The sequence below is a fragment of the Ruegeria sp. SAZD013 genome (genome assembly GCF_059612525.1).
The window spans coordinates 230,685-287,852 of record NZ_JBXWQT010000038.1; the positions used below are offsets into that span (position 1 = coordinate 230,685).

Annotated in this window: 51 protein-coding genes and 1 riboswitch (1 of these 52 cut by a window edge); of the genes, 30 read left to right on the forward strand and 21 right to left on the reverse strand. The window is 59.7% G+C overall.

The annotated features are described in order from the left end of the window. From AC2FLU_RS19585 to AC2FLU_RS19650, 14 genes are all read left to right on the forward strand, one after another. Positions 1 to 726 carry the 3' portion of an FAD:protein FMN transferase gene (locus AC2FLU_RS19585; RefSeq protein ID WP_496715861.1) on the forward strand. Its footprint begins 168 nt before the window's first position, so only the last 726 of its 894 coding nucleotides appear in the window; the start codon falls outside the window, past its left edge; it ends in the stop codon at positions 724 to 726. A 148-nt stretch (positions 727 to 874) separates the two neighbouring features. Then, positions 875 to 1,390 carry a ferredoxin-type protein NapF gene (napF, locus tag AC2FLU_RS19590; RefSeq protein ID WP_480520467.1) on the forward strand — a complete coding sequence of 172 codons (516 nt, stop codon included), beginning with the start codon at positions 875 to 877 and terminating at the stop codon, positions 1,388 to 1,390. Beyond that, on the forward strand, positions 1,387 to 1,680 hold the full coding sequence (locus AC2FLU_RS19595; protein ID WP_480520465.1) for a chaperone NapD: 294 nt from the start codon (positions 1,387 to 1,389) through the stop codon (positions 1,678 to 1,680). The genes napF and AC2FLU_RS19595 overlap by 4 nt, the downstream gene beginning before the upstream one ends. Then, entirely contained in the window at positions 1,677 to 4,169 is a 2,493-nt protein-coding gene (gene napA / locus AC2FLU_RS19600; protein ID WP_480520463.1) for a nitrate reductase catalytic subunit NapA, read from the forward strand. The genes AC2FLU_RS19595 and napA overlap by 4 nt, the downstream gene beginning before the upstream one ends. 28 nt (positions 4,170 to 4,197) lie before the next feature. Further along, on the forward strand, positions 4,198 to 5,016 hold the full coding sequence (gene napG, locus AC2FLU_RS19605; protein WP_480520461.1) for a ferredoxin-type protein NapG: 819 nt from the start codon (positions 4,198 to 4,200) through the stop codon (positions 5,014 to 5,016). Beyond that, positions 5,013 to 5,930, forward strand: a complete 918-nt coding sequence (gene napH / locus AC2FLU_RS19610) for a quinol dehydrogenase ferredoxin subunit NapH (protein ID WP_480477411.1) — start codon at positions 5,013 to 5,015, stop codon at positions 5,928 to 5,930. Before napG ends, napH begins: the two co-directional genes overlap by 4 nt. Positions 5,931 to 5,942: 12 nt before the next feature. Beyond that, positions 5,943 to 6,380: a nitrate reductase cytochrome c-type subunit gene (locus tag AC2FLU_RS19615; RefSeq protein ID WP_480477413.1), complete on the forward strand. Its 438-nt coding sequence runs from the start codon at positions 5,943 to 5,945 to the stop codon at positions 6,378 to 6,380. 29 nt (positions 6,381 to 6,409) lie between these two features. Next, positions 6,410 to 7,102, forward strand: a complete 693-nt coding sequence (locus tag AC2FLU_RS19620) for a NapC/NirT family cytochrome c (protein ID WP_480477415.1) — start codon at positions 6,410 to 6,412, stop codon at positions 7,100 to 7,102. 13 nt (positions 7,103 to 7,115) lie between these two features. Beyond that, positions 7,116 to 7,373: a hypothetical protein gene (locus tag AC2FLU_RS19625; RefSeq protein ID WP_480477417.1), complete on the forward strand. Its 258-nt coding sequence runs from the start codon at positions 7,116 to 7,118 to the stop codon at positions 7,371 to 7,373. Positions 7,374 to 7,858: 485 nt separating this feature from the next. Then, on the forward strand, positions 7,859 to 11,059 hold the full coding sequence (locus AC2FLU_RS19630; RefSeq protein WP_496809441.1) for an adenylate/guanylate cyclase domain-containing protein: 3,201 nt from the start codon (positions 7,859 to 7,861) through the stop codon (positions 11,057 to 11,059). A gap of 52 nt (positions 11,060 to 11,111) precedes the next feature. Beyond that, positions 11,112 to 11,996: an encapsulin gene (locus AC2FLU_RS19635; protein ID WP_480555386.1), complete on the forward strand. Its 885-nt coding sequence runs from the start codon at positions 11,112 to 11,114 to the stop codon at positions 11,994 to 11,996. 14 nt (positions 11,997 to 12,010) lie between these two features. Continuing rightward, positions 12,011 to 12,835, forward strand: a complete 825-nt coding sequence (locus AC2FLU_RS19640; RefSeq protein ID WP_496809442.1) for a DUF3237 domain-containing protein — start codon at positions 12,011 to 12,013, stop codon at positions 12,833 to 12,835. After that, positions 12,828 to 14,951: a hydroxysqualene dehydroxylase gene (locus tag AC2FLU_RS19645; protein ID WP_496809443.1), complete on the forward strand. Its 2,124-nt coding sequence runs from the start codon at positions 12,828 to 12,830 to the stop codon at positions 14,949 to 14,951. Before AC2FLU_RS19640 ends, AC2FLU_RS19645 begins: the two co-directional genes overlap by 8 nt. A gap of 4 nt (positions 14,952 to 14,955) precedes the next feature. Beyond that, positions 14,956 to 16,026 carry a polyprenyl synthetase family protein gene (locus AC2FLU_RS19650; RefSeq protein WP_480494057.1) on the forward strand — a complete coding sequence of 357 codons (1,071 nt, stop codon included), beginning with the start codon at positions 14,956 to 14,958 and terminating at the stop codon, positions 16,024 to 16,026. Here the strand turns inward: AC2FLU_RS19650 and AC2FLU_RS19655 are convergent. From AC2FLU_RS19655 to AC2FLU_RS19670, 4 genes are all read right to left on the reverse strand, one after another. After that, positions 16,017 to 16,487 (reverse strand): hypothetical protein, encoded by a 471-nt coding sequence (locus AC2FLU_RS19655; RefSeq protein WP_480494056.1) that lies wholly within the window; start codon positions 16,485 to 16,487, stop codon positions 16,017 to 16,019. The two genes, AC2FLU_RS19650 and AC2FLU_RS19655, sit on opposite strands and share 10 nt — an antisense overlap. Before the next feature lie 75 nt (positions 16,488 to 16,562). Beyond that, positions 16,563 to 17,342, reverse strand: coding sequence for a carnitinyl-CoA dehydratase (locus AC2FLU_RS19660; RefSeq protein WP_496809444.1), 780 nt, complete (start codon positions 17,340 to 17,342; stop codon positions 16,563 to 16,565). 3 nt (positions 17,343 to 17,345) lie between these two features. Continuing rightward, positions 17,346 to 19,361, reverse strand: a complete 2,016-nt coding sequence (locus tag AC2FLU_RS19665) for an acetate--CoA ligase family protein (RefSeq protein ID WP_496809445.1) — start codon at positions 19,359 to 19,361, stop codon at positions 17,346 to 17,348. Positions 19,362 to 19,363: 2 nt separating this feature from the next. Then, complete coding sequence (locus AC2FLU_RS19670; RefSeq protein ID WP_480520441.1) at positions 19,364 to 20,524, reverse strand: acyl-CoA dehydrogenase family protein; 1,161 nt, start codon at positions 20,522 to 20,524, stop codon at positions 19,364 to 19,366. Between the two features lie 80 nt (positions 20,525 to 20,604). Between AC2FLU_RS19670 and AC2FLU_RS19675 the strand changes: the two genes are divergently transcribed. Further along, positions 20,605 to 21,552 (forward strand): GlxA family transcriptional regulator, encoded by a 948-nt coding sequence (locus AC2FLU_RS19675; RefSeq protein ID WP_496809446.1) that lies wholly within the window; start codon positions 20,605 to 20,607, stop codon positions 21,550 to 21,552. A gap of 235 nt (positions 21,553 to 21,787) precedes the next feature. Here AC2FLU_RS19675 and AC2FLU_RS19680 read toward each other — a convergent pair whose 3' ends face one another. The 7 genes from AC2FLU_RS19680 to AC2FLU_RS19710 are packed head-to-tail and all read right to left on the reverse strand — an operon-like array spanning position 21,788 to position 31,042. Then, positions 21,788 to 22,765: an HpcH/HpaI aldolase/citrate lyase family protein gene (locus tag AC2FLU_RS19680; RefSeq protein ID WP_496716277.1), complete on the reverse strand. Its 978-nt coding sequence runs from the start codon at positions 22,763 to 22,765 to the stop codon at positions 21,788 to 21,790. 17 nt (positions 22,766 to 22,782) lie between these two features. Beyond that, positions 22,783 to 24,078 carry a serine hydroxymethyltransferase gene (gene glyA, locus AC2FLU_RS19685; RefSeq protein WP_496809447.1) on the reverse strand — a complete coding sequence of 432 codons (1,296 nt, stop codon included), beginning with the start codon at positions 24,076 to 24,078 and terminating at the stop codon, positions 22,783 to 22,785. Between the two features lie 22 nt (positions 24,079 to 24,100). Continuing rightward, entirely contained in the window at positions 24,101 to 26,731 is a 2,631-nt protein-coding gene (locus tag AC2FLU_RS19690) for a phosphoenolpyruvate carboxylase (protein WP_496809448.1), read from the reverse strand. Continuing rightward, a complete protein-coding gene (locus AC2FLU_RS19695; protein ID WP_496716197.1) occupies positions 26,731 to 27,702 on the reverse strand; it encodes a 2-hydroxyacid dehydrogenase in 972 nt (323 codons plus the stop codon). The genes AC2FLU_RS19690 and AC2FLU_RS19695 overlap by 1 nt, the downstream gene beginning before the upstream one ends. Beyond that, on the reverse strand, positions 27,702 to 28,589 hold the full coding sequence (gene sucD, locus AC2FLU_RS19700; protein WP_496809449.1) for a succinate--CoA ligase subunit alpha: 888 nt from the start codon (positions 28,587 to 28,589) through the stop codon (positions 27,702 to 27,704). The genes AC2FLU_RS19695 and sucD overlap by 1 nt, the downstream gene beginning before the upstream one ends. Continuing rightward, positions 28,586 to 29,785 (reverse strand): malate--CoA ligase subunit beta, encoded by a 1,200-nt coding sequence (locus tag AC2FLU_RS19705; RefSeq protein ID WP_496809450.1) that lies wholly within the window; start codon positions 29,783 to 29,785, stop codon positions 28,586 to 28,588. The genes sucD and AC2FLU_RS19705 overlap by 4 nt, the downstream gene beginning before the upstream one ends. A gap of 15 nt (positions 29,786 to 29,800) precedes the next feature. Beyond that, complete coding sequence (locus AC2FLU_RS19710) at positions 29,801 to 31,042, reverse strand: pyridoxal-phosphate-dependent aminotransferase family protein (protein ID WP_480521296.1); 1,242 nt, start codon at positions 31,040 to 31,042, stop codon at positions 29,801 to 29,803. Positions 31,043 to 31,262: 220 nt separating this feature from the next. Here AC2FLU_RS19710 and AC2FLU_RS19715 point away from each other — a divergent pair, with 220 nt between their 5' ends. The 4 genes from AC2FLU_RS19715 to AC2FLU_RS19730 all read left to right on the forward strand — a co-directional run bounded on the left by AC2FLU_RS19715 (position 31,263) and on the right by AC2FLU_RS19730 (position 37,134). Next, entirely contained in the window at positions 31,263 to 31,892 is a 630-nt protein-coding gene (locus AC2FLU_RS19715; RefSeq protein WP_480496195.1) for a response regulator transcription factor, read from the forward strand. 245 nt (positions 31,893 to 32,137) lie between these two features. Further along, the gene (locus AC2FLU_RS19720; protein ID WP_496809451.1) at positions 32,138 to 35,851 is read left to right on the forward strand and encodes a hypothetical protein; all 3,714 of its coding nucleotides are present in this window, start codon (positions 32,138 to 32,140) and stop codon (positions 35,849 to 35,851) included. After that, on the forward strand, positions 35,844 to 36,842 hold the full coding sequence (locus AC2FLU_RS19725) for a hypothetical protein (protein WP_480607512.1): 999 nt from the start codon (positions 35,844 to 35,846) through the stop codon (positions 36,840 to 36,842). The genes AC2FLU_RS19720 and AC2FLU_RS19725 overlap by 8 nt, the downstream gene beginning before the upstream one ends. Positions 36,843 to 36,918: 76 nt before the next feature. Further along, complete coding sequence (locus AC2FLU_RS19730) at positions 36,919 to 37,134, forward strand: hypothetical protein (RefSeq protein ID WP_496809452.1); 216 nt, start codon at positions 36,919 to 36,921, stop codon at positions 37,132 to 37,134. 16 nt (positions 37,135 to 37,150) lie between these two features. Here the strand turns inward: AC2FLU_RS19730 and AC2FLU_RS19735 are convergent, their stop codons facing one another. The 6 genes from AC2FLU_RS19735 to AC2FLU_RS19760 all read right to left on the reverse strand — a co-directional run bounded on the left by AC2FLU_RS19735 (position 37,151) and on the right by AC2FLU_RS19760 (position 42,183). After that, the gene (locus AC2FLU_RS19735) at positions 37,151 to 37,801 is read right to left on the reverse strand and encodes an energy-coupling factor ABC transporter ATP-binding protein (protein WP_480623837.1); all 651 of its coding nucleotides are present in this window, start codon (positions 37,799 to 37,801) and stop codon (positions 37,151 to 37,153) included. Beyond that, complete coding sequence (gene cbiQ, locus AC2FLU_RS19740) at positions 37,798 to 38,577, reverse strand: cobalt ECF transporter T component CbiQ (protein WP_496809453.1); 780 nt, start codon at positions 38,575 to 38,577, stop codon at positions 37,798 to 37,800. Before cbiQ ends, AC2FLU_RS19735 begins: the two co-directional genes overlap by 4 nt. Next, the gene (locus tag AC2FLU_RS19745) at positions 38,577 to 39,140 is read right to left on the reverse strand and encodes a NikL family nickel/cobalt ECF transporter subunit (RefSeq protein WP_496809454.1); all 564 of its coding nucleotides are present in this window, start codon (positions 39,138 to 39,140) and stop codon (positions 38,577 to 38,579) included. Before AC2FLU_RS19745 ends, cbiQ begins: the two co-directional genes overlap by 1 nt. Then, positions 39,137 to 39,748 carry a cobalt transporter CbiM gene (gene cbiM / locus AC2FLU_RS19750; RefSeq protein ID WP_480484878.1) on the reverse strand — a complete coding sequence of 204 codons (612 nt, stop codon included), beginning with the start codon at positions 39,746 to 39,748 and terminating at the stop codon, positions 39,137 to 39,139. Before cbiM ends, AC2FLU_RS19745 begins: the two co-directional genes overlap by 4 nt. Positions 39,749 to 39,754: 6 nt before the next feature. Beyond that, positions 39,755 to 40,540, reverse strand: a complete 786-nt coding sequence (locus AC2FLU_RS19755) for a DUF4198 domain-containing protein (protein ID WP_496809455.1) — start codon at positions 40,538 to 40,540, stop codon at positions 39,755 to 39,757. A 132-nt stretch (positions 40,541 to 40,672) separates the two neighbouring features. Beyond that, a riboswitch (cobalamin riboswitch) is annotated at positions 40,673 to 40,871 on the reverse strand. A 121-nt stretch (positions 40,872 to 40,992) separates the two neighbouring features. Continuing rightward, positions 40,993 to 42,183 carry an ROK family transcriptional regulator gene (locus AC2FLU_RS19760; RefSeq protein WP_496812092.1) on the reverse strand — a complete coding sequence of 397 codons (1,191 nt, stop codon included), beginning with the start codon at positions 42,181 to 42,183 and terminating at the stop codon, positions 40,993 to 40,995. Between the two features lie 189 nt (positions 42,184 to 42,372). Between AC2FLU_RS19760 and AC2FLU_RS19765 the strand changes: the two genes are divergently transcribed. The 4 genes from AC2FLU_RS19765 to AC2FLU_RS19780 all read left to right on the forward strand — a co-directional run bounded on the left by AC2FLU_RS19765 (position 42,373) and on the right by AC2FLU_RS19780 (position 45,981). Continuing rightward, positions 42,373 to 43,392, forward strand: a complete 1,020-nt coding sequence (locus AC2FLU_RS19765) for a sugar ABC transporter substrate-binding protein (RefSeq protein ID WP_480555957.1) — start codon at positions 42,373 to 42,375, stop codon at positions 43,390 to 43,392. 107 nt (positions 43,393 to 43,499) lie between these two features. Next, positions 43,500 to 44,573: an ABC transporter permease gene (locus AC2FLU_RS19770; protein ID WP_480521278.1), complete on the forward strand. Its 1,074-nt coding sequence runs from the start codon at positions 43,500 to 43,502 to the stop codon at positions 44,571 to 44,573. After that, positions 44,573 to 45,349 carry an ATP-binding cassette domain-containing protein gene (locus tag AC2FLU_RS19775; RefSeq protein WP_480477471.1) on the forward strand — a complete coding sequence of 259 codons (777 nt, stop codon included), beginning with the start codon at positions 44,573 to 44,575 and terminating at the stop codon, positions 45,347 to 45,349. Before AC2FLU_RS19770 ends, AC2FLU_RS19775 begins: the two co-directional genes overlap by 1 nt. Continuing rightward, positions 45,346 to 45,981, forward strand: coding sequence for a nucleoside/nucleotide kinase family protein (locus tag AC2FLU_RS19780; RefSeq protein WP_496812089.1), 636 nt, complete (start codon positions 45,346 to 45,348; stop codon positions 45,979 to 45,981). The genes AC2FLU_RS19775 and AC2FLU_RS19780 overlap by 4 nt, the downstream gene beginning before the upstream one ends. A 40-nt stretch (positions 45,982 to 46,021) precedes the next feature. Here AC2FLU_RS19780 and AC2FLU_RS19785 read toward each other — a convergent pair whose 3' ends face one another. Together AC2FLU_RS19785 and AC2FLU_RS19790 are read right to left on the reverse strand one after the other, a co-directional pair. Next, positions 46,022 to 46,732: an aspartate/glutamate racemase family protein gene (locus AC2FLU_RS19785; RefSeq protein ID WP_496716045.1), complete on the reverse strand. Its 711-nt coding sequence runs from the start codon at positions 46,730 to 46,732 to the stop codon at positions 46,022 to 46,024. Then, entirely contained in the window at positions 46,729 to 47,433 is a 705-nt protein-coding gene (locus tag AC2FLU_RS19790) for a GntR family transcriptional regulator (RefSeq protein WP_480521270.1), read from the reverse strand. The genes AC2FLU_RS19785 and AC2FLU_RS19790 overlap by 4 nt, the downstream gene beginning before the upstream one ends. Before the next feature lie 111 nt (positions 47,434 to 47,544). Between AC2FLU_RS19790 and AC2FLU_RS19795 the strand changes: the two genes are divergently transcribed. Continuing rightward, positions 47,545 to 49,239, forward strand: a complete 1,695-nt coding sequence (locus AC2FLU_RS19795) for a thiamine pyrophosphate-binding protein (protein ID WP_496809457.1) — start codon at positions 47,545 to 47,547, stop codon at positions 49,237 to 49,239. On the opposite strand, the gene AC2FLU_RS19800 is transcribed toward AC2FLU_RS19795, so the two are convergent. Further along, positions 49,200 to 50,120, reverse strand: a complete 921-nt coding sequence (locus tag AC2FLU_RS19800) for a LysR family transcriptional regulator (protein ID WP_496812090.1) — start codon at positions 50,118 to 50,120, stop codon at positions 49,200 to 49,202. The genes AC2FLU_RS19795 and AC2FLU_RS19800 overlap by 40 nt on opposite strands. Before the next feature lie 97 nt (positions 50,121 to 50,217). Here AC2FLU_RS19800 and AC2FLU_RS19805 point away from each other — a divergent pair, with 97 nt between their 5' ends. From AC2FLU_RS19805 to AC2FLU_RS19830, 6 genes are all read left to right on the forward strand, one after another. Beyond that, positions 50,218 to 51,351, forward strand: coding sequence for an enolase C-terminal domain-like protein (locus tag AC2FLU_RS19805; protein ID WP_496812091.1), 1,134 nt, complete (start codon positions 50,218 to 50,220; stop codon positions 51,349 to 51,351). Next, entirely contained in the window at positions 51,348 to 52,598 is a 1,251-nt protein-coding gene (locus tag AC2FLU_RS19810; protein WP_496809460.1) for an NAD(P)/FAD-dependent oxidoreductase, read from the forward strand. Before AC2FLU_RS19805 ends, AC2FLU_RS19810 begins: the two co-directional genes overlap by 4 nt. 54 nt (positions 52,599 to 52,652) lie before the next feature. Continuing rightward, complete coding sequence (locus AC2FLU_RS19815; protein ID WP_480496171.1) at positions 52,653 to 53,630, forward strand: TRAP transporter substrate-binding protein; 978 nt, start codon at positions 52,653 to 52,655, stop codon at positions 53,628 to 53,630. A gap of 70 nt (positions 53,631 to 53,700) precedes the next feature. Beyond that, positions 53,701 to 54,234 carry a TRAP transporter small permease gene (locus tag AC2FLU_RS19820; protein WP_480625592.1) on the forward strand — a complete coding sequence of 178 codons (534 nt, stop codon included), beginning with the start codon at positions 53,701 to 53,703 and terminating at the stop codon, positions 54,232 to 54,234. A 4-nt stretch (positions 54,235 to 54,238) separates the two neighbouring features. Continuing rightward, entirely contained in the window at positions 54,239 to 55,552 is a 1,314-nt protein-coding gene (locus AC2FLU_RS19825; RefSeq protein ID WP_480477491.1) for a TRAP transporter large permease, read from the forward strand. 7 nt (positions 55,553 to 55,559) lie between these two features. Beyond that, a complete protein-coding gene (locus AC2FLU_RS19830; RefSeq protein WP_496809461.1) occupies positions 55,560 to 56,492 on the forward strand; it encodes a hypothetical protein in 933 nt (310 codons plus the stop codon). 32 nt (positions 56,493 to 56,524) lie between these two features. Here AC2FLU_RS19830 and AC2FLU_RS19835 read toward each other — a convergent pair whose 3' ends face one another. After that, positions 56,525 to 56,887 carry a cupin domain-containing protein gene (locus AC2FLU_RS19835; protein ID WP_480968046.1) on the reverse strand — a complete coding sequence of 121 codons (363 nt, stop codon included), beginning with the start codon at positions 56,885 to 56,887 and terminating at the stop codon, positions 56,525 to 56,527. Positions 56,888 to 57,168: the final 281 nt, after the last annotated feature.

Here is a 57,168-nt window from a genome sequence, read left to right on the forward strand (position 1 = left end):
GAGGGTGAGGTGACCCGGCTGGAGGATATCTTCAGCCTGTACCGTCCGCAGTCACAGCTGAGCCGCCTGAACCGCGACGGTGTTTTGACCGAACCCGCGCCTGAGCTGTTGAATGTGCTGAGCCTGAGCAGTGCGCTGCATCAGGCATCCGGCGGCGCATTCGACCCCAGCATTCAGCCCCTGTGGTATGCCTTGGCAACAGGCGCTGGCCCCGAAGATCTGGCTGCCGCCCGCGCTGCTGTGGGCTGGGAACGGGTGTCTTTCGATGCCGCGTCGGTGCGACTGCCGGTGCCGGGTCAGTCGGCCCTGACGCTGAACGGTATCGCCCAGGGAGCGATCACGGATCGGATCGCTGCGCTGCTGCGTGGCTTTGGCCTGCGTGATGTTCTGGTCGACATGGGAGAGGTTGCCGCCTTGGGTGTGCGTGGCGACGGCACGCCCTGGAAAGCCGGGTTGGCCGCGCCGGACCAGCGGGTTTTGAAACGGGTCGCGCTGCGTGACCGCGCGGTCGCGACATCATCGTCGCTGGGGACGCAGCTGGGACAGGGTTTGGGCCACATCATCACCCCGGACGGGCCTGCAAACCGGGACAGAACGGTTTCGGTTTCTGCCCCTGACGCGGTGATCGCAGATGGGCTGTCTACTGCGATATGCGCGGCGCCCGAAAGCCAAGTAGCTGAAATCTTGAGATATTTTATCGGAGCCCGTGTCGAGCTGAATGTATGACGCATGGTCGCAAATCTCAGGTGGGTCAGGAAAATTCACCAAGAACATGATATTCGCGAAAAACATGATATAGGTCAATTCGTGCGCTGCTTCGCGCAGTTAGGAAGTAAGGACGCGAACCAATCTATCCACACTCGAGTCGCCAGCCATGAGCCAGTTGACCAGCAGACGCGCTTTTCTGAGCGCACGTATCCTACGGGAGGATCCTGATGCGATTCGACCGCCGGGCGCGGGCGTGACAGGCTTTGCCGATCTGTGCACAGGCTGTGAAGACTGCGCCGGGGCCTGCCCGGAAGACATCATCACATTCGACGACAGCGGCTTTCCGGTTCTGGATCTTTCCGCAGGCGGCTGCACCTTATGCGGTGCATGTGCCGAAATCTGCCCGACCCCGGCGCTGTTGCCCGAGCGTGTGGCCGAGTGGCCGTGGCGCGCACGGATCGAGGCCGCAAGCTGCCTGTCGATGAACGGGGTGAGCTGCCGCCTGTGCCAGGACACTTGCGAACAGGAAGCCATCCGCTTTCGCCTGCAACTGGGCGGGCGGGCTGAACCGGCGCTTGAAACCGAAACCTGTATCGGATGCGGCATATGTTCTGCCGCCTGCCCTGCCGGGGCCATCACGATGCACCGCCCCGCCCCTTTGCACCCGGAGGTGACCCAATGAATATCTGTGGCTGTCTTGTCCACATCGCCCCCGATCACACCGACGCCGCGCGCGCGGCGATAACCGGCACCGATGGCGTCGAGCTTCATGCGGAGGCCGAGGATGGCCGGTTCGTCGTGGTTGTCGAGGATACAGCCGACCGGCTGGCCTCGGAAACCATCATGGATCTGCACCAGATCCCCGGCGTGATCTCATTGTCGCTGACCTATCACCATTTCGAAGATCCCGCGGAGGTTGCTCCGCGTCCTGATGCTCCAAGCCAACCGTCCAGCAGGAGGCCCATGCAATGACCATCTCTGAATCCCGTCGTACATTCCTGAAAGCGTCCGCAGCGGCTGCCACGGCCTCGGCTGCCGGCATCCCACTGGCCGCTGGTTCGGCCAGCGCTCAGGCCGCCGCGCCTGATATCCGCTGGGACAAGGCCGCCTGCCGGTTCTGCGGTACGGGCTGTTCGGTTCTGGTGGGCACCAAGGATGGTCGCGTAGTCGCCACGCAGGGCGACCCGGATGCGCCGGTCAACCGGGGTCTGAACTGTATCAAGGGCTATTTCCTGTCCAAGATTATGTATGGCAAGGACCGCCTGACCACGCCGCTTTTGCGCAAAACCAACGGCGAATATGACAAGAATGGCGAGTTTGAGCCGGTCAGCTGGGACGAAGCCTTTGACGTCATGGCTGCCAAGTGGAAAGAGGCGCTGGCCAAGAAAGGCCCGACCAGCGTGGGCATGTTCGGTTCTGGTCAGTGGACCGTCTGGGAAGGTTATGCGGCGGCCAAGATGATGAAGGCCGGGTTCCGGTCGAACAACATCGACCCCAACGCGCGTCACTGCATGGCTTCTGCCGTGGTCGGCTTTATCCGCACCTTCGGCATCGACGAGCCTATGGGCTGCTATGACGACCTTGAGCACGCGGATACGTTTGTTCTGTGGGGGTCGAACATGGCCGAGATGCACCCGATCCTGTGGTCGCGTCTGACCGATACGCGCCTGACCAAGCCGGGATGCGAAGTGCATGTTCTTTCGACCTTCGAGCACCGCTCGTTCGAGCTGGCCGACAATGGCATGGTGTTCAACCCGCAGACCGATCTGGCGATCCTGAACTATATCGCCAATTACATCATCCAGAATGGCGCGGTGAACGAAGAGTTCGTCAAGAACCACGTCAATATCACCAAAACAGCCACCGATATCGGTTATGGCCTGCGCGACAATCATCCGCTGCAACAAGAGGCCGCGAACCCCAATGTCGGCAAGATGGAACCGATCAGCTTTGAGGAATATGCCGAGGCGGTGTCGGAATACACGCTGGAATACACTTCGGAACTGTCCGGTGTTCCGGCGGACAAGCTGGAGCGTCTGGCCCAGCAATATGCCGACCCGAACCGCAAGGTCATGAGCCTGTGGACCATGGGGTTCAACCAGCATACCCGCGGGTCGTGGGTGAACTCGTTGATGTACAACGTGCACCTGCTGGTGGGCAAGATTTCCGAGCCCGGAAACTCGCCCTTCTCGCTGACCGGTCAGCCGTCGGCCTGCGGGACCGCGCGTGAGGTTGGCACCTTTGCCCACCGTCTGCCTGCCGACATGGTTGTCATGAATGACGAGCACCGCAAGATTTGTGAAACCGCCTGGAACGTGCCTGCGGGTACCATTCCGGCCAAGCCCGGCTTTCACGCCGTGCAGCAGCACCGCAAGCTGAAGGATGGCGATCTGAACGCCTATTGGGTGCAGTGCAACAACAACATGCAGGCCGCACCGAACATCAACGAAGAAGGCTATCCCGGGTATCGCAACCCCGAAAACTTCATCACTGTATCAGACCCCTACCCGACCGTCACGGCCGTGTCCGCCGACCTGATCCTGCCTACCGCCATGTGGGTCGAGAAGGAAGGTGCCTATGGCAACGCGGAACGCCGTACCCAGTTCTGGCGGCAGCAGGTCAAGGCACCCGGCGAGGCCAAGTCGGACATGTGGCAGGTGATGGAATTCTCGAAACGCTTTACAGTCGAAGAGGTTTGGGGCGAAGAGTTGCTGGCCACCATGCCAGAGCATCGCGGCAAGACCATGTACGAGGTTCTGTTCGCCAATGGCAGCGTCGACAAGTTCCCGCTGTCGGAAACGGCCGAGGGCTTTGACAACGACGAATCCGAGCATTTCGGGTTCTACGTTCAGAAGGGTCTGTTCGAGGAATATGCCAACTTCGGGCGCGGCCACGCGCACGATCTGGCTCCGTTTGAAACCTATCACCAAGCCCGTGGCCTGCGCTGGCCGGTCGTGGATGGCAAGGAAACGCTGTATCGTTTCCGCGAAGGCTATGACCCTTATGTGCCCGAAGGTGCGGGCGTGAAGTTCTATGGCAAGAAGGATGGCAAGGCGAGCATCATCTTTGCGCCTTACGAACCTGCGGCCGAGGAACCGGATGCCGAATATGATCTGTGGCTGTGCACCGGTCGCGTGCTGGAACACTGGCATTCGGGGTCGATGACACGCCGTGTGCCAGAACTGCACCGCGCCTATCCCGCTGCTGTGGTTTACATGCATCCGCAGGACGCCAAGGATCGGGATCTGCGCCGGGGTCAGGAGATTGTTCTGTCCACCCGTCGGGGCGAGGTCACCAGCCGGGTCGAAACCCGTGGGCGCAACAAGGTGCCGCGCGGTCTGGTGTTCATGCCGTGGTTTGATGAAGGCCAGCTGACCAACAAGCTGACGCTGGACGCGACCTGCCCGCTGTCGAAAGAGACCGACTTCAAGAAATGCGCCTGCAAGGTCGAGCGCGCATAGGCAACAAGGATCGTACGGGTAAATCCTCATGTCTTTTGCCGACAAACCCCTTTCGCCGCAGCGGCGCCGGTTCCTGCAGGATTCGGCGCGGGCGGCGGGCGGCTGCGTGGTCGCCGGGACGGTGCTGGCCTATCTGGCCCGCGACGCCCGCGCCCTGCCAGCCGAGGCTTTGCGCCCGCCCGGCGCGCTGCCGGAAAAGGAGTTTCTGTCGGCCTGCATCCGCTGCGGATTATGCGTGCGGGATTGCCCATACGATACCCTGAAACTGGCCGAGTTGGGCTCGGACGCGGTGGCGACGGGAACACCCTTTTTCACCGCTCGGGATATTCCCTGCGAGATGTGCGACGACATCCCATGTGTCGCCGCATGTCCGACCGGGGCACTGGATCCCGCGTTGGACAATATCGACGATGCGAAGATGGGGGTCGCGGTTCTGGTCGATCAGGAGAACTGCCTGAACTTCCTCGGGTTGCGCTGCGATGTCTGTTACCGCGTCTGCCCCGTCATCGACGAGGCGATCACGCTGGACACCACGCACAACACGCGGTCGGGCCATCACGCGATGTTCATCCCGACCGTCCACGCCGACCGCTGCACCGGTTGCGGCATGTGCGAGAAAAGCTGTGTTCTGCCCGAGGCCGCCATCAAGGTGCTGCCTGCCCGGCTGGCGCGGGGCAGTTCGGCAGAGCACTACCGCAAGGGCTGGGAAGAAAAGGCCGCGAAAGGCGCGCCGGTGGTCGAGGGGATCATCGATCTGCCGGACCGTTTGCCCGGACCGGGCACGGACAATCTGGTCACGCCCGGCGGCTTTGCGCCGGGATATGATCTGCCGGGGGTGGGACAATGAGCGCCCGCACAGATATGCCCACAGGTCACGAGGCCATCGCCAGCAAGGGCTGGATCGGCGCGCATCGCTATCTGCTGCTGCGCCGTGCAAGCCAGCTGTTCTTTCTGGTTCTGTTTCTGCTGGGCCCATGGTTCGGCATCTGGATCGTTCAGGGCACGCTGGCCGGGTCGCTGACGCTGGACGTGCTGCCTTTGACCGATCCGTTCATCCTGTTGCAGAGCATGGTTGCAGGCCACTGGCCCGAGGTGACGGCACTGATCGGCGGGGCGATCGTTCTGGTGATCTACGCGCTGATCGGCGGGCGGGTCTATTGTTCCTGGGTCTGCCCGATCAATCCGGTGACGGATGCGGCCAACTGGCTGCATCGCAAGCTGGACCTGCCGAAGGGCTGGCAACCAAAGCGCGGCACGCGCCTGTGGATTCTGGCAACCGTCCTGCTTGTTTCGGGTCTGAGCGGCATGATCGCGTGGGAACTGATCAACCCGATCACCATGCTGCATCGCGGGCTGGTCTTTGGAATGGGCTTTGTCTGGGCCCTGATCGCCGCCATCTTTGTCTTTGACGTCTTCGTCTCGCGCCACGGATGGTGCGGGCACCTGTGCCCGGTGGGCGCGTTCTATGGCCTGATCGGAGCAAAAAGCCTGCTGCGGATCAGCGCCACAAACCGCGCCGCCTGCGATGACTGCATGGATTGTTACGCGATCTGCCCTGAAAATCAGGTGATCTCGCCCGCGCTGAAGGGCAAACCGGGAAGTACCCCGCTGATCCTGTCACCCGACTGCACGAATTGTGGCCGCTGCATCGATGTCTGCGCGGTCGACGTCTTTACCTTTACTCACCGGTTCGACGACCACGTCGTCCAACCTTTCGATCCAGTTGCCGCGCCCGAGCCGCGCGCCGCCAGACCTATCTAGGGGAGTGCCAAGATGAAAAAATCGATCGTTACAGGCGGAATTGCCCTTCTACCCGTATTATTGCTGAGCGGTTGGGCCGTCGCGCAATCTGCTCAGGTTGAATCCCTGCGCGGTGCGGACGTGGATGAGCCGGTGCCGCTGGACCAGATCCACCGCAATGTCGAAGGGCGGCAGCAGCGCAATTACCGGCAGCAACCGCCATTGATCCCGCATTCGGTTGAACAGTACCAGATCGACATCCGTACCAACCAGTGCCTGTCCTGCCATGACTGGACCAAAGCCGGTGACCGCAACGCACCGACGCTGTCGATGACCCATTATCTGGACCGCGAAGGCCGCGAACTGGATCGGATCGCCGGAACCCGGTATTTCTGCAACCAGTGCCACGTACCGCAGGCCGACGCCCCGCCGCTGGTCGACAACGTGTTCCAGCCCTCCGCCGGCAATTGATCCAACGCAAGACTGAAAGGAGCACCGACATGGCCGACTCCCCTGAAAACCGCGGCTTGCTTGGTCGCCTCTGGAACGCGATCTGGACGCCGACGGTGCTGTTCAGTTCAGGCTTTCTTGTCCTGGCCGGATTTCTGGCCGGTATCCTGTTCTGGGGTGGATTTCACTGGACCCTTGAGCTGACGAATACCGAAGAATTCTGTACTTCGTGCCACACGATGGAAACGAACTTGGGCGAATATCGCGAAACGGTCCATTACAACAACCATTCCGGCGTTCGTGCGATCTGTTCCGACTGCCACGTGCCGGATGAATGGAGCCACAAGATCAAAGCCAAGATCATGGCCGTCAAAGACGTCTATCATGAGCTGGCCGGAACCATCAGCACACCCGAGCAATACGAGGCGCATCGCCTGAGCATGGCTTCGGCCGTGTGGAAGAAGATGAAGGAATCGGACAGCCGTGAATGCCGCAACTGTCATAACTTCGACTACATGGACTTTACCATTCAGGAAACACGGGCCGCGTCGGAACACCAGCGCGCCATTGACACCGGCATGACATGTATCGACTGCCATCAGGGCATCGCGCATAATCTGCCCGCAAACTATCTGGAACAGTACCAGAAAATAAGCGAGGCCGTGGAGGGCGAGGTTCTGCAGGAACATGCATCCGCCTCTGGCGACGACATTCGCGCGTTTCTGAACAACAGCTCGAATTGATGTGGGGACGGACATGCTAGACTTACTTGGAACAATCGGCGCCAATGTCCTGGGCCTGCCCGGCATACTAGGGCTGGCGCTTGGAATGATGACCCGCAAGCTGTGGTTGGGCGCGGCACTGGGGGCCGTTGTCGGCATGCTGGAAACGCTGGTTTTTGCGGGCTTTCAGTTTGCTCATGTGGAAGCGGTGGAACTGGGCATCTCGATTCTGGTCGGGCTTTGCGCGGGCAGCCTTGGCACTGCCATCCGCCTGAAAGGCGCAACCGTCTGAAGAAGACACCGGTTCTGCCCATTTGGTGGAACCGGTATCCTGCCGGGTCACGTTTCCAGCGCCAAAGCGGGTGCTTGTGTCGCACGCGACGCGACTATTGACGTAGGGGAAGCGGTTAAGGCGCGCGGCAGTGTCGAAAATCGGCAGGGTCTGATTTTCGCATTTCCACAACTTCGATAAAAGCGCACGAGGCCCTAGCGCCTATGGGAAAACACCCTTCCCCATTACGCGCGGCAAGGCAGCATGCCGGGCCCAGTTTTGCGCGTGAAAAATCAATATGAAACTGAAAGCCAATGATTTGACACGAAAAACTCAAAGTGGAGTGGAATTTCAACCCTACATCTGTCACAGCAGATAACAAGTTAACAATGGTGTCCCTGCGTCATGTGGATTGAACGTAAATTCCTCTCTATTTTTGCTTATACAAATACAATATGTTTTGAGGGGAGTAAGGGGAGAAGGAAAATGGGCGGGGGCGCAGAACGATGACGGGGGTCCTTGAGGCATCGCCGCGTATCTCAAAAGTTCTTCGACTGGCTGATCTGGAAAACCATGCCACCCTGTTTCGGCAGGAAGGCGTGGATGATGATATTCTGGACGAGTTGACAGATCCCGAACTGCGCGATCTGGGGCTAACGGTTGGCGAAAGAAAGCGGTTTCGCAAGGCGCAGGCCCGTCTGAAATCTGAGGAGGCATCGACCCGGCAGGAGCTTAGGTCCGAAGCCGAGCGGCGACAGCTTACGCTGGTTTTCTGCGATCTAGTGGGGTCCACGCAGCTGGCCCAGCGGTATGACCCGGAAGACCTGATGCAGATCATGAACCTGTATCTGGATACGGCGATCGGCACCCTGAAACAGCATGGCTGTCACCTGGCCTACAGGCAGGGTGACGGGATCATGGTCTATTTCGGATATCCCAAAGCCATGGAGGACGATGCCGAACGCGCCGTTCGCGCCGTGCTGGAGACCATTGAAGCCGTACAAAACCTTGAAAACAGGTTTGGCGAAAAACTGGATCTGCGGGCGGGAATTGCCACCGGTATGGTCGTTGTGGGGGTGGTCTCGTCAACAAGTCTTGGGTCGCAGGACTTTCTGGTCGGTGAAACCGCGAACCTCGCATCCCGCCTGCAAGGTCTGGCCGAGCCGGGCGAGGTGGTCGTTTCCGCAGAGACGTGGCGGTTGACACAAGGCGCATTCGAATTCGAGCCCCGTGGCAGCCATAACCTGAAAGGATTTGACAATCAGCGCACTGTCTATCGCGCCATTTCCGAAAGCGTCGCGACCAGCCGGTTCGATGCGCGTGTCGGACAGTCAGCTGTTGATCTTGTCGCCCGGGGCGACGATCTTTCAGTCCTAACGCAGCTTTGGAAAGATGCACAGGCGGGGTCCGGCAGGTTCGCGTTTGTCGGCGGCGCCGCAGGCATTGGCAAGTCGCGGCTGATCAAGTCCCTGTCTGAAACAATTGGCGTCAAACCCTTTACGTTGCAGTGTATTCCGCATCTGGCCAGCCTTCCGCTTCATCCGATCGTGGGAGAGTTGAGGCGGGTTTCAGGCGACAAGTCCGATGATAGCATCAGGGCCGCGATTTCCGACTTTGTTCAGGCCGCCTCTCGTCTGAGCGACACGGATTTGCCTGTTCTTCTGGATATGGCCGGGGTCGAAACGGGCGCAGCGCCGGATCCCGACCCCCTGAAGAAGGCCCGCAAGTCGCTGGACGTGTTGTTGCGTAGCATTGGCAGCCTGTGCGACAGGCGCGGCACCTTGCTGCTGGTGGTGGAGGACGTGCACTGGGCTGACGCAACCACGCTGGACGTGCTGGAGGCGCTGGCATCAGGACTGGACGGGTTCCCGATACTGGTGGTCCTGTCGCATCGCCCTGAATATGAGCCGCCAGAGCATTACGAAGGCCGCGCGGCCCGCATCGATCTGACGCCTCTGGCCAGCAGTGAAGCCTCGGAACTGGTCCGGCGCGTGGCCGAGCCATACAGTTTACCGGTCATCCTGATCAGGCAGATTGTCGAGAAAGCCGATGGCGTGCCGCTTTACATCGAAGAGATGACCAAGGCGGTTCTGGACCAGCTGCCGCAAGATGCGCCGATCAACGCCGAGGTTCTGGATGCCCTGAGTATCCCCGCAACCCTTCAGGATTCGTTGATGTCGCGTCTTGACCGGATGGAAAACGCCAAGCCCATTGCGCAGCTTGGGTCTGTTATCGGGCGCAGTTTCACCTCGGCGATGATCCAGGCGGTGGCGCAGGAAGACATGGATGTGGAAAGCGCGCTGATGCAGCTGATGGCGGCTGGCGTTGTGCTGATCACGGGCGAAGCCGGAACGGCCACCTATACGTTCAACCACGCGCTGGTTCAGGATACGGCCTATAACTCGCTGCTGCGCGAAGACCGGCAGAAGGTTCACCTGAAAATCGCACGGGCCTTGCTGGCCGGACATAACGCATTCGGAAGCCCCGCCCCCGATACCGTGGCGCATCACTGCGACCATGGCGGGCTGAAGGATGAGGCGGTGTCCAACTGGTTTACGGCAGGCGAACAAGCCCTGTCGCGGTTGGCGAACCTGCCTGCGATCTCGGCCTTTCGCGCGGCCCTGCGCAATATCGGAACGATGCCCGCCAATGCCGAGCGTGACGGGTTCGAGCTTCGGGTGCAGATGAATATCCTGCCGGCTTACATGGCGATTTATGGATGGTCCTCCGATCAGGTCGGAGAGACAGCCGCCCGCGCGATGGAGCTTGCCCATGCTTTGGGCGATGGCGAAACCCTTTTTGCGGCCACCTTCTGCCGCTGGACCAATTTCTTTGTCGCGGGCCAGATGAACCGCGCAATGGAGATGGGACAAGCCCTGGACGCGATGGCCGGTATGAGCGGCGACACTGTTCCCAACGTGCTGGCAGCCCGCGCGCTGAGCTTTACGCATTACTTCCGTGGGGAATTTGCGGATTGCGAGCAGCAGCTTGACCGTGCCTTTGCCCTGATCACGCCCGAGCTGGACATGGCAATGATGCCAATGACCCAGTCCTCGACCACGGCGTCATTGCTGGCCATTCAGGGGTGCCTGCTGTGGCAGCAGGGCAAGTTCGATGAGGCGGAGGCCGCGCGCTTGAAAGCCATCGACGTCAGCCGGGCACTGAACCACGCGCCCAACCTTGTCTACATCATGGGCGCGTGCAGCATGTTCCTGCCCTACGCAGGCGAATGGGACCGGCTGGACGTCACTATGAAGGAAGCCCGCAAGATCGCCGACGAGGAAGGGTTCCTGTATCTTCACGCCATGCAGGATATCTACATGGGTCTTGCGCAGGCGGGAAAAGGCGACATCGAGGGCGTTCCAGCTCATATCGAAGCGTGCATGAACCTGATCTCAAAGTCTGGTGGAAACTTTACTTTTCCACAGAATCAGATTGTTCTGTCTGAGTTGATGATCGATCACGGAGATATTGATCAGGCCCTGGACCGGCTTGAAACCGTGTGTACCCCCGGTTGGGAACGAGGAGAAACGCTGAACAAACCGGAATATCACCGCGTGCGGGCCAAGGCCTTTGCTGCCAAGGGTGATCGGGACAGCGCGATTGCCGAGGTTGAACTGGCATTGGCGCTTGCCCGCGAATGTGGTGCCGTTGTTCAGGAACAACGCGCCGGGGCACTACTGGACAGTTTGACGAAAGCCGAATGAACGAGACGGACTGCCCGGCCAAACAGGGCAGCATCACCAAGAGGGATTTACAATGACCGATGCATTGGATTGGAACACCGAACAGTGGAATGCCGTTAACAAGGCCGTCCATGATGAGGCGCTGCGCGCGCGGGTGGCTGCGAGTATTCTGCCGCTTTATGGGCCGCTGCCAGCGGACACGCAATCTGTTCCCCTGAACAAGCTGGGTCTGATTGACAACGCGTCAGGCGCGGCCAAACGTCTGGAAGTAAATGATTATGACACCCTGCGGCTGACGACGGTTTCCGTCAACGTCTACCTGAAAGGCGCGCAGGTGGCTGATCCGGAACTGGCCGCGGCCATGATCATGTTCCGCCGGGCCGCCGCCGTCGTGGCCAAGGTTGAGGATGACATCATTTTCAACGGCCAGCCGGGCACCGGCGAAGCGCCCAGACATGCCGGTGGCGCACCTGCCGATCTGCCGCCGATCTACACCGTCAGCGGGGGCGGTAAATATCCGGGGCTGTTGGAGGCTGGCGAAGGTCAGTCCATATCGATCAACGGGAAGAAAAAGCCCTGTTCCGGCCCCGAGGTTTTCGAGGCCGTGGTCGCGGGCATCAATAAACTGGAAGCTCACGGATACCTTGGGCCTTTTGCCTGCGTGATGGGCAATGGGCTGTTTCAGGCCGTGACCACGCCGATTGAGAACTCGATGGTGCTGCCGCGTGACAGTATTCTTCCGTTCCTTGACGGCCCGCTGCTGCGATCGGGCACCCTGCCCGCAAACAAGGCTGCACTTGTATCACTGCAAGGTGCGCCGGTCGAGATTGTCGTGCCTTCGGATATCGCGGTGAAATATCTGCAAACCTCGTCTGACGGCGAACATATCTTCCGCGTTCAGCAGAAATTCCATCTGAGGATCAAGGAAGCACAGGCGATCTGCACCATCACGTGTTGACCGGAGATCTGGTCATGGGGGAGTTTACAGACCGGGGCGTGACATTGCGTTGGTCCGAGCTGATCAACGAAAATGGGCTTAATCGGGTGCTGATCGAAGCCGGACCCGCCGTGTCTTCGCATGACGTGGTGCGCGTGATCTGTTCCGAAGATGGCGGCCCCGAGCGCGCCATTCGCGGCTGGCCCTTGCAATGCGACCCCAAGACCGGGTTTCAGCAGTTTGCAGCCATGCTGCCATCTGTGACCCAAGAAAAGACATTGACCTGGCGACCGGTGCTGACGACCGGTGGTCGCGAATATGATCCCGGCCGCGGAAAGGCCCCCGAACCTGCGCCGCCACGCCCGGTAAAGGCAATCACGCAAGTGCCCGCGCTGGAACATGTGGGCAGGTTTGTGGTGCCGTTCAACGACGAGTTCTATCCTTCGGGTGAAACGCCCGACGGTATCTGGCTGCATTTCGGGATCAAAAACGGCGGAACAGTTGACGGGCCTCATCTGAAGGGGACGATCGATCCGCTGGGGGGCGATTGGATGCGCGTGCGGTCCGACGGTGTGGGGCTTTTGCACGCCCGAGCGCTTATTCAACCGGTTGAAGGGGGTGCGCCGATCCTGTTTGAAGATACCGGCGTATGTGACTTTGGGCCGGATGGGTATGCCGGGCTGGCGAAGGGCAATCTGCCCGCCTCGGCCCCGGTCCGGCTGGCACCGCGATACCTGACATCAAACCCGAATTATGCCTGGATGAACAGGTTGCAGGGGTTCGGCATCGGCGAAGCCAGCCTGTCCGATATCACCCTGCGCTTTGACGTCTATTCCGCGAAAGGAACATCCGATGGCTGAAAAGGTTGTCATACTGGGCGGTGGCGTGGCCGGAATGAGCGCGGCGCATGAGCTGATCGAGCGTGGGTACGAGGTCGAGATTCACGAGCGCCAGCTGATCCCCGGCGGCAAGGCACGCAGCATCCCCGTGATGAAGGGCGAAGGCGATCACGGGTCCAAGGCGAAACACATCAAGGCGCTTGAACAATGGGCCGAGATGGACGGCGCCAGTTATCCCCCCGGTGTGAAACGCCCCTGGCTGCCCGGCGAGCACGGGTTCCGGTTCTTTCCGAATTTCTACCGCCATATCACCGATACGATGGCGCGCACGCCCTATTATGGCAAAGGCACCTGTTACGATAATCTGGTGTCCACCACTCAGGTTCTGGTCAGCCAGTTCGATGACCCAGGCATCATCGTTCCCGAACGGTTTCCCCGCACGCTGAAAGACGTGGCCGACGTGCTCAAGACGGTTGCATTCACGCTCTCGCCACGGGACCAGATCGCCTATGAGGATGTCGAACATTTCATCGCCTGCATGTGGCGCATCGCGACATCCTGCAAGGAGCGCCGGTTCGATGAATATGAACGCATCGGGTGGTGGGATTTCATCGGTGCCGAGCAGCGCTCGGAAGCGTATCAGAAGTTTCTGGCCATTGGCCTGACCCGTTCGCTGGTGGCCGCGAAGGCGACAACTGCCAGTACAAAGACCGTGGGCGACATTGCGGTTCAACTTCAGCTTGGTATCGCGACGCCCGAGCCGCATGGCAACCGGTTGTTGAACGGCCCAACAAACCTTGTGTGGATACAGCCGTGGCTGGATTACCTCAAAAGCAAGGGGGTCGTGTACAAGTTCAACTCAAAGGTCACGGGCATCGACTGCCAGGATGGCCGCATCGTCAGCGCGACGGTTGAACAGGATGGCGAAGAAAAGCAGGTCACCGGGGATTGGTTCATCAGTGCGATGCCGATCGAACGGATCGCGCCCCTCATCACCCCTGCGATGACGGCAATCGACCCGTCTCTGGCCAAGCTGCCCCTGCTGGCCGAAGACGTGCAATGGATGAACGGAATTCAGTTCTACCTGACCAAGGATGTTGAACTGACCCACGGCCACGTCATTTTCATTGACAGCCCCTGGGCCCTGACCGCGGTTTCACAAAAGCAGTTCTGGTCGGCCATCAACTTTGAAAACTGGGCAGAAGGCAAGACCAAGGGCCTGCTTTCAATAGATATCTCGGAATGGGACAAGCCGGGGTTGAACGGAAAAACCGCGCGTGATTGTAGCCGCGAAGAGATTGCGCACGAGGTTTGGGAACAGCTCAAGCGCAGCGTCAACGTGGATGGCCAGACCGTCCTGCGCGACGAGGACATGCATTACTGGTTCCTTGATCCTGATATTGTGCAGGATCCCAACGACCCCAAGCGCCAAACCAATGTGGAGCCGCTGTTGGTCAACCGCATCAACAGCTGGCGGTTGCGCCCTGAGGCGGCCACGTTGATCCCGAACTTCATGCTGGCGTCGGATTATGTGCGCACCTACACCGACCTTGCCACCATGGAAGGGGCAAACGAAGCGGCACGTCGGGCGGTCAATGCCATCCTGCAACGCGGCGGATCAAAAGCAGAGCCCTGCCAAATCTGGGATCTGCACGAGCCGGATATCCTGAAACCGCTGCGCGCCTATGATTTTGCCCGCTATCAGGCCGGCCTACCCTGGGACAACCGGTTTGCGGTTGCGGTCGAAGCCGCGCTGAGGATGGGACAGGATTCCGTGGGTGTTGAGCGTGGCGGCGAAGGGCCTCTTGCCGTCATTGCAAAACCGGCTACGGAATACTCAAAACCCGGCGGGATTACCGAAGACCCTGCGATTGCGGACGCGTTGCGCATGATCTGCCCTCCGAAAGAGCTGCTTGACCTAATCGTGGCCTACGAGCCGACGGCTGATCTTCCGATCCCCGGAGAGGAGATTGCAGAGGATGTTGCCTTTGATCTGGGCCGGGACAGCGGCCAGTCGGGGGTGTTGTCCAAAGCCTTGCCGCTGACGGATGCACCTTTTTCGGCGGCAGGACCCAACCTTGCCGAGACGGGCAGGAACGAGACCAAAACCCGTGTGATCATCACCCAGAAGGGATGACCCTGTGGCCACTGGCACAGCACATCTGGATCCTGCGGCACAGCAGGATTTTCTGAAAACGCTGACCTCTTACGGGGATCGGGCCCGTGAGACGCTTTTGCAGCTGTTGCCGACGGGCGAGCCGCAGGCCTATTTGTACGGGCCGATGCGGGATTACATTGAAACCTCGGGCAAGGGGTTGCGGCCCGCACTGTTGCTAGCCACCTGCGAGGCTTTCGGCGGTGACAGCGAGACCGCGAGGGTGTCAGCCGCTGTTCTTGAACTGCTGCACAACGCGTTTCTGATCCATGACGATATCGAGGATCAAAGCGATTTCAGGCGAGGGCGCGCGTGTATGCACAAGCGTCTTGGGGTCCCTTTGGCCATCAATACCGGTGACGGGATGCAATCGCTGGCCCTGCGCCTGTTGCGCCAGAACCTTGGGCCGCTTGGCCCTGAAACCGGCATGCGCGTGGTGGACGAGTTTGATCATCTGTTGCAACAGTCCATTGAAGGTCAGGCACTGGAGCTTGGCTGGATACGGGACAACCGGCTGAACGTGGACGCATCGGATTATCTGACGATGTGTCTGAAAAAGACCTGCTGGTACAGCTTCATTCACCCCATGCGCATCGGGGCGCTGATTGCCCGGCCAAATGATGTGGCGTCTGGCGCGTTGAACCTGGACGATTTTAACGCGTTTGGGTTTTTTCTGGGGGCCGCGTTTCAGATACAGGATGATGTTCTGAACCTCGTGGGCTCGCAGGACAAATATGGCAAAGAGATCGGCGGGGACATCTACGAAGGCAAACGCACGCTGATGCTAGGGCGGCTTAGCTTGCAGGCGGACGAGCCCGAAAAAGCACGCCTGTCGGATATGCTGTCAAACCCGCGCGACAGCCGCTCGACGCAGGATGTGGGCTGGGTTCTGGATCGCATGGATCACTATGGCTGCATCAGATATGCACAGGACGCGGCCAATGACTTGCTGGCCTCGGCCCGTCAGGAGTTTGCGCAGGTTTTTGCGGCCACCGAAGAAGTACCCCGCGCGTTTCTGGGCCATTTCATGGACTACCTCGTAACCCGTCAGGTTTGAGCGTTCGCCACCTCATACATCACGAGGATCGAAGTTTGCACTGTACCCGTGCAGGCAATCCGGCCGTGATATTCGCCGGGATCGGCAAGGTCCGGCACGGTTACAATGACGGCAACATCCGTTGACTCGCCGGGGTTTAGCTGGATTTGCCGGGGAACAACATTAACCCGGTTTGCTGGAAGAGTGTCGCCGTTCCGGTTGATCAGGTCACCCGGTTCGAACTGTAATGCGACAGGCCCGCCACCGTTTGGTGCGTCAAAGGACAGCAAAATGGTCGCGGTGCCGCCGGGGTGGCAAGTTTTGCGGCACGCAAATGGCCCCTCAAGAGGCTGTTTCGTGCCCCGTTCAGCCCCAAGCACGCGGCGTGCGATATCCGAGATCGGTTGCGCGTCCGGCTGCGGAGCGATCGGGCTGACCGGAAGCGGCGTGCTAACGTATGGTTTTCGTTCGAAATAAGGCATACCCAACTGTGCACCTGTGACGCGGATCAGTAAATGGGAAATTTACCGGATCCGCGCGACAAACACACCGTGTTTCTATTTGCCTTTCCAGACCGGATCACGTTTTTCAGCAAATGCACGCGCGCCTTCAAGCTGGTCCTCACTGGAATAGAGGACATCCACGCTGCGCAATTGCCGTTTGGTGATGCGGTTCATGGCGTCCTGAAACTTGGCGTCTTCGGCATCGCGCACGATATCCTTGATGGCCGCATAGACCAGCGGCGGCCCTGACGCCAGCAAGCGGGCAAGGTCCCACGCGCGGTCCATCAGCAGATCAGCGGCGACAATCTCGTTCACCAGCCCCCAGCGGTTGGCTTCTTCGGCATCAAACCAGCGGCCTGTCAGCAGCAGCTCCATCGCGATGTGATAGGGGATGCGCTTGGGCAACTTGACGCTGGCGGCATCCGCAACAGTGCCCGAGCGGATTTCCGGCAAGGCAAAAGTGGCGTGATCAGCGGCAAGGATCATGTCCGCGGACAAGGCCAGCTCCAGCCCGCCACCGCAGGCGATACCGTTGACGGCGGCAATCACGGGCTTGTTCAGGTCGCGCAGCTCTTGCAGGCCTCCGAACCCACCGACGCCGTAATCTCCGTCCACCGCGTCGCCGTCGGCGGCAGCTTTCAGATCCCAGCCGGGGCAAAAGAATTTTTCGCCCGCGCCGGTCAGGATGGCCACGCGCAGGTCCGGGTCGTCGCGGAACTCGGCAAAGACATCGCCCATTCTGCGGCTGGTGATCAGATCAATCGCGTTTGCCTTGGGGCGGTCCAGCGTAACCTCGAGGATTGAACCATCGCGGCGGGTTTTGATCGGGTCCATATCTCAGGCCTTTCTTATCAGGGCGTCCACGGCAACAGCCTTGTCCGGCGTGCACAGGAGCGGGTTAATCTCGACTTCGCTAAGCGTGTCGGCATTTTGCATGACATAGGTCTGAACGGCCTCGACCGCGGCAACAATCGCATCCATATCAGCCGCCGGTTGGCCGCGATAGCCCGCCAGCAGTGGGGCGATCTTCAATTGACCGAGGGCGGAGCGGATGTCTCCGGGCGGGCTGGGCACCAGCAAGGATACCGTGTCGCGCAGCAGTTCGGTCAGCACGCCCCCTGCCCCAAGGGTCAGAACAAACCCATGCGCAGGGTCACGCACCACGCCAATCAGAAGTTCGGCAACGGTTCCGGTGACCATCTCTTCGATCAGGATGTCTTCGGTGCCGATATCAGCCGCGACAGCCGCGACGTCCTGAGCCCGTATGCCCAGCCGAACGGCGCTGTGTTCGGATTTATGCGCAAGCCCGACACCCTTGACAGCAAAGGGGCCTTCCATCTGGTCCGCTGCGGCACGGGCAGCCTCCGCGCCCCGCACCGTCCGGTTTTGCGGGATGCGCAGGCCGCATTCCGCCAGCGCCGCCTTCGAGGCGCCTTCGGTCAGGGTTTGGGTTGGTTCCATCATACCCGGCTGCAAAACGGGCGTTGCGGATGGGGCCTTGACCTGCCCTGCGGCGCGGGTCGCCGACAGCGCCTCGCGCAGCCCCATGAAGGGTACAACACCCCCGACCATCAGCTGTTGTGCGATGTCTTCCGGTAAAAGCTCCGGCAAGGTGGCGACAATCGCGAACCGGGCGCCGGTTTCTGCCCGTACGTTCAACGCTGCCTGCGTTGCGCAGGCCCAATCGGTGGAGTCGGTGGTCGGGTAGTCGACGATCGAGAATGTCATGTCGATATCGTCGCCCGTCATGCCCGACCAAGCCCGCGTCATCGCCAGTTCGTCACGCCAGATATAGGTGTGATAATCCAGCGGGTTGTTCAGCGCGACCATGGGCCCGAGCGCGCCGCGTAGGCGGGTCAGCTTTTCACCGCTCAGTCGTGGAAATTGCAGCCCCGTGCCGACAGCCATATCGGCAATCAGGCTCGCCTCGCCCCCCGAACAGCTGATCGAGGCGATGTTCCCCCCCGGCAGCGGTCCGTAGCAGTGCAGCAGTTTGAGCGTTTCAAGGAAGTCGGGCAGCGCCGGAAGGCGTGGAATGCCAAGCCGGTCGAGCAGCGCCTGCGCCCCGGCATCGCTGCCCGCCAGTGACGCGGTATGGGAAACGGTTGCCGCCTGCGCCTGTTCCGATGCGCCGACCTTGAGGGCGACCAGCGGGACGCCTTTTGCATGGGCTTTGGCGGCCAGCGCCTCCCACTCGCGGATGTTCTTGAAGCCTTCGATATGCAGGCCCACTGCGGTCACGCGCGGGTCATCGATCAGGGCCGAGGCGATCTGCGCCTGACTGGTCTGAGCCATATTTCCGCAGGTGACCATATAGGCAATCGGCAGCCCGCGTTTCTGCATGGTCAGGTTGATCGAGATGTTCGAGCTTTGCGTCAGGATCGCCACGCCCTTGTCGACGGGCACAACCCCGTGCTGATCCGGCCACAGCAATGCCCCGTCCAGCGCGTTGATGAAGCCATAGCAGTTCGGGCCCAGAATGGGCATGCCGCCGGCCGCGTTGATCAGTTGATCCTGCAAATCCCCGCCGGTGTCGTCCTCGGCCACGGCTTCGGAAAAGCCCGAGGCGAAGCAGACAGCGCCACCCGCACTCATGCTGGACAGGACTTGAACCGCTTCAACCGTGGCGTGGCGGTTGATGCCGATGAAAACCGCGTCAGGTGCGTCGGGCAGGACTTCGATATGGCCATAAACCTTGTGGCCCGCAATGTCAGAAGCCTTGGGATGGACCGGCCAGATCTGACCGGCATATCCCATGCGTTCGGATTGCAGAATAACCTGTTGGCACCATGCACCGCCGCCAATGACAGCGATGGATTTCGGGCGCAGCAGCCGGGTCAGGTCTTTGGTCATGGTCAGGCGCCCAGCGGACGCAGAAGATCGCGGCTGATGATGTGGCGCTGAATCTCGCTGGTGCCGTCCCAGATCCGTTCGACCCGGGCGTCGCGCCAAAACCGTTCGATCGGGAAATCATCCATCAGGCCCATGCCGCCGAAGATTTGCAGCGTCGTGTCGGTGACCCGCGCCAATGCCTCGGAGGCATAGAGCTTGGCCGAGGCGATCTCGCGGTTTGCGGGCAGGTTCTGATCCAGACGCCAAGCGGCGGCAAGGGTCAGCCAGTCGGCGGCGTCAATCTCGGTAATCATGTCGGCGATCTGGAAGCCAACGCCCTGAAACTTGCCGATGGGCTGGCCGAATTGCTTGCGCTCGGCGGCGTAGTTCAGCGCATAGTCAAAGCAGCGCCGCGCGCGCCCGACCGAGAAGGCCGCAACCGTCAACCGGGTCGCGTAGAGCCATTCGTTCATCACCGCAAAGCCGCCATCGACCTCGCCCAGAACCTGGGCATCGGACAGGCGACAATTATCGAAATACAGGATACAGTTTTTATAACCCCTGTGGCTGACGGATTTGTAGCCGTCGCGCACTTCAAAGCCCGGTGTGCCGCGATCCACCAGGAAGGTGGTGATGCGTTTTTTTGGGCCTTTCGGGGTCTCATCCACGCCGGTGGCAACGAAGACAATGAAGAAATCCGCGTGTTCCGCGCCCGAGATGAAATGTTTCGAACCGTTGACGACCCAGTCGCCACCGTCGCGCACCGCCTGACATTTCATGCCGCGCACGTCCGATCCGGCATCCGGTTCAGTCATCGCCAGCGCGTCCATCTTTTCCCCGCGCACCGCGGGCAGCAGATAGCGTTCGCGCTGTTCGTCGTTGCAGGCCATGAGGATGTTCTGCGGGCGGCCAAAGAAATGCGTCAGCGCCATCGACCCACGGCCCAGTTCACGCTCGACCAGCGTAAAATCCAGATGCGACAGGCCCGCGCCGCCCACTTCTTCGGGGAAGTTGCAAGCATAGAACCCCAGATCGATACATTTCTGCTTGATCTCATTGCCAAGCTCCAGCGGGACCGTTCCGCTGCGTTCGACCGCGTCTTCATGCGGGTAGATTTCTTTTTCTACAAAGCTGCGGACCGTCGAGACGATCATGTCCTGTTCTTCTGTCAGACCAAACTGCATGGCGCGTGTTCCCTGGATCGGTGGTTGACCAACCAAACGCCATCGCTCATGGTCACGACATGCAGAGATAGATCAGTTTCATGCTAAATTCGAAAATATTATCGCAGCAGTACAATGTCCTTCTGTTCAACGGGTTCTCGAACCATTGCCTTGCGAACATGGTCGAACCGTTGCGGGCGGCGAACACCCTGTCGCGGCAGGCGTTATATGCGTGGCGCTTCTGTTCGCTTGACGGCAACCCTGTTCAAAGCTCAAGCGGCCTTGTCGTCACCCCGAACGGGGCCATCGGCGATCAACAGGGGGATTTTCTTGTTGTCATGCCGTCATATGGATACCTGAAGCTGGATACGCGGTCGACCATGCGTGCCGTGCTGGCAGCGGCCAAGAAACACAAGCATCTGGCCGGGCTGGATACGGGAAGCTGGCTGCTTGCCAGTGCCGGATTGCTGGATGACCACAGGGCGACCATTCATTGGGACGAGTTTTCGCGGTTCGAGGAAAGGTTTCCGGCGGTGGAGGCCGTGCGGGAAAGGTTTGTCATTGATGGTAATCGGCTGACCTGTTCCGGGGCCATGGCAGCCTTCGATCTGGCCCTGACCTTGATCCGCCGGGATCACGGCCCGCTGCTGGCGATGGAGGTCGAGCACCTGTTCATGAGCCGGAACGGGCGTGGCCATTATGACCTGCCTCTGAAATCCGAGGACACGCTGGTCAATCGCGCTCTGACTGTCATGCAGGCGCATCTTGAAGCACCGCTTTCGGTCCGGAGTGTGGCCCGGAAAATCGGATGTTCACAGAAAAGGCTCGAAACGCGTGTTCAGACGGAACTGAAAACAACTCCGCAAGCGCTGTACCGGCGTCTGCGCCTGAACCGCGCGCGCAATCTGGCCGAGGATACGGAACAATCCATCGCCGAGATCGCGGGGCGCTGTGGATACGAAAACGCCAGTGCCATGACCCGTGCGTTCAAGGCTGAGTTCGGTCAGACGCCGACCGCATTTCGGAACGGAAACCTGTCGGGGCAGTGAACCGGGATTGGCAGGGTTCCGGTTTCAGGTGTCGAACTCGGAAACATCCCTTGCTTTTGTCGTAGCGATTTAAGGCAGCATCCGTTTGCTGGTCAAAATGTGACAAACGTTTTAGGGAGGCAATTTTCGCGAAACGCGGACAGCCGATTTATGTTAGCGCCGTAGTCCGCCCGTCAAAGCGCTGGAGAATATGCGTGGACAGTGCGCCCACGCAAGTCAGTTTTGGTGCGGGCGATCAGGCCGCAGCGATCTGGCTTGCCTTTTCAACCAGCACTTCGGCCTGACGGATCGAGGCATAGTCGATCAGACGGCCATCCAGAGACACGGCACCTTTCCCATCCGCCTCGGCCTCGGCCATGGCGACAAGGATACGCCGTGCCTTGGTAACTTCGGCATCCGAGGGCGACATCACCTCATTGGCAAGTGCGATCTGGCTGGGGTGGATGGCCCATTTCCCCTCGCACCCCAAAACGGCGGCACGTTTTGCGGCGGCCTTGTAACCGTCGGGATCCTGAAAATCGCCAAAAGGCCCATCAATCGGACGCAGCCCGTTGGCGCGCGCCGCAACCACCATGCGGGCAAGGGCGTAGTGCCACATGTCGCCCCAGTGGTTCAGGCGGCCTCCGTCGGCATCCGGGTCGGTCAGAACCGAATAGTCCGGGTTTACACCCCCGATGATTGTGGTCCGCGCGCGAGTCGAGGCGGCATAATCCGCGACACCAAAATGAAGGCTTTCATTGCGCTTTGATGCGGCCGCGATCGCGCTGACATTCTGCATACCAAGCGCGGTTTCGATGATGTGTTCGAACCCGATCCGTTTCTTGTATCCCTTGGCGTCTTCGATCTGGGTCACCAGCATGTCGACCGCATATACATCTGCAGCTGTCCCGACTTTTGGGATCATGATCAGGTCCAGACGCTGGCCCGCCTGTTCGACGACATCCACGACATCCCGGTACATGTAATGGGTATCCAGACCATTGATCCGCACCGACATGGTCTTGTTGCCCCAGTCGATATCGTTCAGCGCCTGAATGATGTTCCTGCGCGCCTGTTCCTTTTCATCTGGCGCGACGGCGTCTTCCAGATCGAGAAAGATGACATCCACGTCCGATTTCGCGGCCTTCTCAAACATTCCGGGCTGGCTGCCGGGCACGGCAAGCTCGCTGCGGTTCAGGCGGGCGGGGGCTTGTTCAATTGGGTGAAAGCTCATGGTTGGGACCTTTCGGCTTACAGGTTCGGGTAGATGGGGAAGCGGTTGCAGAGATCTGCGACCTGGGCGCGGACGCGGGCTTCGACTTCGGAGTTGCCGTCTTCGCCGTTGGCTGCCAGGCCGTCGACCACTTCGATGATCCAGTCGGCGATCTGGCGGAATTCGGTCTCGCCAAAGCCGCGGGTGGTGCCGGCGGGGCTGCCCAGGCGGATGCCCGACGTGATGGTCGGCTTTTCCGGGTCAAATGGCACGCCGTTCTTGTTGCAGGTGATATGCGCCCGGCCCAGGGCCTTTTCGGTGGCGTTGCCCTTGACGCCCTTGGGGCGCAGGTCAACCAGCACCACATGGGTGTCGGTGCCGTGGGTCACGGTGTCGAGCCCGCCCTTGATCAGCTGATCGCTGAGCGCCTGCGCATTGATCACGACCTGCTGGATATAGCTTTTGAACTCGGGGCGCAGCGCCTCGCCAAAGGCCACGGCCTTGGCCGCGATCACATGCATCAGCGGGCCGCCCTGAATGCCGGGGAAGATCGCCGAATTCACTTTCTTAGCGATATCTTCATCATTGGTCAGGATCATGCCCCCACGTGGGCCGCGCAGGGTCTTGTGTGTGGTGGTGGTCGCCACATGCGCGTAGGGGAACGGGCTGGGATGCTCGCCTGCCGCAACCAGACCGGCGAAATGCGCCATGTCCACGTGCAGATAGGCGCCGACCATGTCGGCGATCTCGCGCATGCGGGCAAAGTCGATCTGACGCGGGATGGCCGAACCGCCCGCGATGATCAGCTTGGGGTTATGCTCTTTCGCCAGCGCCTCGACCTGATCATAGTCCAGCATGTTGTCCTGCTGGCGCACGCCGTATTGCACGGCGTTGAACCACTTGCCCGACTGGTTGGGCCGCGCGCCGTGGGTCAGGTGGCCACCGGCATCCAGGCTCATGCCCAGAATGGTGTCGCCGGGCTGGATCAGCGCCTGGAACACGCCCTGGTTGGCCTGGCTGCCCGAGTTCGGCTGCACATTGGCAAAGCCACAGCCAAACAGCTGCTTGGCGCGGTCGATGGCCAGATTCTCGGCGATGTCAACAAACTCGCAGCCCCCGTAATAGCGCCGGCCCGGGTAACCTTCGGCATATTTGTTGGTCATCACCGAACCCTGCGCCTCCATCACGGCGGCAGAGACGATGTTCTCGGACGCAATCAGCTCGATCTCGTCGCGCTGACGACCCAGCTCAGACCGGATCGAGCCAAAAAGCTCAGGATCGCGGTCCGACAAGGACTGGGTGAAAAATCCGTTTGTTCGATGCGGGGCGTTCACAGTTTTGATCTCCTGAAAATGGTTAGCCGGTCCAGCCAAGACCAGCGGAAACGGCGTTCATGGATTGCAGCAGGGGCACGGGAACTGACCCTGCCTGCGGTTCGTTGCGGGCGTGTTGCAGCAGTTCGACCTGAAGAGCATGAATGCGGGCCAATTCGGCCTGTTTGCGGTCAAACCTCTCGCAAAGGCGGGGAAAGCGATGGCCGATGACCTGACCACCTGTCAGAAACCGGGTCGCTTTGCAGGCACTATCGTATTCCGCCTTGATTACCTGCGATACACGTTGGCGGATCTCGATATCAGAGACCAATTCGCCATACTGCGCTGCGATTTCCATATCCGCCTGATAGAGCGATTTTTCCATCTCATCGACGGCGAGGCGGAACAGGCGGGAGTGTCGAAACATGTCGTGCAACACGTCATCACCGCGCGCGCCGCGAAACTTGCGAAAACTGGCCATGGCGGTGCCGAACCCGTACCAACCAGTGATCAGGTGGCGGTTCTGCGACCACGCAAAGACCCATGGAATGGCCCGCAGGTCGTCCAGACTGGCCGCGCCGAACCGACGGGTCGGACGGGACCCCATTTTCAGGCGGGCAAGTTCTTGGACAGGGCTAGCCTGCTGGAAATAGTCCAGAAAACCCGGCATCTGCAAAAGCGAGACATAAGCTGTCTGTGACAACTCTGACAAAGCATCCAATGCGTCATCGAATTCAGGCCGTGAAGGCGCCTCGTCAGGGGTCGCCGTATGGCGCATCGTGCTTGACAGCAACAACTCCAGATGCGCCGCAGCCGTGCCCCGGTTGGCATATTTGGCCGAAACCACCTCGCCCTGTTCGGTCACGCGCAACCGCCCGGCAACTGTTCCGCTGGGTTGCGCGGCGATGGCGCGCCCGGTCGGTGCACCGCCCCGGCTGACCGAGCCACCGCGACCATGGAAAAACGTGGCCTTGAAACCTTGCGAGGCCAGCGCCGAGACGATCCGGCGTTGGGCGCGCTCCAACTCCCATGTTGAGCAGAAATAGCCTCCGTCCTTGCCGCTGTCCGAATATCCCAGCATCACCTCGATTACTCGACCGTCGGTTTTGAGGCTGCGACGGGCAAGCGGAACTGCCAGAACGTCCAGCAGGATTGATGGGGCATTTCGCAAATCGGCAATTGTCTCGAACAATGGGACTACCGAAAGATCCAGAGTTTCGGACCCAAACCCGGCATAGCGGGCCAATAGGTAGATGCCGAGAATGTCGTCGGCCGAACGGGTCATGGACAGGATGAAGGGCCCTATTGCCTTGGGGTCCGGTCCCGATCGCACACCATGGACCAGAGCCAGAAGAGCAAGCAGTTCCCGCGCCTGATCGCTTAACGCATCGCGGTCTTGATAAGGCAGGTTCTGATCGGCCAGTTCGGTTCGCAAGCGGGCAGACCATTCGGCTGTGCCGTAAACCGGCACCTGTCCGCTATGCGACCAGATTTCGGCCAGAACGTCGGTTGTGACGGTCGAATTCTGGCGGATGTCCAGCGTTGTGGTCCGGAACCCGAAAACCGAAGCGGCCCGGCGCAGCGGACGGATGTGCTGCCGCGCCAGAATATCCGCGTTGACCGTACATAAAGCGGTATCAAGCGTGTCGAGATCGCCCACGAATTGCGAGATGTGATCATAGCCGCTGTTTGTCAGCCGATAGCGAATGGCATTGAGTGCTTGCCGGAACGGTTCATTCCGATTGCGTCCGGCGACCGGAGCCCGGTCGACTATCGCTTGTACTTGCGTCCTGACAGGTTCAGGTAAAGGCAATATCAGCGCGCTGATGCTTAACCTGCTTGCGGCACGTTCGAGTGCCTGGCGATATAGGTCCAGAACTGTTTCGCGTCCGCGTTTCAGCGCCAATGCGGTCATCTCGGTCGTGACATTCGGGTTGCCATCCCGGTCGCCGCCGATCCAGCTGTGAAAGCGGATATCAGGAGTTTCACTCGGCGTACGTCCCAGCACTTGCAGGCAGGCCTGATCGAATCGGCCCATAACCTGCGGGACAGCATCAAAGATTGCATCGCGGAAGAACTGAAACCCCCATTCGATCTCGTCGTGCAGGCTTGGGCGCGACAGGCGAAGTTCGCCTGTCAGCCACAAGAGATCAATCTCTCCCTCCAGACCATTCAGCAATTCGGCGTGTTCGGTCGGCGTCCAGCGTTGTGTTTCAAGACTGACGAGGTTGCGGTAGATACGCCGGTGAATTTCCAGAACCGTAACCCGCTTGGCTTCGGTCGGGTGCGCGGTCAGAGTGGGACCGGTACACAGGTCAGCGGTCAGCTTTTCAACCTGGCTATAGGTCAGGGACAAGTCTGTCAGGGCTTCGGCAAAACCGCCTTCTACCGCTTCTGCGCCGTTTTGGGTTTCGGTCAGTCGACGGTCCCGAACTTCGGCGTTTTCATCGATGATGCACAAGAGTTGGAACCAGATCGAAAGGGCCTGCAAATACGGCGTTGCCTCGGGTCCCGTGGGAATGGGTTGCAGCGGCGTGACCTCGGCCCATGCCGCAACATGTGGCGCCCGTTTCAGCAATATGTTCCGCCACAACGCCCGCAATTCCGAGCGCAACCCTTCGGCATAGCTCGAAGGGTTGGGGGTGGGCTGAATATTCGGGGCCAGCGCTTGCATCAGATCACGCGGTCCCGGGGTTCTCGGCCTTCAAAGAAATCACTCAGGTTATCGAGAACCCGAAACCCCATCGCCTCGCGCGCTTCGCGGGTGGCGCTGCCCAGATGTGGCAGCATCACGAGGTTGTCGCATTGCAGCAGGTCCGGGCTGATACGGGGTTCACCATCGAACACGTCCAGCGCGGCCCCGCCGATCATCTCGAACATCAGGGCCTGGATCAGCGCCCATTCGTCGATCACCTCACCGCGCGCGGTGTTGATCAGAAAGGCGTCGGGCTTCATCAGGCCCAGCCTGCGCGCGTTGATCAGATGCCGATTGTCAGCCCCGCCGGGACAATGCAGCGAGACGAAGTCGCATTGCGGCAGCAAGTCGTCAATCGAGGCCACCTGCGTTGCATTGCACCTGGCCAGCACATCCGGCGCTATCTGACTGCGGTTGTAGACGAGGATGTCCATGCCAAAGCCATGATGCGCACGGCGGGCCATCTCTTGCCCGATGCGGCCATAGCCGATAATGCCCAGCGTTTTGCCGCTGACCTTGGTTCCAACCAGATGCGTGGGCCGCCATCCGGTCCAGGTGCCGGACCGCAGCTCGCGTTCACCTTCGCCAGCGCGCCGCGCCACCATCAGCAGCAGGGTCATGGCGATATCGGCGGTGCATTCGGACAGAACATCGGGCGTGTTGGTCACGGTCATGCCCAGCTCACGCGCCGAAGGTTCGCAGATGTGGCTGTATCCGACACCGTAATTGGCCAGTATTTTGGTCTGCGCACCAGGGACGTCCATTGCTTCGGCGCTCAGTGTGTCCGTTACAGTTGGCAGCACCGCGTCATATGTTTTCAAGGCTTGCCGAATTTCGGCCGGGGACATGGGTTTGTCCCCGGTGTTCAGAACAGCGTTGTAATTCTCGGCCAGCTGCGCCTCGACGGCGGCAGGCCAGCGACGGGTGACAAGAACCGAGGGTTTGACCATCACGCGGCCTCCATCACACGGGCAATTGTTTCACCGATCACAGCGGGGTTTTCGGCAACGGTCACCCCGGCGGCGGACAGGATCTCGACCTTCTCGCTGGCGCTTTCGCCAAAGGCCGAGATGATCGCACCCGCGTGGCCCATCGTGCGGCCTTTCGGGGCGGTCAGACCCGCGACATAGGCAATCACCGGTTTGGTGATGTGGTCGCGGATGTAATCCGCTGCTTCAGCTTCCTGCGGGCCGCCGATCTCGCCGATCATGACGATGACATGGGTGTCCTCGTCCTCTTCGAAGCGCTGAAGGATGTCCTTAAAGGATGACCCGTTGATCGGGTCGCCACCAATCCCGACACTGGTCGAGACACCGATGCCGCGTTCTTTCAGTTGCGCCGCAGCCTCATAGCCCAGCGTGCCCGAGCGGCCGATGATGCCGACATGGCCGGGCAGATAGATGTGGCCCGGCATGATGCCCAGCAGCGCCTTGCCTGGGGAAATCGTACCGGCACAGTTCGGCCCGGTCAGCACCATGCGCTTATCTTTCGGATAGCGGTACATGTACCGCTTCACCCGGATCATGTCCTGCGCCGGAATCCCGTCGGTGATGCAGACACAATAGCGGATACCGGCATCTGCGGCTTCCATGATTGAATCAGCCGCAAATGGCGGGGGCACGAAAACAAGGCTGGCATCCGCGCCGGTCGCCTCGACAGCCTGTTTAACGGTGTCAAAGACCGGAACACCCTCGACGGTTTCCCCACCTTTGCCGGGTACGACGCCGCCCACGACATTGGTGCCATAGTTCAACATGTCCTTGGTATGAAACCGAGCCATGCGGCCGGTAATGCCCTGCACGATGACGCGCGAGTCACGGTCGAGAAGAATGCTCATTTCACAGCCCTCATCTTGGTGCCTTGAGTAAGGTCGTTTTTCCATGCGCCAACAGCGCGTTCTGCCGCCTCCATCAGCGTTGAGGCGCGAATGATCGGCAGGCCGGATTTGGCCAGAATCTTCTGGCCCTCTTCGACATTTGTCCCAGCCAGCCGCACGACGACGGGCAGGTCGAGGTCAAGTTCCCGCAGGGCCTGAACGACGCCTTCGGCCACCCAGTCGCAGCGGTTGATACCGGCGAAGATGTTGACCAGAATGGCCTGAACATTGTCGTCCGACAGGACCAGACGAAATGCCTTGGCCACACGTTCGGGCGAAGCCCCGCCCCCGATGTCGAGGAAGTTTGCAGGCTCGCCACCGGCCAGCTTGATCGTGTCCATCGTGGCCATCGCCAGACCGGCACCGTTGACGATGCAGCCGATATTTCCGTCCAGCCCGACATAAGACAGTCCGCGGTCGGCCGCGCGGCTTTCGCGCGGGTCTTCCTGGCTTTTGTCACGCAGTTCAGAGATTTGTGGATGGCGGAACAGGGCGTTGTCGTCAAAGCTCATCTTGGCGTCAAGCGCCAGCACCCGGTCGTCACCTGTGATGACCAACGGATTGATCTCGACCATTGTCGCGTCAAGCTCGCTAAAAGCGGCATAGCAGCCCTGTAGCGTACGCACCATTTGCTGGATCAGCCTGGGCTCAAGCCCCAGGTTCAATGCGATCTCGCGCGCCTGAAATTCCTGAAGCCCAACCGCCGGTTCCACGATGGAGCGGACGATACTTTCCGGGCGGTCAGCCGAGATATCCTCGATCTCCATCCCGCCCTCGGACGAGGCCACGATCATCACCCTTTGGCTGGACCGATCGAGGACTAAACCCAAATAAATCTCGCGGTCAATCGGCACCGCGGCTTCGACATAGACGCGATAGATGCCTTTGCCTTCGGGGCCGGTCTGATGCGTGACCAGCTTGCGACCAAACAGATCATCGCAGGCCTGATAGATTTCGTTCTCGGTGTTGCACAGCTTGACCCCTCCGGCCTTGCCGCGACCGCCTGCATGGACCTGCGCCTTGACGATCCATTTGTCACCGCCCAGCTCACGCGCCCGATAGGCCGCTTGCTCCGGACTGTAGGCCAGTGCGCCGGATGGTATGGCGACACCGAAATTCGAAAGAATTTCCTTTGCCTGATATTCGTGAATATCCATCTGATCCGCTCCTGTTTATGCAGCGATTGAGGTGCCGTAACGGCTTTCCAGCAGGTCTTCGATTGCGTCTTGATTGACCGTTCCGCCCAGTTCTCGGATGGCTTCGGCGAACAGACGCACAATCCGGCTGACGGCCTCGCGGTTCAATTGGTTGAGGATGCCGATGCGCACCTGCACGGGTTCGCTGAGGGTCGGCCAGATGCCAAACCCGCGCGCACGGCAGTTCTGGACCAGCTCCATCTCGCGGCCAGCCAGTTCCGGGGGCAGGTTCAGCACAATCAGGCTGGGCATGTCGGAGGTGACCTCGCAGCCCATTTCGGTAACAGCGTCGCGCAGAACCTTCTCATGCGTCTTGTACGATGCGGACCGCTTGGCCAGACTTTCCTGAAGGGTCAGGCGCAGGGATTCATGGAAGGCCGCAACGGCGTAGCCCGAATGGGTGCGGTGATAGGTGCCCTTTTCAACATCCTGCCCATCAACAATGCCCCAATGGCGGGCCTCAAAGATGGGATTGTGCACATAGGTATAGGCACCGGTGGTTCTGAGTGATGCGATATAGGCGTCGGTAAAGCTGACAGGGGCATAGGTCAGCGGCAGGCAGCATAGACCTTTCTGCGGGCAGGACGCCCATCCGGCGATGCCCGGAAAATCGTCTATCGAGAAGTCATCGACGCCCAGAGACGACACCGCATCGATCAGACCCATCGCGCCATGACGTTCGCACGCGTCGGAAAATCCGCGCAGGTCATTGATGCGGCCAGATCCGGTTTCCCAATGCGCCATGAAAGCCCATTTCGGTTTGTGCTGCGCGAGAGTCGCCTCGACCAGATCACCGGTGACCGGCTGGCCGTGCGGAACCTCGATCACGGTGACGCTGGCGGCCTGAGGCGCCATCGGGTTGGCTGCATGTTCTTCGGGCGTCGCCGCTTTGAACCGCAGGGTCAGCGCGTCGATCCCCGAGAATGTGCCGTTGGCAAAAGCTACGACCTTGTCGCCAGGCATGACAGCCGAAAACATGGTGTCCAGGGCGCTCCAACCGGTGCCGGCAACAGCAAAGGTATAGGCGTTTTGGGTGCCCCAGATTTTCCGCAGCATGTGCTTGCATTCGACCATCCCCCTAAGGACGTCCCCCTGCATGTGATCGGCAACGCCTGCATTGGCAAAGGCCTTGAGGACGCGGGCATCCGTGTTACCCGGCCCCGGCCCCGCAGCGAGGGTTTGGGGGATTTCGAGCGGAGGGAAAATCTGAAAAGTCATGGTCTGGCATCCTCGGCTGTTGGCCGGGCATTGCGGCCCGTCGTGTCAAGTTACCGAGCAGGAAACGCGAGCTTGCCTTATGACGCAACGTAACTTACTACTGCTTTTGGATGGCCAATAGGATGGGGCAATACCTACCCGTTTTGGTAAAAATACGAAGGTATACAAAGAAACACCCTATCCTTATGGGTAGTTTTTTCCGAATTCGGGGCAAAATCATATGGTTGAGACACCGAGCAAACCCATCGACATCATGCTGGCGGACGGCAACCCGCTGGTTCTGTCGGCCATGTCCGAGATATTCGAGCGGGACCCCCGATTCTCGCTGATGGCCACGTCAGCAACGGCCGAAGGGTTTCTGGGAACGGTGATGCGGGTTCCCGTTCAGGTCGGTGTCGTCGACTGGACGCTTCCGGTTTTAGGCGCTGCCAAACTGATCGAAGTTCTGCGCGATCAGCCCAACGCCCCGCGCTTTGTCGTTTATGGCGACACTGGCGGCGATGTCCCGCGATTGGCGATGCAGGCGGGTGCGGCTGGATTTGCCGCTCGCACGGGCGAGGTTGAGGGCCTGCTGGAAACCTGCGCCAAAGTCGCGGCGGGTAAGATGGTGTTCCCGTTCGTAGATATCCGGAAAATGCAACAGGACCCGATCCAGAGCCTATCGCGTAAAGAACGCGCAATTCTGGAGGCGCTGGCGCAGGGAATGTCGAACCGGGATTTGTCAAAGGAACTTCAGATTTCGACCAACACGGTCAAGTTCCACCTGTCCAACATCTACGAAAAGCTGAGTGTCAAAAACCGCACGCAGGCCATTGCGTATTTCTATTCCTCTCAGCAGTCGCGAAACTAGACCAAAGGCGATCTGGGTGCCGGTGTTTCCCGACAGGTTTTTCCTCTGGCCCTGACCAATACTGGATACCGTCAGCGGCAAGAGACACTACGCTTGTCCTGAGCGCTTTGCCGCGCGTTGCAGCGGGTACAACCCTGCGTTGCTTCCGCGAATCCCCCAGACATGTTACCTTGGGTCACCTTTAATGATTTGACTTATTTTTCTGACATCTCGTTTTTTCAGCTCTTTCTCGAGAGGTGACGTTCATGTCCGACTCCAGCAGTGAGCCCCCGCGCATAACACTGTCCTTACCTAATCTTCGGCCAAGCCCATCGATATCAGCGGAAATTTCCGGCACTGTCGCGGCTGGTGCGCACAGCGTTGAGGATCAGAAGCGGGTTGAGGCGGAAAAGCTCAAGGCATTGCGCCGTGGCGTCGGAATTGAGCTGTCCTCAGAAGTGATCAACGATCTGGTCGACCGGCGCGTCCAGTCGACTGGTGCGGTTTTTCGTCAGCTTGCAACCATTCGCGAAGATCTGGCCGGAGGCTTTCTGGGGGCGGTCGTTCCCACCCTCGCCCCGAAATTGCGGGGGGAACTGATCAACCCTGACGGGACCCCTGCCGAACGCGTGATCGTCGAGGTCCTGCGCCCCACCTTTACCGCCAATGAAGGGATCGACAACGCAGATTTTTCGTGGGCTGTCAAAGCCGCCGTCACGGACGCGCGTGGTCTTTTTTCGGTTGATCTGCCTAATCTCCGCCTGCCGCAGAACGGCCTGCGGTTACGGATCAGGGGCCAGAACACCACCCTGACAGAAGCCGTGCCACGCGTTGACGCGCTGGACGGCGAAATGGGTCTTGTGGTGCTGGATCGCACTGTCCTGCCTTTGCAGCGTTCGATCGTCGGTGAGCTGGCCGATATCTTGCCGGTGGATCCCGAGGATGCTGAAGAAAACATATCCGATTTCACCGGTACGCAGGCCCCTATCGTGCTGGGCGAGGGCGATTGCGCGTCGGAGTACCGAACCGAAGGTGGCACGGTTTCGCGGCGGCGCTATTCGGTTCTGTACCGGCTGATTGATCCGCTCGTCGGGCCCAAGAATATCGTTCGAACGCGCCCCATAGGTGGGGGCCGCTTTGTGACGACTATCCCGGGCACAGCCTTTGCTCAGGCCAATCTGTCAGCCGAAACGCTTCTGGCCGCGTTCAACAATGACGGGGGTGATTGGGATTTTCGGGACCGGATTCCGATTGACGAACCCATTGATATCGAAGACTTCTTTGAAGACCTTGAGGAACGGCCGCAGGATGTGCCCAAAGCGTCGAGCCTTGCGCTTGGCTATATTGCCAAGATGCGGTCGACTGCTGTTCACGCTGGCATGTCTTTGGGTCGGTTGGTCTATTCCCTGCCGCTTGCCCCCGGAGAAGAGCAGCGGATTGTCGTGTCGGAACAGCGCGAAACATTGAGCGTACGTGAACGAGAGAGCCTGACCTTTGAAGAGCAACAGGAATTCGAAGAAGCCCGCGACACGTCCTTTGACAGTGCGTTTGAAACTGCGCTGGATGAGGTGATTCAGGGTACATCCTCGTTTTCGACGCGCGCTTTTTCAAAGAGCTTCGGGGGCGCAGGTGGCGTTGGTGGCGGCCTGTTCGGAGGCATCGGGGCCATAGTCGGCGGCGTGGGCTTCAGCGGCGCACGGTCCAGTTCGAATTCTTCCGGCAATTCGTCCAACACGCAGAACACATCGCGCGATTTTCTGTCCGACACGCATGAGACATTCTCTGCCGCGCTTGAACGGGCGGCTTCGGTCAAGCGCAACTCGGCACGGACCAGTGTGCGCACTGCAACTGCGACGGATCGGCGAACGGCCACAACGAAATTCGTGGCCAACCGCAATCATTGCCACGCAATGACCATGCAATGGTTCGAAGTCCTGCGCGACTTTTCCTTGGAAACGCGTATCGAGGGCGTGCAGTTGGTGGTCTTTGTGCCGATGCAACTCATCCGCTTCCGCCGTCTGGGGCAAGGTGACCAGTTGCCGGGCAATGTCACCCGGTCCGGATTGCTGAGCCGGTACAAGGTCATCCTGCGCCATGCAGAAGTGTTCCGGCGCGTGTTCCGAAACCGCCGCAGATTCCGCAGCGCCCTGAAGCTTCTGGAAGAGTTTTATGCGGACAAGGACGCAACACCGCAGAACGCGCCCGGTGTCGCACAGGACATCGTCAGTTTCGAGGCGCAGGGCACGTTCATGCCCAATGATGACATTTCAGCCGTAATCTTCACGCAGGATGGCGACCGGGTCGGACCTGTGCCGCTGACCGGATCGCCGATAGACATCGACAACCTGCATGACCTGCCAGCGGAAACCCGCGAGAACCTGCTTGTCCGGCTGGCTGATGCGCGGCGTGACCCGACCAAGCGCCGGACCTATACCGGGTCTGTGGCTTTGCCCCGTTCGGTCGAGCGGTCGGATATCGCCCGTGTCGAGCTGCGCAGGCGGACGGGCTCGTTTGCCTATTCGTTCTACACTGGTCCGGATCCCATCAACATTTTCAACATCTGGGAACATCTGGCCAATCTGGAAGATGCCGACGATCTGGACCGGGCCACCCGCAATATCAACCGCAGCCTTCGCACCACGATCTCGGGCTCGGACTTTGACGATCTGGTGGGTCCGCCCATGGTCAGCGAGTTCGAGGCGCGTATGAATGAAAACGCCCAGACAGTTGTTGATGACAACACGTTCCAGGCGTTGCCTGCCACCCTGCCCTATTCCGTGCAGGAGGTGCCGGACGTTCTGTCACGCCGGGATCTGCGCCGCATCGAAGAGATGTACCAGCATGTTGTGGCCAACACCGTTCGCTATTCCCGCGTGATCTGGGCCAGCATGACGGACGAAGAACGTGCGATCCTGCTGGAACGCTTCACCATCGGGGTACCGGAAGGCGGGCTGGACGATGCCTCAAGCGAGATATCGCTGCTCAGCACCGTCCAGAACAAGGTGTTGGGGTTCTATGGCAATGCCATGATCATGCCCTTCTCGATCCCGCCCGATCTGGCCGACCGGATGGAGATGCGGACCGGTGATATTCAGGACAGTCTGCTGGCCTTCCACCGCGAGGATTTCCGGCCACCGCGCCGCACGATTTCACTGCCGACCAGAGGATTGCTGGGCGAGGCCGTTCTGGGCCGCTGCAATTCCTGCGAGATGATCGACCACCGCCGCTTCTGGAACTGGCAGGACAGCCCGACACCGCCGCCGGTTGGCGACGCGCCGGTCCTGCCTGCTGACAGTGACGCCATCTTTGGCACCCGCGCGCCGTCAGACCTGCCGAACAACCAGCCTTCGAACACGCTTACTATTGCAGGGGGCGACATTGGCACCGGCCAGGCTGTGCCCACGTCGCAACTGGCCGAAATCCTCAAGGCCGCGCCTGATCTTGCGCGGGCGGGAACCGATCTTACGGGCCTGAAGGAACTGCAAGCCCAGCTGGCGCTTGAAACGCAATCGGTCGCTGCGGGGCGAGACAAGGCCATCGACACGGCAACGGATCTGACGAAAGAACTGGTTGGAAAGGCCACGGAACTTGCGGGTAAAGGTCAGGAAATCGCTGCCGCCCGCAAAGAGGAAGAGGCCAAGAAAGCCGCCGCTGACAAAAAGGCGTTCGATGCCAGCAACGCCGCCAAGATCAAGGGGTTTGAGGATATCGCCAAGAACGCCTCGGGTGTCGCCGCATTGATTGGCGGACAGGCAGACGGCAACCGGGCAGCCTTTACGCAAAACCTGTTCAAGGATTTCCCCGGCGGGGCTGCGGCTTTGGCCAACCCGTCCAACACACTGCTTCTGGCCAAGCTTTTCGGGGCCTTCACCAAGGCGAACGCGGATGCCGATGACGGCAGCGCGACCAAGGCTGGCAGCCAGTCGGTGCTGGATTTCCTCAATGGCCTGAACGCCCCTGCGGAGGACGACAATGAGTGACACGAGCACAAATGTGACGGACAAACCGGGAATTGATGAAAGCCTTGCCGAGGCGATCATCAACATTCTTGAAACGACCAACTCTCCGGCGATCCAGCGCGCCCGTGAGGTGATTGCCCATAGGCTGGCCATTGCGGGCGATATTGCCCCTTCGCGCATCCCTGCGCCGCGCAACATCACCGAGATCGGCGGCTATATCAATCTGCTGAGCGAGTATGGTGAGGCCGAACAGCGCGCTCGCATGATCGCGGCCGCTTTGGGTATCGCGGGACCGCAGATTTCGCTGCCGCAACCGGGTGCCGTTCCGCCGATGTCTTTCATCACCCGCGACGGTGCAAGGCCCGTTGGTCCGCAGCAGGCCAGTTTCCCGCTGAGCTATACGATCCGCAGTGATTTCGTTCCGGCCTTCGACAATGCGTTGCAGGAGATCGCGATACGTGGCGGTGCGGTACCGATCCTGACACCTGTCAGGGTCCTTCCGGCCGCCGGATCAGGCCCGGTGACCGACGGCATCGCACAGCTGGCTTTGATCGGCCGGACCCTCAGCCTGGCACCGACCGCGGCGCTGCATGCCGTGGCCACCGACCCCCTGTCGCTCAGCCGTCCGACTGCGGGTGGCGGGTTCGAGGTTCTGGCACGGGTCATCGACGCCGCCGCCCCGATTGCCGGGACCATCGCGGCGGCAGACTGGACAAGCTGGGAATGCGATGCTGCTGCCTGTTCCGAGGTTGACAGCAACGATGCGCGCTTTGCCCTTTCACCGATCCTGAATGCGGCCGGTTGGCACCAGGCGGCTGATCCCGGCAATCCCACCAGCCTGTCCGATCCCGGCAGCTGGGCCGCGTGGCAAAACATCACCGGGCTTGTACCCGGCGTCACGCGGTTCGCGGATGAGCTGCAATTGCTGTACCCTGCCGAGATGCTCATCACCTCGCCGGTCTTCAATCAATTGGACAATGTCTGGACGGGAAGCGCATTCGCCGCGCCATAGGACCCCCTCTGCATCCGCAACAAAGTGATTTGGCGGCACTTGGCTTTTGGAGTTACGCTTGAACAGGAGGGGTGCCATGCGAAACCCGGAACGTTTCGAAAAATTCTACTTTGCCAAAGTTGGCATAGGCGAAGCCTGCGGTTGCGCCGAGCGCATCATCGACGTTTTCGAGTTCAACCGAAAAGGTGGCGCGCCGTCGAAACACCCGGTGAAACAGGACCGTCGCAGACGCCTATCGTTTCGCGCATGGGCAGTCAGATATGGGCTTATGAGCCGAAAGCGGAACAGCTGAACACGTATTGGTCCTGTCAGACAGCAACCAGTTTTCCGTCTCGCAAATCCAGCGCATCCGGTGCCAGTTCGGCTCGGAAGGCCGGGGAATGGCTGACAAGAAGGATCGCTTGCGGCAATGCCCGGAGGATTTCCAGCAGCCGGGCCTCGTTCCGTGGGTCCAGCGCGTTGGTGGGTTCATCAAGCAGCAGAACCTCGGGCTCCATCGCCAGAACGGTCGCCAGCGTAACCAGCCGTTTTTCACCCCCTGACAAATTGTGGGTGATGCGGTTCTTCAGATGCATCAGGTCCAGATCACCCAACACGCTTTCAACGATGGCAAGTGCTTCGTCGCGTGTTCTGCCCAGGTTGAGCGGGCCAAAGGCGATATCCTCGGCGACGGTCGGGCAGAACAACTGATCATCCGCATCCTGAAACACAAGGCCCACCCGGCGGCGCACGTCGTGAAAATCAGCCTCATGCACCCTTTGCTGACCAAAGATCCTGACCGTGCCGGACTGTGCGCGCTGCAAGCCAAGCGTAATGCGCAGCAAGGTCGATTTTCCTGCCCCGTTCGGGCCCGTCAGCGACAGGCGTTGACCAGCGGACAGGCTGAGGCTGGCACCGTCAAGAACGGGTGGCAGACCGGCGTAGGCAAAGCAGATTTCTTCAAGCGCAATCAGTGTCATGCCAAATCCAGTATGATCAGACCCGCGCAAAGGGCACCAAGACCTGCGGCAAAAACGATGTCCCTTCGGGTCAGGGCAAAGTCCTGAAGCAGCAGCATACGGCCTGAAAACCCCCGGCATTTCATCGCATCAAGTATGCGTTCGGATCTTTCGATCGCGCGTACCAGCATCATGCCCACGAGATAGCCAAAACTACGATAGGTGTGCCAGTTTGTTGCCGGGCGAAAACCGCGTACCTTCATTGCCGCGCGCAGGCGCAGGTATTCTTCCCGCAGAACCTCGATATAGCGGATGGTGAACATCAGAAGGTGAACCAGCTTTTCGGGGCAGCGCAGGCGGTGCAGGGCGTGGCCAAGCGTGACCGGCTCCATCGTGCCGACCAGCACCATCAGGGACAGGATGACCGCGTTGGCCGTCAAGGCGATCTCGACCGCTTTCCAGAAACCCTGCCAGCTTGCGGGAAACCACCAGAGCGTGAACATCGGGTCGCCGGGCATGGAGAATGGCAACAGCACCAGCATGAAAAGGATGAACCCATCCATCATGGCCATGCGTTTCAACGTTTTCCGCCAGGGCAGACGCGACGCGGCAAGAAGCGAAAGGGACACCGCCAAAGCCGCGCACAGCGCCGTCAGCGAGGACACCGCGACAGTCACCACCGCGAAGACAACCGCCATGACGATCCGCATCCTTGGATCAAGCGGGTTGATCGCGCCGCGCCGCTGCGCGCCCGCTTTGATCAGCGTGCTTTCCTGTTGCCCCAGAACGTGCGCCATCAGGCCGCCAGCTTGCGGCGTGCCGCAAAATAAAAGCCCAGACCAAATAGACCGACGATATATCCGATCCCACCCAGAACAGTTTGCAGGTCATTTTGCTCGCGGTAGGCGGCGATTTCCCGACGCAGCGGGCGCAGCTCATCCCGCACGGCCCTGGCAATGACCTGTTGTTGTTCATCGCTGAGCACCGCCGCTGTCTGGGCAGGTGCGTTTGTCGGCGCGGTGTCGGGTTCCGCTTCAACGCCCATGATCCGGGCGACATCCACAGCGGGCATGGTGACCTCGGCCACATGCCCGGCACCAAGGTTTGCAAAGAAAGTATGGGCCACCGGCGCGTTCGGCGTGTAGATAAAGAACCCGTCTGCATCTGTTACGATGCGGCCCAGCTCGGCTCCGTCCGGGCCGTTGACGATGACCTCGGCCCCGCTTGCCATGTCACCGTTGGAAAAGCCGATTTCGCCTTCGATGGCGTCACCGGATTCAAACACTCCGGCTATGACCTTATGCGCCAAGGCAGGTACGGGTGCGCAGCACAGCGCCAGAATGATCGCCAGGTACCTCAAGCGGCCGCTCCTTTGACAAACAGCTCGGGCTTGACCTTGCGCGCCAGCAAAACCGCGAACCCGGTCAGGATCGCCTCGATCGCCATGACAGGAATATGTGCAAAGAAAACAAGCTTGGCCGCTGGCAGGAATGCATCCCCGGACAGGGCCAGTGAAAACGCAACCATGCCGGTTGTGGCGGCGATGGCAAAGGCACCGCCGACCCCGCCCCATATCGCACCTTGCAGAGGTGAGCCATGGGCGATCAGGCGGCCAAAGATCAGCCCGGCCAAAACCGCGGGCAACGCGATGTTCAGGGTGTTGATCCCCAATACCGTCAACCCGCCAAAGCCAAAGAAGACGGCCTGCAGCAAAAGCCCGACGAACAGGGCCGGGAATGCGGCCCAGCCCAACAAAAGCCCGGCCATACCGTTGAGGATCAGATGCACTGACGAAGGGCCAATCGGCACATGGATCAGCGATGCCACGAAAAAGCTGGCAGACAGCACCCCCGCAGTGGGGATGCGATCAAGATCCAGCGACCTGAGGCCCATGGCAATCCCACCCGCAGCAGCGACGGCTCCGCCGATCACGACAGGGTTGGACAAGGCTCCGTCAACGATGTGCATCTACGGTTACTCCAAATCCCAGGCGCGGATCCAGATGACCGCGTCCTGGCTGAGTTCTTTGCCGTTGTGTTCGGTCACGGGACCGGCGCCGAGCGCTGCAAAACCCCAATATCCGGCTTTCGGAACGCCGAACGTGAAATACCCGTTATCATCCGAAGTTGCGACCAATGCACCACCCGGCAACGGCGAGACGGTCGGGGCCGAAGCAGCCGTGCTTTCCATGTCCGGTTCTGCGGCCATGTACTCGATCTCGATCTCGGCACCCGCAACCGGTTGGCCTTCGGCCATTACCCGACCCGTAAAGGTCGACCCCGCGATGATGTTGGTCGGTTTGTTGAGCGGGATGATCTCAACCGGCAAGCCCACCGGGTTCATCCAGTCGGTCGGCAGTTCGTTGCGGTTCAGGAATGCCTTGGCGATCTGCTGGATATAGACATCCTCAGATCCCTCATAATAGGGCTGGGGAACTGTCACCAGCACATAGTCGCCCGACCGTTTGACGGGTACATAACCCTTGAATGCCGCGCCTTCGTTTTCGCCGCCGGTGAAACGTACGGGTTCCAGGGTATCCAGCAGGTCGGTTTTCTGACCGTTGTGGATCACGTAGAATTCCTGCGGCTTGTCCAGATCCATGACATGCCCGTTCGAGAACGGATGCCAGAAGATCAGCTTGACCGGAACATTCCCCGGTGCGTCGATCATGGTGTCAGAGGTGTATTCCAGCAGGAAATGCGCATTTGCCATCGCTGGAAGCGCCATCGCCACAGCGGCTGCAGAAAGCAGCTTGGTCATCAATAGTCGTCCTTGTCCCTTCGTACCAACCCCGGTACGAGATGCGTTTTGACTGCGGGGACGTCCAAGCCGAGCTGCTTTTTCAAGCATCCTGCTCCGACGCACATCCCGTCGCCGATTAGGAGTGCCCTTGTCAAAGGCACATGTCCGGCAGGTATCCTGACTTGCGGGTCAAAGCGTTGGGCTGGCCTTCCCGGATTAACTCCAGTGGCACTTCAGCCCTGCTCGCCGCTTACAGTTGCGGGTGCAGTTGCGGAATTGGGCCAAAGCCCGCACCGCATTCCCTATTGATTCCAGAGCACGCCCCGGAACCGGACATGCCGAGCGGCTTGCCAGACTTCTTCAGCATCCGTCAACGATCAATTGCGCTGGCTGTCAAAAAGTTCAGCGGGCAATGCCCTTTTTCCGGTTGATCCGCTTTGGATACAGGTCGGGGTTTTTCGGGGATGAACCTACCCTTCGAGCAGGTATCTTTCCGACAATGGCAAACTGGCCGCCCCCAATGACCGGGCATCCGGGCCCGCCGCCCCTGCCAGCACCAAGGGCCGTTCAAGCCCGGTCAGGTTCATATGGGATAGTTTGAGCTCAACCCTTTCCACCAGCCGCGCCTTGATATCAGCAGGCATCCAGCCATCAATCTTGACACATTCGAAATCGATCAGGCTGCAAGAAGAGACGATGGCATGGGCGATTCCGTGCGCCGCCTGGTTCAGCCAATTCTCAAGGAGGGTTTCCGGTACGTCCCAATGCCGTGTCGTTTCCCAGATTGAGCCGGCTGTTTCGGCATTCCCACCAACTGCGCGCTCCAGCACATAAAGACTGGCGACATCTATCAATGGTTTCACTCCGCCTGCGTCGTCCGGCACAGGCAATGGACCAAGCGCACCGGCATTTCCCCGCCCTGAAAAGATGGAGCCGTTCAGAACCACCCCGCCCCCGATGAAGAAGCCGACATAGAAATACAGGAAATCTCGTGGGCCTTCTGCAGGGCCAAACACCAGCTCGGCACCGCAGGCCGCGGTTGCGTCGTTCTGCAAAAATACCGGCACGTCATAGCTTGCGGCTAGCGCGCCTTTCAGGTCCGCGTCACGCCACGGATCCATTTTTTCCTGAGGAACCTGCAATGTTTGTGCCCAGTCCCAAAGGTAGAACGGCATGGCAATCCCAAGGCCCGCGATTCTGCTGCGCGCCTCGGGCGACATTGACGCCATCACTTTGTCGAGGCTTTCTGTGGAAAAGCTCAATGTCGCCTCGGGCGTTGGAAAATCATAGGTCCGCCGTTCGCGGTGCCTGACGTTGCCAAGAAAATCCGTCAGCACCAGTTCGGTACTACGCCGCCCGACTTTGAGCCCAAAGAAATACGCGCCGTCCGGGTTCAGGCGCATGGGAACCGATGGCTGCCCGACTTTTCCCCGGATCGGTTCGCCCCGCAACAGCAACCCATCGTTCTCCAACTGGCGCATGATGACCGAGACCGTCTGCGCCGACAGGCCGGTCATGCGCGCGATTTCAGATTTTGCGAGGGCCTGATGGCGCCGGACCAGTGACAGGACAAGCCGTTCATTTCGGGCCCGCATTCCACTTTGGTTGGTGCCGCGCATGTCTGGCTCGCGTACGCCAGTAGTATTGCCCAGAGAGTTCATTGCAGACACGGCCATCCCCTTCATGACGACAATGTAAAAACCCTTCCTTTCTGTCAATAATAAATAAGAGTGATTTATTTATTGACTCGAAATTCGAATCTTGTGATGGTTTTTATGTGAGATCGGGCCGGTTTTCGCCCGATCAAACGTATGCCCGGAAGGGCATTGGGAAAACTGGGAGGACTACCGATGAAACTTGCGAAACTTGCAGGCGCCACGGCGCTGGCGGTTACGGCCATGGCAAGCAGTGCAATGGCCGAAGGTGAAACCGTTTGCCTGATCACCAAGACGGATACCAACCCTTTCTTTGTTAAAATGAGAGAGGGTGCCACAGCTAAAGCCGAAGAGCTTGGCATGACGCTGAAAGCCTTTGCCGGCAAAGTCGACGGAGACCACGAAACTCAGGTTCAGGCCATTGAAACCTGCATTCTGGATGGCGCAAAGGGTATCCTGCTGACCGCGTCGGATACGTCGTCCATCGTTCCGGCGGTGCAGCAGGCCCGCGATGCCGGGCTGCTGGTGATTGCGCTGGACACCCCACTTGAGCCTATCGACTCGGCCGACGCGACCTTTGCCACGGACAATTTCCTTGCGGGGCTTCTGATCGGACAATGGGCAAAAGCCACGCTGGGAGATGCGGCAAATGACGCCAAAATCGCCACGTTGGACCTTGCGGTCAGCCAGCCCACTGTGGATGTGCTTCGCAATCAAGGGTTCCTGCAGGGGTTCGGTGTTGATCTGGCCGATCCGAACGTGATTGGCGATGAAAACGACCCGCGTCTTGTTGGCAGCGATGTCACCGCTGGCAACGAAGAAGGCGGTCGTCGCGCCATGGAGAACCTGCTGGCCAAAGACCCGACGATCAACGTGGTGCACACCATCAACGAACCGGCGGCAGCGGGCGCTTATGAAGCGCTTAAGGCTATCGGGCGCGAAAATGACGTGTTGATCGTTTCCGTCGATGGCGGCTGCCCTGGCGTGCAGAACGTGGCGGACGGCGTCATCGGTGCAACATCACAGCAATACCCGCTGCTGATGGCATCGCTGGGCGTTGAGGCCGTCAAGAAATGGGCGGACGAAGGCGTGAAGCCCGAGAACACACCCGGTAAGGACTTTTTTGACACCGGTGTGGCGCTTGTGACGGATAAGGCCGCCGACGGCGTCGAGTCCATCTCGGTTCAGGAAGGCATGGACCTCTGCTGGGGTTAAGCTGAATGTTTGGAAGGCCGCTGCGCGGCCTTCCACTTATCAAAACCACCCACACGCCTGAAACCTTGCTAAAGTCGTCATAAACCTGACGCTTTGGGGGAAGTTCCATGTCCGATTCTTCACGACAAGCTGACGATTTCGAAACCGCCGCAAAAGGCAGCCCGGAGCAAGTCGCCGAGTTTGACGATCACCAACGCGGATTTGTCGGGACGGTTCAGCATTTTCTGCATGTGAACCCGTCGCTGGTCCCGCTGATTGTCCTTGTCGCTGCCATCGTCATCTTTGGTGTCTTGCTGGGCCCCAAGTTCTTTTCGCCCTTTGCGCTGACATTGATCCTGCAACAGGTTCAGATCGTCGGGATCGTGGCCGCGGCGCAAAGCCTTGTGATCCTGACCGCAGGCATCGACCTGAGTGTTGGGGCCATCATGGTGATGTCGTCGGTTGTGATGGGGCAGTTTACCTTCCGCTATGGAATGCCGCCTACGATTGCGATTGTGTGCGGCCTTGCTGTTGGCTCGGCAATCGGGGCTTTGAACGGGTTTCTGGTCAGTCGCATCAAGCTGCCGCCTTTCATCGTCACCCTTGGCATGTGGCAGATCGTTCTTGCGGCGAATTTTCTTTATTCACAAAACGAAACGATCCGGTCGCAGGAGATCGAGGAACACGCCGCCATCCTGCAACTGTTTGGTGCCAAGTTTAACGTGGGCGGGGCGGTGTTTACCGTCGGGGTGGTCTTCATGCTGGCGCTGATCCTCGTCCTTGCATACGCGCTGCGGCACACGGCCTGGGGCAGGCATGTCTATGCCGTCGGGGATGACCCCGAAGCGGCAGAGCTGTCCGGTGTCAACGTACACCGCACGCTGATATCCGTGTACATGCTGTCCGGCCTGATCTGCGCCTTTGCGGGCTGGGCCCTGATTGGTCGGATCGGGTCGGTTTCGCCAACCTCGGGGCAGCTGGCCAACATTGAAAGCATCACGGCGGTCGTGATTGGGGGGATATCTCTGTTTGGCGGTCGGGGGTCTATTCTGGGGTCCCTGTTCGGTGCCCTGATCGTGGGCGTCTTTACGCTTGGGCTGCGGTTGTTGGGCGCGGATGCACAATGGACGTTCCTGCTGATCGGCATCCTTATCATCGCAGCGGTCGCGGTCGACCAGTGGATCAGAAAGGTGGCAGCCTGATGGAACCCATTCTCAAAGGACGGAACCTTGTGAAACGCTATGGCAAGGTGACTGCGCTGGATCACTGCGACTTCGATCTGATGCCGGGTGAGATTCTGGCGGTGATCGGCGACAATGGCGCGGGCAAGTCGACGCTGATCAAGGCTGTGTCGGGCGCGGTGGCGCCGGACGAAGGCGAGGTCTGGCTGGAAGGTCAAAAGGTGAATTTCCATTCCCCGATCGACGCGCGTGAAGCCGGTATTGAAACCGTGTACCAGACGCTTGCCATGTCCCCTGCCCTGTCGATTGCGGACAATATGTTCATGGGGCGGGAAATTCGGCGCAAAGGACCGCTCGGGTCGTGGCTTCGCATGCTTGACCGTCCGGCGATGGAAAAATTCGCCCGCGAAAAGCTGAGCGAACTGGGTCTGATGACGATCCAGAATATCAATCAGGCGGTCGAAACCCTGTCGGGTGGACAACGCCAGGGCGTTGCAGTGGCACGTGCGGCGGCGTTCGGGTCCAAGGTCATCATTCTGGACGAACCGACAGCAGCACTGGGCGTCAAAGAAAGCCGCAGGGTCCTTGAACTGATCCAGGATGTGAAATCGCGTGGCATCCCAATCATCCTGATCAGCCACAACATGCCTCATGTTTTTGAAGTCGCAGACCGAATTCACGTGCACCGGCTGGGAAAACGCCTGTGTGTGATTGACCCCAAAGACTATTCGATGTCCGACGCCGTGGCGTTTATGACCGGGGCCAAGGACGCACCGCCCGAGGATCAGGCCGCATGACCGGTGGCGGCACCGCCCCTGACGTTCTGGCCGACCGTATCGTCGACGCCGTTGAGGCGCTGCCGCCGGCCCGACACCGGCAACTTGTTGCGATTGCCGGGCCACCCGGATCCGGGAAAAGCACCGTTGCCAGCCTTGCCACGGCCGAACTGAACCGGCGCGGCGTGTCAGCAGGGCTTGTGCCAATGGACGGTTTTCACTTTGACAACGCGATCCTGAAGGAACGCGGGCTTTTCCCCCGCAAGGGCGCGCCTGAAACCTTCGATCTTGCCGGGTTTCATGCCTTGCTTGTGCGTTTGCGCACCGAAGATGAAGTTGCAATTCCGGGCTTCGACCGAAAGCTTGATCTGGCAATCGCTGCCCGATCAATGATCTCGCCTTACCAGCGGGTCATTCTGGTTGAAGGCAACTATCTTTTGCTGGATGAACCGGGCTGGTCAGGCCTTCATCCCCTATGGGCGCTCAAGGTGTTTCTGGGCGTCGATCTGGCAACACTGGAATCCCGGCTCACCGACCGTTGGGTTGGGTTTGGGCTGGACAAACAGGCCGCAAGAGAGCGGGCGCTTTCAAACGACATTCCGAATGCCGAGCGGGTGATCCGGAACTCGGTACAAGGCGACCTGAACCTGTGACGGATGAGGGCGGGTCAGTCAGAGCGCCTGTGTCACCTGTCTAGTAGGTGGGCGGCACAAGACCGGCCTGAAACCATGTCACGAAAGATACGATAGAAAACACGGGCAGCCCTGTGGCGCGCTGAATATCGGGCGCGTAGGGGCACATATTCGTGCATTCCAGCACGATCGCGCCAAGATCGGGGTGTTCCGATGTCAGGGCCATGGCGGCTTCGACATTGTCCTTGCGGGCCAATTCCACATCAAGACCAAGCTCATTTCCAAGGATTGCGCGGGTGAACTCCGCCCCGCCTTCGGTTGTGCCGATGGGTGTGTCCAATGGAACATTGGCGGCCAGCAAGTGATCTTGGGTCAGAGTAGAGGCTGATATGGTCAGAACCCCGGCGCGTTTTCCCGCTGGCAGGATGCGGTTGACCATTTCAACCTGCATCAGGGACGATGTGGCCACCGGAACAGGCACAGCCTGGGCCAGTTCTTTTTGGAACAGGGACAGAAACCCGCAATTGGTGGTAATCCCGTCGACACCATCTTTGACAAGCTCCTGCGCCGCGTTGATGAACACGTCGAGCATGCCTTCGGCTTTGCGCCGGACCACCCGATCCGGCGAGGCATCGCGAACAATGCGGTAGTGAACCGGAAAGGGCCAGGTCTGCGCGTTGCCCATATCGCCGGGAATGCGGGGAAAGCGGGCATCCAGCATCAGAATGCCGACAGACGCGCCGTAGATGGATTTTCCGCCCTGCGCGATCATCCCTCAACCTCCTCAATAATACGGGCCGAGATATCGTCGGACCCTTCCATGTAGATGTTCGAAATCCCGTGACGCACGGCATCCTGCACCTGATCCATACGCTTGGAGATATGTGCACCCAGAACCCGAGCGGCCTCATCCGCGTTCCGGTCCATCAAAGCCTGCATGACGCGTTTGTGTTCGTCCTTTGAGCGTTGCACCCTGTCGAGGCTCATGGATATCCAGCGGATATAGCGAATACGGTCGTTGATCCGCGTCAGGGTTTGCAACAGTTCCATGTTTCCAGACAGCTTCGCGATACCCAGATGAAACGCCTCATCCCGGTTGACGGCTTCTTCAACAGTCAGACCGGTGATGTCGATGCCCGTTGCGTAAAGCTCATCCCGCAGCAACTGCAGGTCTTCGTCCGATGCCTTGGCACAGGCCGCGCGCGCCGCCGCTGTTTCGATGATCTGGCGCAGTTCGAACAGGTCGAACACGCTTTGCGCATCCAGCGGGCGGCAGAAAAAGCCTTGTCCGGGGCGGAAGTCGAAAAGCCGTTCGGCGACCAGACGGTTCAACGCCTCGCGCAGCGGGGTGCGGCTGACGCCCAGATCCCTGGACAACGCCACTTCGTTCAGGCGGTCGCCGGGGCGCAGGCGAAACGAAACCGCCATCGCCTTGACCTGATCATAGATATCATCGACGCGCGGACCAGCCATTACCCCTGCCCTTCTTCGTTTGAATCACAGGTGCCACACGTTGAGCTTGAAATCAATATACAAAACTGTATACAGTCCTGAGTACAGTTTTGACACAAGGGACTCGCGACCATGACAGGGACAAATTTTCTGACCGGAGCCGAAGCCATGGTGCGTATGCTCGAAGCGCATGGTGTGACGCATATGTTTGGCCTGTGCGGCGATACCACTTTACCCTTTTATGATGCCCTTGCCCGGATGGATCACGGCATTCAGCACATCCTGACACGGGACGAGAGGCACGCGGCCTATATGGCGGATGGCTATGCCCGCGTCACCGGCAAGCCCGGCGTGTGCGAGGGCCCGTCCGGCGGTGGTGCGACCTATATCTTGCCCGGAGTGGTCGAGGCCAACGAAAGCTCGGTTCCGATTCTGGCGATCACGTCGGATGTGGCAACAACCAGCCGCGGCAAATACCCTTTGACCGAACTGGATCAGCCTGCGCTGTTCCGGCCTCTGGCCAAATGGAACACATCCCTCGACGACGCCGCGCGGCTTCCGGCCATGGTTCGGGCCGCCTTCAGGGCGATGACGACCGGCACGCCCGGTGCGACGCATCTGGCGCTGCCGTTTGACACGCAGAAGGCGCAGGTCGATGAGGCTGAAATCTGGGCGGATGGCAGGCACCGCAGCTATCCCGCTGAACGGGCCGCACCTGACCCGGACACCATCGAAGCAGCGGCTGCCATTCTTGCAGGGGCCAAATCCGCGGTTGCGGTCTGTGGTGGCGGGCCGGTCTTGTCCCGGGCGACCGATGCGCTGCGCCGGGTTGCAGGCCTGCTGGACATGCCCGTGGCCACAACCGTGTCGGGTCAGGGGTCCATTGCCGAGACCGACCCGCTGGCCCTGGGCGTTGTCGGGTCGAACGGGGGCATCCCGGCAACCCGCGCCGTCGTGGATCAGGCCGATGTCGTTTTGTTCATTGGCTGCCGCGCCGGTTCGGTCACAACGGAACGGTGGCGAAGCCCCGGGCGCAACACCACGATCATCCATATCGACAGCGATCCGATGGTGATCGGCGCCAATTACCAGACCGAAGTGGCGATCTGCGCCGATGCCCGTCTGGCGCTGGAGGCTTTGGCGCTGGCACTGGAAAACCGGCAGGACCTGACCAGCCAAAGCGGAGCAGCCAAAGCCCGCGCCGCTTGGGAGGCCAAGAGGACCGCGTTCGCCCCGCTGGCCGCAAGTCGCGAGACGCCGATCCGGCCCGAGGCTGTCATGGCGTCCCTGATGGACATTCTGGATGACGACGCGATTGTGGTCGCTGACCCCGGCACCCCCTGCCCCTATTTCAGCGCATATTACCGCTGGCGGAAACCGGGGCGCCATTTCATCACCAACCGGGCACATGGGGCGCTAGGGTATTCGCTGGGCGCGGCCATGGGGGCACATGTCGGGCGGCCATCGGTCAAAACCCTGTCGGTCATGGGCGATGGCTCGTTCGGGTTCACCTGCGGCGAGTTTGAAACGATGGTTCGGCACAATATGCCAATCACTTCAATCGTCTTCTCGAACTCGGTCTTCGGATGGATCAAGGCTGGTCAAAATGCGGGATTTGGTCAGCGGTATTACAATGTTGATTTCAACCGGACGGACCACGCCGCTGTTGCGGCCGCCTTTGGCGTCAAATCCTGGACCGTCAAAGACCCTGAGGATCTGCCGCGCGTGCTGAAACAGGCGATTGAGCATGACGGCCCAACACTTGTCGACATTCACTCTCAGCCGCTTCACGAAGCGGCCGCGCCGGTCTCGGAATGGGTCGCGTAAGAGGCAATTGACGGGGTCAACTGGGCCAGAAATTCCTGGGCAATCGTGGACAAAGGGCGGCCCTTGGCCGTGATGATCGCGAGATCCAGCATGACTGGCGGCGCAAATGGGCGGGTCTGATACCCGCTCTCGTCGTCAAAGGTCACAGTAAAGGGGTCGATCATCGCGACCCCCATACCCTGTTTTACAAAGCTCAGCAGGTTTTCGGACAGATGGGTGTGTATCTGGGTACGCCACGTGTGGCCGGATGCCTGAAAGATGTCGCGAGTCCGGCGATGAGTCTGGTGTTCCGGCCCCATCACGATGAAGGGTTCGTTTTCCAAAATCTCTGGCGTCAGTACGTCGTGCTCGGCCAAGGGACTGCCCTCAGGAAAAGTCGCGAGCGTTTCAAACTGAAACTCCTGATAGTTCAGTGTTTCATGCAGAATGGGCATCTCGACGATACCGATTTCAAACAGGCCCGAGATGACCCATTCCTGAATCTTGGACGAATATTGCGACTGAAAGCTGACAGACAGGTTCGGACGCGTTTTGGCAAAACACGCGATCTCGCGGGGCATGAAGCCAAAGGACAACAGGTGAGGCGCGGCAACCTGCAATTGACCGGGATGTTTGTTCTGCAAATCGGTTACGGCCTGCGCCACGTGGTCCAGCCCGCGCACGACCGTGTCGACCTCGCGAAATAGCATCTCGGCCTCAGGGGTTGGCAGCAATCGGCCTTTGGTCCGTTCGAACAGAGGCAGACGAGCCTCGCGCTCGAGCTGTGCCAGAAGGTTGCTGATGCCGGGTTGCGATATCCCAAGAACCGAGGCCGCGCCGGTCACGGTTCCGGTTTCCATGATGGCATGAAAGGCCTGAAGCTGGCGAAAGCGTAGGGACAACGATTGCTACATCACTTTTTCTGATGAACTTACGAAAATATAGTATTTGAAATGATAGCCCGGTCAAGGCAGGCTTTCCCCATCGACAGGGGGCGAAATGAGCAATCTGGCACAGAAAATCATCGGCTATGACCTGTGGCACCTTGAACTGCCGGTCACATCCCGCCGGGATCACGGCATCGGATCGGTTGAAGGCGTTTGCGAAGTCGTCATCCTGCGTCTGACATCCGAGGATGGCACGCAGGGGTATGGCGAGGCGTCGCCCTGGTCTGTTTTCACCGGAACACCCGAAGCGAGTTTTGCGGCACTGGACCGTTATCTGCGCCCTCACGTTCTTGGGGCATGCGTTGGGGATCGGGCCGCCATCATGGCGCGTGCGGCTTATGCCGTGGCACATTGCACCGAAGCCAAGGCGGCGCTGGAAACCGCACTGCTGGATCTGGCAGGCCGGATCAGCGGTGTTCCAGTCTGGTCTTTGCTGGGTGGTCGCTTCCGCGACAGCATTCCGCTGAGTTGTTCCATCGCAAATCCCGACTTTGCCCAGGACGTCGATCTGTTGGCGCGCCTGCGTGAGGACGGTGTTCGGATTGTCAAACTCAAGACCGGGTTCAAGGATCACGCCTTTGACATCATGCGGCTGGAGTATCTTGCCCAGAACTACCCGGAGTTCTCGGTCCGCGTGGACTATAATCAAGGGCTCAGCATTGATGATGCGCCATCGCAGGTGCGGGACGTCGCTCAGTTCAAACCGGACTTCATTGAACAACCTGTCCGCGCCCATCAGTATGGCATGATGGCAAAGCTGCGGCAGATGACGGATGTTCCACTTCTGGCCGACGAAAGCGTCTTTGGCCCCGAAGATATGGAGCGCGCAGCTCGCGAAGGGATCTGCGACGGAGTTTCAGTGAAGATCATGAAGTCAGGCGGCCTGACACGCGGGCAGACAGTTGCACGCATTGCTGCGGCCCATGGCCTGACGGCCTATGGTGGTGACATGTTCGAGGCTGGACTGGCCCACTTGGCGGGCACGCACATGATTGCCACGACACCGGAAATCTCTCTGGGCTGCGAATTCTATCAGGTGTCCTATTTCCTGAAAGAGGACATTCTGGAGCAGCCATTTCAGGTAAAGGACGGTCAGGTATGCGTGCCTCAGGGCCCCGGACTTGGCGGCAGACCTGACCTGACCAAACTGGATCATTATGCGGTTGCCAAGGCGGTGACAGAATGACGGACAAGAAAACCATAGCCATCATCGGGGCCGGAATTGTCGGCGTGTCGACTGCGGTTTGGTTGCAGCGGGATGGTCACGACGTGATCCTGATCGACAAGGCGGGCCCTGCCGAAGGTACCTCGCACGGCAATGGCGGGGTTTTGGCCTCGTGTTCGATTGTTCCGGTCACCGTTCCCGGATTGCTGGGCAAAGCGCCGAAGATGCTGCTGAGCCCCTCGCAACCCTTGTTCCTGAAATGGGGGTACTTGCCAAAGCTTCTTCCGTGGCTTTGGAAATATCTCCGTCACGCCAACGCCGCCGACGTCGAGAGGATCGCCGCAGCACTGTCGTCCATCGTTGGCGACAGTCTGAATGACCACAAGGCGCTGGCGGCCGGAACCGGGGCGGAAAAGTGGCTGGTTCCGTCAGATTACCTGTTTCTTTACAGGGATCGCGCGCATTTTGAGGAAGATGCATTTGGTTGGGATATCCGGCGCCGGAACGGGTTTCAGTGGGACGAATTGGAAGGTAATGCCTTCCATGAATATGACCCGGTTTACAGTCAGGGCATCGGGTTTGCCGCCCGGCTTTCAGATCATGGCCACATCACCGACCCCGGCCGGTACGTGAAAGACCTTGCCGCGCATGTTGAGGTGAACGGAGGTCGTTTCATACGTGCAAACGTCGAAGACGTGGTTCGGGAAAACGGGCATGTCACAGGGGTTCGGGCCTCTGGCGAGACCATTGCTTGTGACGCGGCCGTTGTCACGGCCGGGATCTGGTCGGGCCCATTGGCAAAGCGCTTGGGAGTTTCTGTTCCTCTTGAAAGCGAACGTGGTTATCATCTTGAATTGGTAAAGCCTTCCGCGATGCCGCGCAGCCCGGTTATGGTTGTCTCGGGCAAGTTCGTTGCGACACCGATGGATGGGCGCATACGCTTGGCGGGCATTGTCGAGTTCGGAGGGCTGGATGCGCCGCCCTCGCGCGCGCCGTTCGAGTTGATGCGCAAAAATGCCCGGGCGGCGTTCCCGGGCGTGACATGGAAGGAGGAAGTGGAATGGATGGGGCACAGGCCCGCTCCGGCTGACTCGATCCCGGTTATTGGCGAAGTGCCCGGTATCAAAGGGGCCTATATGGGCTTCGGGCATCACCATATCGGCCTGACAGGCGGGCCAAAAACCGGGCGCCTTCTGGCGCAGATGATTGCGGGCAGAACGCCAAATGTCGACATGAGCGTCTACGCGCCGTCACGATACGCGAAATAATGAACAAACCGGTGAAGAACGCCGGTGTTTCCAAATTCAACAGGGAGAAGAATGATGAAGAAATTGACGAACCTTCTGGCGGCAACTGCGCTGACCGCCGCCGCCGCGGCACCCGCCATGGCCGAAAAATGGGACATGCCGATGGCCTATGCGGCCTCAAACTTCCACTCGGCCACGGGCGCGGAATTTGCCAAATGCGTCACCACCGGCACCGGCGGCGAGATTGAAATCGTCACGCACCCGTCCGGCTCGCTGTTCAAGGGCGGCGACATCAAACGCGCAATCCAGACAGGGCAGGCCCCGATTGGTGAGCGGTTGTTGTCCGGGCATCAGAACGAAAACGCATTGTTCGGGTTTGATTCCATCCCGTTTCTTGCGACCTCATTCGACGACAGCGCAAAGCTTTGGGAAGCGGCCAAACCTTCGATCGAAAACCTGCTGGCCGAGCAAAACCTGACGCTGCTTTATGCGGTACCGTGGCCTCCGCAAGGTCTGTATTTCAAAAATGAGGTAAACTCGGTCGCCGAGATGAAGGGCATCAAGTTCCGCTCGTACAACAACGCCACTTCACGGCTGGCCGAGTTGACCGGGATGCTGCCGGTTACCATCGAAGCGGCTGAAATCAGTCAGGCTTTTGCAACGGGCGTGGCGGATTCGATGATATCGTCGGGTTCGACCGGGTATGACCGCAAGGTTTGGGAAAGCCTGAACTATTTCTACGAGGTCGACGCCTGGCTGCCGCGCAACTACGTGATGGTCAATTCCGACGTCTGGTCTGGTGTATCCGATGCCAACAAGAACGTAATCAAAGGCTGTGCTGAGCTGGCGGAATATGCCGGGAACTGGCGTGCCAAGGAATACACCGGCTTTACCTTGCAAGGCCTGCGGGATGGCGGCATGACCGTTGGCCCGGCATCGGATCAGATGGTGAAGGAATTGAAAGAAATCGGTGTGACCATGACCAATGAATGGCTAGAGGCCGCCGGGGACCAAGGCAAGGCCATCGTCGACGCGTTCCACGCGTCTCAGTGATCCTTACCGGACGGGCGGCGGCATATCCTGCCGCCCGTTTCAAATCCAATCAGAACACAGCGGGGACGGCATGGCAGTTTTGCGAGGGCTTCGGTCCGTATTGGATTTCATTTATCTGGCAGCAGGGGTTCTGGCGGCGATCAGCCTGATTGCCATATTGCTGCTGATCGTGGTGCAGATGCTGGCCCGCTGGACCGGCGAAGTGTTTCCCGGCGCACCGGACTATGCCGGTTATGCGATGGCTGCCGCCTCTTTTCTGGCGTTTGCCAACGCGTTGAACCGGGGCAGCCACATCCGTGTATCGATCCTGCTGAACGCAGTGCCGGACGGGGTTCGGCGCATTCTTGAAGTCTGGTGCTTTGGAATCGCTACCGCCGTCATGTGGTATTTCTGCTGGTATGCCTATCGCTTTGTCTACTGGAGCTGGAAGTTCAACGACGTCAGTCAGGGACAGGATAGAACCGCCCTTTGGATCCCTCAATCCGCGATGCTGATCGGTGCCGTGATCCTTGCCATCGCCCTGACGGATCACCTGATCCACGTTCTGTTCCGCGGTGAACACCGCATCGCCCGCGATCTGGCCGATCAGAGCCACGGAGAGTAAGCGCATGGAAAACCTGGCTGTTATCATCCTCTTCCTCTTTGTGCTTTTCACCCTGTTGGGCACCGGTGTGTGGGTCGGACTGGCCCTGATGGGTGTCGCCTGGGTCGGGATGGAGCTGTTCACGACACGCCCCGTGGGCGATGTCATGATCACGACCATCTGGTCGGCATCGTCCTCGTGGACCCTGACCGCCCTGCCGATGTTCATCTGGATGGGCGAGATCCTGTACCGAACGCGATTGTCCGAGGACATGTTCAAGGGGTTGTCGCCCTGGATGGCCCCCCTGCCCGGTGGTCTGGTGCATACGAATATCGTTGGGTGTACTGTCTTTGCCGCTGTCTCGGGGTCGTCGGCGGCAACCCTGACGACCGTCGGAAAAATGTCGATCCCCGAGTTGCGCAAGCGCAATTACCCCGAGCGGATGATCATCGGAACATTGACCGGTGCCGCAACATTGGGGCTGATGATCCCACCCTCTCTGACTCTGATCGTATACGGGGTGACGATCAATGAATCGATCACCAAGCTGTTCTTCGCCGGTATCCTCCCCGGCCTTGTTCTTGCGGCGATGTTCATGGGATATGTCGCGCTGTATTCCAAGCTGGGTAAGGACTGGAACCCAAACGACGAAAGCAAGCTGAGCTTTTCTGAGAAAGTCAAAAACTCACGCTTTCTGCTGCCTGTGATCCTGCTGATCACCGTTGTCATCGGATCGATGTATCTGGGCTATGCTACCGCGACCGAAGCCGCCGCTTTCGGCGTGATTGGCGGGCTTTTGCTGGCCGCCGGTCAAGGGTCGCTGACCTGGAAGACCTTTACCGAAAGCCTGATGGGGGCCACGCGCACCAGTGCGATGATCGCCCTGATTCTTGCGGGGGCGGCCTTTTTGTCGCTGTCGATGGGGTTCACCGGCCTGCCGCGCGGACTGGCCGACCTGATCGCCGGATGGGACCTGACACGGTTCGAGCTGTTGATGGTATTGCTGGTATTCTACATCATTCTGGGATGCTTTCTGGACGGGATATCCTCGGTCGTGTTGACGATGGCCGTGGTTGAACCGATGATCCGTGACGCCGGGATCGACCTTATCTGGTTCGGCATCTTCATCGTGGTTGTTGTCGAGATGGCACAGATCACACCACCGATCGGATTCAACCTGTTCGTGATGCAGGGCATGACAAACCACGAGATGAGCTATATCGCGCGTGCAGCGATCCCGATGTTCCTGATCATGGTATTGATGGTTTTCATCCTCATCTGGTTCCCGGATCTGGCGACCTGGCTGCCGGAAAATCTGCGCCAAGGCCCGGGTGGGTAGAACAGCCTTGAACCCGTTACATCTGGCGGCGCGTCATGGCCCTCATGTACTGATCGCCGGGCTGGCGGCTGGCCTTCTGCTGCCGTCCCTGGCCGAGCCGATGCGAAACCTGCTGCCGCCACTGGTCGTGTTGTTGCTGTTCGTCACAGTCCTCAGGATGAACCCTGAAACCATTCTCGGGTCGCTGAGTGATCTGCAGAAGGTTGCATTCACAGTCATCGGGTTTCAATTCGTGATGCCGCTGATCGTGCTGGCCATCGGGTTCGCGGGGGGATGGACTGGAACGCCTGTCCTTTTGTCCCTGCTGATCATGGCGGCGGCCCCGTCCATTTCAGGCAGTCCCAATATGTGCCTGATGATGGGCCATCCGCCTGAACACGCGATGCGGCTGATGGTTGTGGGTACGGCGCTGTTGCCGCTGACCGCATTGCCCGTATTTCTGCTCATGCCCGAACTGGGGGATATTCAATCTGTCTTGCAGGCCGGGTTGCAATTGTTGCTGACCATCGTACTTGCAACCGGGGCTGCCATCGTCACCCGGCGCACAGTTCTGCGCGCACCCTCACCCGCGATGCTGCTGAATTTGGAGGGATTGGCGACACTTACCTTGGCCGTCTTTGTCATCGGGCTGATGCCTTCGGTCAGCGCCACGGCCCTGAACAATCCCGCCATTGCAACCTTCTGGATCGCGCTCGCCTGTCTGGCCAATTTCGGGGCACAAGCCGTTGCATTTCACCTGAGCCGAAACCGGCTGCCCGCAGACAAATCGACCGCGATATCGATCATCGCGGGAAACCGGAACATCGCCATATTCTTTGTCGCCCTGCCAACCGATGTCACCGCCCCGATCATGGCCTTCATCGGCGCGTATCAGATCCCGATGTACCTGACGCCCATGATCATGCGACGCCTTTATGGCAAGAACAACCTTACCGCGTAACGGCATCTGCACTTCGGAGCATCTTGTAGTTCTTACGTGCAATCCCGGATCACAAAGTGCTTCGTCGTTTCCTCAATAACTTCCCAATAGCCGCGAAACCCGTTCGGGATCAGAAAACTTGCCCCGTCGCGAAAATCCTGTCGGGTGCCGTCTTCGTGGATCAAAGCGCAATGGCCTTTGACAATATAGCAATATTCGTCTTTGTCCGTGAACGCATGCCATTTTCCGGGCGTCGAGGTCCATGTGCCCGCCGACAACTTGCCATCCGGACTGGTAAAATGCATCCCGATCTGGTGATGCGGATCGCCGTCGACAACGCGGCCCGGAAGATCGGCCAGGCGCCGTTCGCTGCGTGTTGCGGGCGCACCGAAGAGATTGAGAACCTGAGATGTCATGACATCATACCCTCCTGCTGAGCGTGTGTTTCAAAACAGCATGACCCCCCCTCTGCGTGTTGATGGCCCCTTTTGTGATGCGGGGGTCGTTGCCTTCGCTGAGGGCGATTATGGGACGGGTGGCCGGAGCGTTTTGCCGCAACAGCTCGACGGGTGTCAGGGTCATGTGCTCCGGCCTCGTCCTGGGGTTAAGCGCCCTGCGCCTTCATGTCATCGGCGCTGATGCCGGCGACTGCGACGGGTTTTTTCATCGCGTCGCGGCGGAAAGGCTCGCCAAGCTC

Coding starts and splice junctions, on each gene's coding strand:
- napF (WP_480520467.1), top strand. CDS start 875: ATGAGCCAGTTGACCAGCAGACGCGCTTTTCTGAGCGCACGTATCCTA.
- AC2FLU_RS19595 (WP_480520465.1), top strand. CDS start 1,387: ATGAATATCTGTGGCTGTCTTGTCCACATCGCCCCCGATCACACCGAC.
- napA (WP_480520463.1), top strand. CDS start 1,677: ATGACCATCTCTGAATCCCGTCGTACATTCCTGAAAGCGTCCGCAGCG.
- napG (WP_480520461.1), top strand. CDS start 4,198: ATGTCTTTTGCCGACAAACCCCTTTCGCCGCAGCGGCGCCGGTTCCTG.
- napH (WP_480477411.1), top strand. CDS start 5,013: ATGAGCGCCCGCACAGATATGCCCACAGGTCACGAGGCCATCGCCAGC.
- AC2FLU_RS19615 (WP_480477413.1), top strand. CDS start 5,943: ATGAAAAAATCGATCGTTACAGGCGGAATTGCCCTTCTACCCGTATTA.
- AC2FLU_RS19620 (WP_480477415.1), top strand. CDS start 6,410: ATGGCCGACTCCCCTGAAAACCGCGGCTTGCTTGGTCGCCTCTGGAAC.
- AC2FLU_RS19625 (WP_480477417.1), top strand. CDS start 7,116: ATGCTAGACTTACTTGGAACAATCGGCGCCAATGTCCTGGGCCTGCCC.
- AC2FLU_RS19630 (WP_496809441.1), top strand. CDS start 7,859: ATGACGGGGGTCCTTGAGGCATCGCCGCGTATCTCAAAAGTTCTTCGA.
- AC2FLU_RS19635 (WP_480555386.1), top strand. CDS start 11,112: ATGACCGATGCATTGGATTGGAACACCGAACAGTGGAATGCCGTTAAC.
- AC2FLU_RS19640 (WP_496809442.1), top strand. CDS start 12,011: ATGGGGGAGTTTACAGACCGGGGCGTGACATTGCGTTGGTCCGAGCTG.
- AC2FLU_RS19645 (WP_496809443.1), top strand. CDS start 12,828: ATGGCTGAAAAGGTTGTCATACTGGGCGGTGGCGTGGCCGGAATGAGC.
- AC2FLU_RS19655 (WP_480494056.1), bottom strand. CDS start 16,487: ATGCCTTATTTCGAACGAAAACCATACGTTAGCACGCCGCTTCCGGTC.
- AC2FLU_RS19660 (WP_496809444.1), bottom strand. CDS start 17,342: ATGGACCCGATCAAAACCCGCCGCGATGGTTCAATCCTCGAGGTTACG.
- AC2FLU_RS19665 (WP_496809445.1), bottom strand. CDS start 19,361: ATGACCAAAGACCTGACCCGGCTGCTGCGCCCGAAATCCATCGCTGTC.
- AC2FLU_RS19670 (WP_480520441.1), bottom strand. CDS start 20,524: ATGCAGTTTGGTCTGACAGAAGAACAGGACATGATCGTCTCGACGGTC.
- AC2FLU_RS19675 (WP_496809446.1), top strand. CDS start 20,605: ATGCTAAATTCGAAAATATTATCGCAGCAGTACAATGTCCTTCTGTTC.
- AC2FLU_RS19680 (WP_496716277.1), bottom strand. CDS start 22,765: ATGAGCTTTCACCCAATTGAACAAGCCCCCGCCCGCCTGAACCGCAGC.
- AC2FLU_RS19690 (WP_496809448.1), bottom strand. CDS start 26,731: ATGCAAGCGCTGGCCCCGAATATTCAGCCCACCCCCAACCCTTCGAGC.
- AC2FLU_RS19695 (WP_496716197.1), bottom strand. CDS start 27,702: ATGGTCAAACCCTCGGTTCTTGTCACCCGTCGCTGGCCTGCCGCCGTC.
- sucD (WP_496809449.1), bottom strand. CDS start 28,589: ATGAGCATTCTTCTCGACCGTGACTCGCGCGTCATCGTGCAGGGCATT.
- AC2FLU_RS19705 (WP_496809450.1), bottom strand. CDS start 29,785: ATGGATATTCACGAATATCAGGCAAAGGAAATTCTTTCGAATTTCGGT.
- AC2FLU_RS19710 (WP_480521296.1), bottom strand. CDS start 31,042: ATGACTTTTCAGATTTTCCCTCCGCTCGAAATCCCCCAAACCCTCGCT.
- AC2FLU_RS19715 (WP_480496195.1), top strand. CDS start 31,263: ATGGTTGAGACACCGAGCAAACCCATCGACATCATGCTGGCGGACGGC.
- AC2FLU_RS19720 (WP_496809451.1), top strand. CDS start 32,138: ATGTCCGACTCCAGCAGTGAGCCCCCGCGCATAACACTGTCCTTACCT.
- AC2FLU_RS19725 (WP_480607512.1), top strand. CDS start 35,844: ATGAGTGACACGAGCACAAATGTGACGGACAAACCGGGAATTGATGAA.
- AC2FLU_RS19730 (WP_496809452.1), top strand. CDS start 36,919: ATGCGAAACCCGGAACGTTTCGAAAAATTCTACTTTGCCAAAGTTGGC.
- AC2FLU_RS19735 (WP_480623837.1), bottom strand. CDS start 37,801: ATGACACTGATTGCGCTTGAAGAAATCTGCTTTGCCTACGCCGGTCTG.
- cbiQ (WP_496809453.1), bottom strand. CDS start 38,577: ATGGCGCACGTTCTGGGGCAACAGGAAAGCACGCTGATCAAAGCGGGC.
- cbiM (WP_480484878.1), bottom strand. CDS start 39,748: ATGCACATCGTTGACGGAGCCTTGTCCAACCCTGTCGTGATCGGCGGA.
- AC2FLU_RS19755 (WP_496809455.1), bottom strand. CDS start 40,540: ATGACCAAGCTGCTTTCTGCAGCCGCTGTGGCGATGGCGCTTCCAGCG.
- AC2FLU_RS19760 (WP_496812092.1), bottom strand. CDS start 42,183: ATGAACTCTCTGGGCAATACTACTGGCGTACGCGAGCCAGACATGCGC.
- AC2FLU_RS19765 (WP_480555957.1), top strand. CDS start 42,373: ATGAAACTTGCGAAACTTGCAGGCGCCACGGCGCTGGCGGTTACGGCC.
- AC2FLU_RS19770 (WP_480521278.1), top strand. CDS start 43,500: ATGTCCGATTCTTCACGACAAGCTGACGATTTCGAAACCGCCGCAAAA.
- AC2FLU_RS19775 (WP_480477471.1), top strand. CDS start 44,573: ATGGAACCCATTCTCAAAGGACGGAACCTTGTGAAACGCTATGGCAAG.
- AC2FLU_RS19780 (WP_496812089.1), top strand. CDS start 45,346: ATGACCGGTGGCGGCACCGCCCCTGACGTTCTGGCCGACCGTATCGTC.
- AC2FLU_RS19785 (WP_496716045.1), bottom strand. CDS start 46,732: ATGATCGCGCAGGGCGGAAAATCCATCTACGGCGCGTCTGTCGGCATT.
- AC2FLU_RS19790 (WP_480521270.1), bottom strand. CDS start 47,433: ATGGCTGGTCCGCGCGTCGATGATATCTATGATCAGGTCAAGGCGATG.
- AC2FLU_RS19795 (WP_496809457.1), top strand. CDS start 47,545: ATGACAGGGACAAATTTTCTGACCGGAGCCGAAGCCATGGTGCGTATG.
- AC2FLU_RS19805 (WP_496812091.1), top strand. CDS start 50,218: ATGAGCAATCTGGCACAGAAAATCATCGGCTATGACCTGTGGCACCTT.
- AC2FLU_RS19810 (WP_496809460.1), top strand. CDS start 51,348: ATGACGGACAAGAAAACCATAGCCATCATCGGGGCCGGAATTGTCGGC.
- AC2FLU_RS19815 (WP_480496171.1), top strand. CDS start 52,653: ATGAAGAAATTGACGAACCTTCTGGCGGCAACTGCGCTGACCGCCGCC.
- AC2FLU_RS19820 (WP_480625592.1), top strand. CDS start 53,701: ATGGCAGTTTTGCGAGGGCTTCGGTCCGTATTGGATTTCATTTATCTG.
- AC2FLU_RS19825 (WP_480477491.1), top strand. CDS start 54,239: ATGGAAAACCTGGCTGTTATCATCCTCTTCCTCTTTGTGCTTTTCACC.
- AC2FLU_RS19835 (WP_480968046.1), bottom strand. CDS start 56,887: ATGACATCTCAGGTTCTCAATCTCTTCGGTGCGCCCGCAACACGCAGC.